This is a genomic window from Arthrobacter horti (assembly GCF_030731045.1).
In the GTDB taxonomy this organism is placed as follows: domain Bacteria; phylum Actinomycetota; class Actinomycetes; order Actinomycetales; family Micrococcaceae; genus Arthrobacter_E; species Arthrobacter_E nanjingensis.
Map to the genome: position 1 here is coordinate 1 of NZ_JAVALS010000014.1, position 55,974 is coordinate 55,974.

Consider the following 55,974-nt stretch of genomic DNA (forward strand, 5'->3'; position numbering starts at 1 on the left):
CCCACCCGGACCCAACTCCGGGACCGAGGTCAGAGACGGGGCCGGCACCGGCACTGTCGTCGGCGCCCTGGAATGGACCAGTCCCACCGGCCGCACACACCTCGACCACCCACCGACACCGGCAACCCACACCACATCGCCTCGAAGACCATCCGGAGCGGGTTCGAACCACTCAGAACCACATCCCGGCGGAGCGGCTCCCCAAGCACCAGCTCCCCGCGGATCAGATCCGCCCTTTTGATCCGTGGTAGTTCGTGGCCGGACAAACGGCAGGGACCGCCGAGCTCCTGCTCAGCGGCCCCTGCCCTTTAGGAAAATCCCTTCAGGATTGTCCCGTCCGGGAACTCACTTCCCGTCGAAGAAACCCTTCGCCTCTTCATGCTCCGCGGCGGCGCGCTGCTCTGCGGTGGCGGCCTCCTTGGCTTCGGCGGCCTCCGCGGGAGCGGCGGTGACAGCTGCTTCAGTTGCGGTTGCGTTCTCGGCAACAGCGTCGTCGGCCGACTCATCAGCGACAACAGCCATCGGAGTGCTGCTCAGACTGATAAGGCGCGCCACCATGCCGGCCAGCAGCGCACCGGCCAGCGGAGCGACCCAGAAGAGCCACTCCTGCTGAATCGCCCACGGCTCAGCGAAGACCGCCATGGCCAGGCTGCGCGCCGGGTTGAACTGGCTGTTGGACAGACTCTGTGCGAACTGACCCAAAACGGCCACGGCAAGACCCACGGATACTGCCGCTGCTGCCACACCACGGCCACGGCCCTGTCGGGTGGCCGCCAGGTAAACGGCCGCCAGGACGATCGAACCGATGATTTCCACCAGCAGAACGCCCGGCAGCTGCACCTTGAACGCGGAGTTGTCACCATAACCGGCTGCCACCACTCGGAAGATCTTTGAGCCGTCCACGCCGGCCACATTGCTCAGCACGGCCAGCAAGACCAGAGCTGCGAGGAACCCGCCCGCTACCTGGCCCACCAGGTAGACCAGCGCGTCCTTCCAGGACAGACGACCGGCAACGGCGGACGCCAGCGTCAGCACCGGGTTGAAGTGCCCGCCGCTGATGCGGCCCAGCGCATACATCGCGGCGACGGTCGCCAGGCCCGTGGCAACGGGGCCCGGGAACGGCGCCAGGTTGGTGTTGGTGAACATGACCACGCCGGCACCGCCCAGAATGATCAGGAACGCGCCCAGCAGCTCCGCCCCTCCCCTCAGCAGAACGTGCGGCTCCGCCACCACCGCGGGCTCGGCGGGGCTGTTCGCGGGCGATCCGGCGCTGACTGCGTCGACGGAAGTCATGGGTGTCCTGTCCTTCGAATGTGCTGGTGATGAGCCATGGACCTCGCCACGGCACGGGCTCCCCACCTTGTCATTCCAGGCTGGAAGCCACCTGAACACCCATTTTAGGCCTGCCGGACCGGGCACCGGCGCCCCAGGCTCCGGCAGAGCAGCCGCTAACGCACCAGCATCACGGCCACCGCACAGCAGGCCAGCAGGCACACCGCCGCCGACACCCCGGCGATCGCGAGCGCCCGCGGCGCCCCTTCGCCGTCGCGCAGGTGCCTCACCCGCTGGACCGCGAATGTGCACACCACCACGGTCGCGACTCCCGCGGCCGCCACCGCCACGCCGTTCACCACCGTGACCTCGCCGCTCCCGTCGGATCGTGGGAACATCCAGGACCGCAGGATGAAGAAGTCCACCACCAGCAGAGAGAGCAGCGTCCGGCGCCACGCCAGAGCGGTCCTCTGGGGCTGAAGCCCGGGATCCCGCGCCGGGACGTCCCTGCTCAATGCCGTACGTCCATGCTCAGTGCCGCACCACGATCAGGAGCGCAAGCACCATGGCCGCCACGACCACCACCACGCTCATCACCAGCAGCACCCAGGAGAACGGCAGCTCACGCCCGTGCCGCATGGCGTCTTCCGCCTGTGCCCACCGCCGGTACGCCATTGCGGCAAGTCCCGCCCCGATGAGCGCGAGCGCCACGCACAGCACGACACGCAGCACTTGGGGCGCGATGCCCGGCGCCAGCTGGTCGACGGCGACGGCACCGGCCAGGAGCGCCAGGGAGGTCCGCAGCCATGCGAGGAAGGTCCGTTCGTTGGCCAGGGAGAAGCGGTAGTCCGGAGCAGTGCCCTCTTGTCGCCACCGTGGTCGTCGCATGGCTCAAGGGTATTCCCCGGCAGGGAACGCCGCCGCCCCGGCCCGCGGGACGGATCCGACTAGGCTTGTCCTCATGTCACTCGCTTCCGCCATCCGCGGCTCCCTGCTGGGCGGGGCCCTGGGCGACGCCCTCGGCTACGCCGTCGAATTCGACCTGATGTCGCGCATCCGCGAGCGCTTCGGCGCCGACGGCCTGCGCGATTTCTCCCAACTGGACGGTCCCGCCGAATTCTCGGATGACACGCAGATGACCCTCTACAGCGCCGACGGGCTCAACGAGGCCCTCGCCTGGGCCCGGGACGGCGTCCGCGCCGACGAACTGGCCTGTGTCTGGCTCGCCTACCTTCGCTGGCTCAGGACCCAGAACGCGGCCCTCCCGGAGTCCGCGCCCCACCCCGTGGACCGCTGGCTGGACGAGCAGCCGGTCATGCACCACCGGCGCCACCCGGGCAACGCCTGCCTCACGGGCCTCGCCTCGGGCCAGATGGGCACACTGAGCCGTCCGGTCAACCCGAACAGCAAAGGCTGCGGGACTGTGATGCGGGCCGCCCCCTTCGGGATGGTCCCCCAGCTGGCACCGGACGCAGTCCTGAAGCTGAGCACCGACGCCGCCGCGCTGACCCACGGCCACCCGGCCGCGCACCAGGCCGCCGCCCAGTTCTCCCTCCTCATCCACGAGCTGCTCGGCGGCGCCACCCTGCAGGCGGCCGCCGCCGCGCTGCGGGAGCGGATCTCCGCGGACACCACCACCGATCCCGCCATGCTGGGCCGCGTGACCCGCGCCTTGGAGCTGGCCGGCGCCGGGACGCTCCTGTCCCCCGAGGATCTCATCGCCGAGCTCGGTGAGGGCTGGGTCGCGGAGGAGGCCCTCGCCGTCGCGCTCTACGCCACGCTGGTCACCGCGGACGACGACGCCGAGCGGCACTTCCGCACGGCGGTCGCCGTCGCGGTCAATCACGACGGCGACTCGGACTCCACGGGCTCCCTCGCCGGGAACATCGTCGGGGCGGTCCACGGGGAGGCGGCGCTGCCGGCGGAGTGGCTCGGGGCCGTGACCGGGCTTGACGTGGTGAGGCGGATCGCCCAGGACCTCGCGGATCTGATCAGCGAATAGGGCCGGGTGAGCGGACGGCCTTGCCGGCGTTCACCGGAAGGCTCATGCCCAGTCCTTCATAAAGTTCCTGCACGGTCCCGGCGCCTTGCCGCCGTGCGATGTCCACCAGGATTCCGGCGCAGGCGCGGGCGTCCTCGGCCGGGTCGTGGTGGTGCACCAACGGCACGCGGGCGTACTGTGCCGCGAACGGCAGGGAGTTGGACGGCAGGCTGTAGCAGCGGCGGGACAGCACCACGGTGCACGCGTAGCGGTACAGCGGAGCCTGCTGGCCCGAGATCCGGAGGGCCGCCTCGATGACGCCCAGGTCGAACGCCGCGTTGTGAGCCGCCACCACGTCGTCGCCGATGAAATCCCGGATGCGGGGGAAAAGTTCCTGGAAGCGCGGCACCCCGGCCACTTCGTGGGGGTGGATCCCATGGATGGCGATGTTCCGGGGGTCGAAATGATCATGGCCTTCGGGCGGCCGGATCAGGAAGGTCTCCTCCGCCACCACCCGGCCATCCCGGACCCGGGTCATGCCGATGGCACAAGGGGAGCCCCAGAATCCATTCGCGGTCTCGAAGTCGATCGCGGTGAAGTCCAGGGCCACTCCCCAAGCCTACGCCCTCCGGCGGGTGCGCTTGCCCTCAGACGGCCGTCCGCCGGAGGGTGATGAAGGACCCGGTCCCGAGGGCGGCCGCCAGCAGCGCCACGATCCCGGCGACGCCGATGGCCTGGGCCTGGACGAAGAACCCGCCCACGGCCGGCCAGGAACCGGACACGGTCACCAGCACCACGGCCGCCACCACCAGCACCGCCAGGGAGATGACTCCGATCAAGGTCCCCGTCACACCCCAGCGCCTGTACACCGTGGCGGCCCAGAACCCCACCGAGAAGAAGAACATCGCGGCCACGAACGGGATCACCATGCTGTGCCACCACGGGCCGTCGATGACGTACGGGATCCGGAAGAAGTACCCGTTCAGCCACCAGCCGCCGGTCAGCCGCTCCAGCTGGCTCCCCGCCCAGAACACCACGGCCAGTCCGAGCGCCACGCCGCCGAACGCCAAGTGTGTCCCCAGGAAGTAGCTCTTCCGGGACACACTCATGCCCAAGGAGAACGGGAACGTCAGGGTGAGGCTCTGGATCCCCAGGACGAAGAAGTACCAGAGCGGTGCGAACGCCGCGCCTCCCGTGCGCTTGTCCTCCACGGGGATGATTGCGAAGATCACCAAGGACAGCAGGAGCGATCCTCCAAGAATCACCGCCGGGACGCCCAAAAACGTCCACTTGTTGATCAATTGCATGCGGCTGACCGCCAGGACCCTGCTCATCGCGACACCTCCGTGAATTCCGCTTCGAACGCGCTCATGGCCGCCTGACTGGCGGCCATTCCGCCCCCGGAGTGGGCCAGGGACGCATGGACCACCAGTTGCTGCAGGGACACCTGCCCCAGGGTGAGACCCAGTTCCGCCGCTTCCCGCCGCTCCGCGACGCTCAGCTGTGCACGAACCGACACGGAAGCCGTGTTCATCAGACGCTCTTCGAACAGCACCTCGCGCCCGCTCACAAAGGAGGCGACGACGCCGGCCGGCCCGGACACGGTGACCGCGGAGCCGCGGACCGCCTCGGCGTCGTCGTTCATGATGATGCGCCCGCGGTCGATCACCACCACGTGCTCCAGCAGGTTCGCGACCTCGTCGATCAGGTGCGAGGAGAGCACCACGGTGCGAGGGTGCTCCGCATAGTCCCTGACCAGGTGGTCGTAGAAGAGGTGCCGGGCCACGGCGTCCAGGCCCAGGTACGGCTCGTCGAAGAACGTCAGCTCGGCGCGGCTCGCCAGGCCGATGATGATGCCGACGGCGGAGAGCTGGCCCCGGGAGAGCTTCTTGATCTGGCGCTTCTGCGGCAGCTGGAAGTCCTCCGCCAGTCGCAGCGCGAACTCCTGGTCCCAGCCCTCGAAGAACAGGGACGCCGCCCGGAACGCCTGGGCGGGGGTGAAGTTGTCCGGGTACTTCTGGGACTCCCGGATGAAGCAGAGCCTGCGGAGCACCGCCTCGTTCTCGTAGGGGTCCTCTCCGAAGACCTCCACGGTCCCGTCGCTCGGGAATCCCTGGGCGGTGAGGACGGACATGAGGGTTGTCTTGCCGGCCCCGTTGCGGCCCAGCAGACCGTAGATCCTGTCCTTGCGGAACGTCAGGCTGATGGTATCCAGCGCGGTGACGTCCTTGTAGCGACGTGTCAGGTCCGTCACCCGGACCACGTCTTCACTCATGATGCTGCCTTCCCCTGGTGCTCACAACGTCCGTGTTCAACGCGTCTTCAGGTCCCGCGCCGTCCAGAGCCGCTGTCAGCATGGCCAGCAGTTCGCCGCGGGAGATCCCCAGCTTGTCCGCTTCCATGCAGAGAGGCTGAACGAACTGGGCCCGGAAGTCATCCCGGCGCCGGCCCAGGAGCCGGTCACGCGCCCCAGCCGCGACGAACATGCCGATCCCGCGGCGCTTGTACAGAATCCCTTCATCCACCAAGGTGTTCACTCCCTTTGCAGCCGTGGCCGGGTTGATGCGGTAGAACTGGGCGAATTCGTTGGTCGAGGGGACCTGCCCCTCCTCCGGCAGTGCGCCGGAGACGATGTCGTTCTCGATCAGGGCCGCGATCTGCAGGAAGATCGGGCCGGAGTCGTCAATCATCGCCACCTCCCAGCCACACTGGTTCATTACTCATGTAATTAACCATAGAACCATAGGTGCCTGAGAGCAAGGTCATGATCCGCTCGATCCGTGGATGCCCACCAGGAGCCCGTAGTCTTGAAGGGTGATCACCGCCTCCATCGCCACCGCCCTGCCCGCCCTGGCGCGCGTTCCCGTGCCCACCGCGTCGTTCCTGCCCGACTGGCTGAACCCGCAGATCTTCCTGGCCGACCCGGCCCTGGCCCCGTGGGTGGTCCTGCTGGTGTGCGGCATCATCTTCGCCGAGACCGGTCTGCTGGTGGGCTTCTTCCTGCCGGGCGATTCAATGCTCTTCACGGCCGGTCTCCTGGTGGCCACCGGGACCATCAAGTTCAACATCGTGGCCCTCATGGCACTGGTGATCGTCTCCGCCATCATCGGCAACCAGTGCGGCTACCTGATCGGGCGCAAGGCCGGCCCGGCCCTCTTCAAGCGCCCGGACTCCCGCCTGTTCAAGCACGAGAACGTGGACAAGGCCCACGCCTTCTTCGAGAAGCACGGCGGCAAGGCCCTCGTCCTGGCCCGCTTCGTGCCCATCATCCGCACCTTCGTCCCCGTGATCGTGGGTGTCGCGGAGTACGAGGCGAAGAAGTTCTTCCTCTTCAACATCATCGGCGCAGTGCTCTGGGGCGGCGGCGTGACGCTGCTCGGCTTCGTGCTGGGTGACAGCGTGCCGTGGGTGTCCAAGAACCTGGACCTGATCTTCATCCTGATCGTGCTGGTGTCCGTGCTGCCCATCGTCATTGAGGGTGTCAAGGGCTACCTGGAGAAGCGGAAGCAGTCCGACAAGGCCTGAGCACCCCCCAACGCCAACTGGTCCGGTCCATCTGTCGCTTTGAGCAGTTCATAGCGACAGATGGACCGGACCAGTTGGTTTAAGGAGTGCTCAGGACAGCGCCTTCACGATCGCGGGCAGCAGGGCCCGGAACGCCTTGCCGCGGTGGCTGATGGCGTTCTTCTCCTCACGGCTGAGCTCGGCGCAGCTGCGCGTCTCCCCCGTGGGCTCCAGGATGGGGTCGTAGCCGAAGCCGCCCTCACCGCGGGGAACCGCGAGCAAGGTGCCGTCCAGCGTGCCGTACTCGACGACGTCGTACGCCTCGGTGCCGTCGGCGGCCGGCACGGTGAGCGCGGCGGCACAGACGAAGGAGGCGCCGCGGTGCGGCTCGGCGATGTCTTCCAACTGGGCCAGGAGGAGGTCCAGATTGGCCTGGTCGTCGCCGTGACGGCCTGCCCAGCGGGCGGAGAAGATGCCCGGGGCGCCGCCCAGGATGTCCACGCTGAGACCGGAGTCATCGGCGATCGAGGGCAGGCCGGTGGCCTCCGCCACCGCACGCGACTTCTTCAGGGAGTTCTCCGCGAAGCTGGTCCCGTCCTCCACCACGTCCGGGACGCCGGCGGTCTCGGCGTCGATCACCTGGGTGTCGACGTCCAGGCCGGGCACCTGGTCGCGCAGGAGGTCGCGGAGCTCCTTGAGCTTGCCGGCGTTGCGGGTGGCGAGGACCAGGCGGGCGCCGCGGGATCCGGAACCAGCACTCACAGGATGCCGTCCAGGGTCTCGCCGAGGGTCTCACGCTGGATGGCGGCCAGTTCGCTGGTGCCGATCAGGGCCAGGTCCAGGAGGCGGTTCAGCTCGTCGCGGTCGAAGGGCGCGCCCTCGGCGGTGCCCTGGACCTCGACGAATTTCCCGGCTCCCGTGACCACCACGTTCATGTCCGTCTCGGCGCGGACGTCCTCCACGTAGGGCAGGTCCAGCATGGGCACGCCGTCGATGATGCCGACGGAGACGGCGGCGATGGTGTCCACAAGCGGCTTCGCCTTGGGGGCGATCAGCTTGTTCTCCTTGGCGAAGCGCAGCGACTCCGCGAGCGCCACGAAGGCGCCCGTGATGGCCGCGGTGCGGGTGCCACCGTCGGCCTGCAGGACGTCACAGTCCAGGACGATGGTGTTCTCGCCGAGGGCCTGGGTGTCGATGATGGAACGCAGGGAGCGGCCGATCAGGCGGGAGATCTCGTGCGTGCGACCGCCGATCTTGCCCTTGACCGACTCACGGTCCGAGCGGGTGCTCGTGGCGCGCGGCAGCATGGCGTACTCGGCCGTGACCCAGCCGCGGCCCTCGCCCTTGAGCCAGCGCGGCACGCCTTCGGTCAGCGAAGCGGTGCAGAGGACCCGCGTGTTGCCGAATTCGATGAGCGCGGAACCTTCGGCCTGATTGGACCATCCGCGGGTGATGCTGATGGGGCGCAGCTGATCGGGGGTGCGGCCGTCGGCGCGCAGGGATGACTCGGAGGAAAGCGTGGAGGTCATGCTTCTAAGGGTAGTGTGTGGAGGCATCGAAGCTTAGACTCCTCGAATCGGAGGTGCCCCCTCACGAGGCGCCCGAAATTTGGGGGACGGTTATGACTGAGAATCCACGCATCGAGGTTGATGAGAAGAAGATCATCAGGGTCGCGTGGAAGTCCGTGGGCTTCCTGGGGTTCCATCTCGTCCCCGAGGGGTCTCCGGGGCCGTCTGCGGCTGACGTCGACCGGGCCATCACCGGGCTGAGGATCGCCGAATTCCCTGACATGCCACTGCGCGCGGTCGATGTGGTCAACGGGGTGGCGATCTTCACCGGCCCGTTCCTGGGCAGCACGCACCAACCGGTGGACATGGCCCATCAGATCGCCGAACTGATCGCCCCGCTCGGATTCGAGGGAAGCATCACGGCCTGCGCCGACACCTTGGGACGCAGACCCCGGAAACGCGAGTCCTTCTGCGCGGTGATGTGCTCCTCGGCCGCAGCGATGAACAACACCTCGCCGCCACTGTTCGAAATGCCGTTGAAGAAGAACTGGGACCGGTGGGACACATCGAGCCCCGAGTTCACCGCCCTGGTCCATAACGTCTCGGCATGGGTCACCGCCCACTCCCCCAAGAAAGTGGTCGCCGGCCAGCCCTTGTCCCAGGCTCAGTGTGCACCGCATCAGGTGGCCAGGATCCTCTCCGCTGTGTGCCGCGACACGGGCTTTGCGGACGTGAAGTTCGCGACGAACGCAGGAGACCGGTACGCCATGTTCAACATGGAGGGCTGGCTGATCGTCGGGACCGAGATCAAAAGTGAGGACGACACCGGAGAGGAAGTGGTCCGGATCCTGTCCGAGTGGGCGCCGCTCTACGATTTCGGATTCATCTCCCGGGTCCTCTTCGGGCTCCCCTCGACCGCAAACCAGATGGCACAAGGCCTTTTTGAGCGGCCGCGCGACGGCGACCTCTCCAAGGACCACGAGGAGTTCACCAAGCGCACCCTCCCGGGGATCTTCCCACTGCAGGTCCTAGGCCCCGAGCACCCCGATCTGCAACCCGCGGATCGATGGGAAGTCGCACCCCTCGCCGCCGGCCGACGGCTCGTGACGCTTGACCAGCACCAGAAATGGCTCAAGGACAGGCACTACCCGGAAGCCGAGCTCCGGGCCCTCCGAGAGGCCAACGCACCACTACTCGGCAAATGGTCCTAGCGGTCCTGCCGTTCACCGGTCAGAGCTGGTAGTGCACCCCCGCGACGGCGGCCGCAACCTTCTCGCCGAACACCTCTCGCGCCTCGTTGAGCACCTTGGTGGTGTCCGTCCAGACGGGGATGTGCGTCAGGAGCAGGCGCCCGGCGCCGGCCTCCACGGCGGCCTCGCCCGCGCGTTTGCCGGTCAGGTGCACGTCCTTGATGTCGTCGTCGCGCCCCTCCTCAAAGGCCGCCTCGCACAGGAAGAAGTCCGAGTCCCGGGCCGCCTCCACCAGTTCGGGGCAGGAGTCCGTGTCGCCGGAGTAGGCCAGCACACTCTCCTTGACGGTGCCGTCCTCGAGCTCCTGGCGGCATTCCACCCGCAGCGCGTACGCCTCCTCGATCGGGTGGTTCACGGCGTACGGGGTGACCGTGAACGGCCCCACCTTCACCGGGTGCCGCGCCGACCAGGACGCGAACTCGAAGTCCTCGTGCATGCCCGGATCCAGCGGGAGCCCGTAGGCGGTGGCCAGCCGGTCCGCCGTCGCGGCCGGTCCCCAGACGGGGATCCGCCCGCGGCCCCAGCCGCCCGGCTTCCAGTGCACGGCCACGTGCAGGCCGCACAGGTCCATGCAGTGGTCCGGGTGCAGGTGGCTGAGGAAGATCGCGTCGATGTCCTCCAGATCGGTGTACCGCTGGAGCGCGCCGAGGGCGCCGCTGCCGAGGTCCAGCACGATCTTCCAGCGGCGTCCGCCGCTGTCCGCCGTGAGCAGATAGCACGACGCCGGCGAGCCGGGACCGGGGAAACTCCCTGTGCATCCCACGATGGTCAGTTTCATCCTCTTCCCCCCTGGGAATCCGCGGACACGAAATGGGAGATCCTCGGTGCGTCGGCCGCAGCGCGGGCCGCCTCGAGCATCTCCGGGGTGATCTTCGCCAGGCTTCCGGTGGGATAGCTGGCCGAAACGTGATCCACGTGCTCCACGCTCACCACCTCCGGGCCGAGGAAGCGCCGGGCGAGCCTGCCGAAGCCGTCCGCATCGCCGGTCGCCACGAAGTGGTGCCTGGGCGCCGTGGTCTCGCGCCGCTCGATCCCGTGACGGAGCAGTGAGCGGTACACGTCCTTGGCCGTCTCCTCGGCGCTGGAGACGAGCGTGACGTCCTCCCCCATGACGTAGGAGATGACGCCCGTCAGGAGTGGGTAGTGCGTGCAGCCCAGGACCAGGGTGTCCACCCCGGCGGCCTTCAGCGGCTCCAGATAGCCTTCGGCCAGCTCCAGCAGTTCCGGCCCCGTGGTGATCCCGGCCTCCACGAACGGCACGAAGTCGGGGCACGCCACGGAGCGGACCTCCAGGTCCGGCGCGGCGGCGAAAGTGTCCTCGTAGGCGCGGGAGCCCACGGTCGCGGACGTCCCGATGACGCCGATGCGCCCGTTGCGCGTAGCGGAGACGGCCCGGCGGACAGCCGGCTGGATCACCTCGATGACCGGGATCCCGTAGCGGGCCTCGTAGCGCTCCCGTGCGTCGCGGAGCACGGCCGCCGACGCCGTGTTGCAGGCGATCGTGAGCAGCTTCACGCCGGAGTCCACGAGTTCGTCCATGATGCCGAGTGCGTTCGCACGGACCTCGGCGATGGGCAACGGGCCGTACGGCCCGTTGGCGGTGTCGCCGACGTAAAGCACGGCCTCATTGGGCAGCTGGTCGATCACGGAGCGGGCCACCGTGAGGCCGCCGACCCCGGAGTCGAAGATGCCGATAGGGCGTCCCGAGCGCGGCAGCTGACCGCCTTCGCCCGCTCCGGACATGAGCTGATCCGATCCCGGCAGGCTCATGACGGCTCCCCCTCGCCGGCCGCGTCCGGCGTCCGGTCGAGTTCGTACGCCATCGCCTGGACCAGCGATTCCTGCAGCCAGGTGACGAAGTTGTACAGGACGGAGAGGTATTCCTCCAGGTCATCGGCCTTGGACCAGTCGTGCATGGCGTGCACGGCCTCGGCGTCCGCCTCGGTGCGGATCTCCAGCCGTTCACTCACCACCAGGCGCACGTCATTCAGCGCCATCGCCAGGTGGCGGGCCTCCTCGCTGTTGAGCTGAAGCTCGCTTCCCTCCAGCAGAAGTGACGCGGCACGCAGCGAGCCGATCTTGCTCTCCCGCAGCGAGCGCTCGGTGAGGCGCCGGAACTCCAGCGCGGCCTCGTCGCCGTCCTTCACACCGTCCGGCAGCAGACGGCGCAATGCGGCATCCCGCGGCGGGGCCGCATGCGGATCGATCCCCGTCAAGGCCACCAGGGGGTCCTCGGATTCCCGGGCCTCGGGCTCCAGCATCTGGATGACGTCCCCGAAGACCTTGCGGAGGAGGTCTCGCTCCTCCTCTTCGAGATGCCCGGAGATGCCCCGGCTGCCCGGTACGAACGTCCTAGCCACGCTGCCCCTTCCCGCCGCTGACGGCCTTCTCCACGGTGGCCCACAGGCCGTAGCCGTGCATCGCCACCACGTGCTGCTCCATGCGCTCCCGGCCACCGTGGGCCACGATCGAGCGGCCCTTGCGGTGAACCTCCAGCATTAGCTTGTCCGCCTTCTTCTCCGAGTAGCCGAAGTAGCTGCGGAACACGAAGGAGACATAGCTCATGAGGTTGACGGGATCGTTCCAGATCACCAGGTTCCACGGGGTGTCACTGGCCGTCAGTTCCTGATGCTCCTGCTCCTGCCGGACCTCATGATCCGTCATGGCCGCAAGCCGGACCTCTGCCGTGGCTGTGGAATTCATTGCTCCATTCTATTCAGTCCGCAGGCACGGCCGTGCCGGGGACGGGCCGGAGAGATTAGAGTGTCAGACGTGAGTACCACCTGGGAGCATCCGCGCGCCTCGCTGTACACCGACCACTACGAGCTCACCATGGTGCAGGCGGCCCTTGAGTCCGGCGCCGCCCACCGCCGCTCGGTCTTCGAAGTCTTCGGCCGCCGGCTCCCGGACGGCCGGCGCTACGGCGTGGTGGCCGGCACGGGCCGCCTCCTGGAGGGCCTGAAGAACTTCCGCTTCGGCCCCGATGAACTCGACTTCCTCCGTGGCACGGGCGTGGTCAACGAAAAGACCTTGGCCTTCCTGGCCTCCTACCGATTCTCCGGGAACATCTGGGGCTACGCCGAGGGCGAGCTGTACTTCCCCAACTCCCCCATCCTGGTGATCGAGTCGACCTTCGCCGAGGCCTGCATCCTGGAGACGTACGTCCTCTCCGTGCTGAACCACGACAGTGCCATCGCCTCCGCGGCATCCCGCATGGCACTGGCCGCACGCGGCCGCCCGTGCATCGAGATGGGCTCCCGCCGAACGCATGAGGAATCCGCCGTGGCCGCCGCCCGCGCGTCGGTCATCGCCGGCTTCGCCAGCACCTCCAATCTGGAGGCCGGCCTCCGCTACGGACTGAAGACCTTCGGCTCGGCCGCCCATTCCTTCACGCTGCTGCATGACACGGAGCGTGAAGCGTTCCAGGCCCAGCTCTCCTCACTCGGCCCGGGCACCAGCCTCCTGGTGGACACCTATGACGTGGAGAAGGCGGTCCGCACCGCCGTCGAGCTCGCCGGGGACAAGCTGGGTGCCGTGCGCCTGGATTCCGGCGATCTGGTGGCGCAGGCCCAGTGGGTCCGGCAGCTTCTGGACAGTCTGGGCGCCGTGAATACCCGCATCGTGGTCACGAGCGATCTGGACGAGTACGCCATCGCAGCACTGCAGTCCGCCCCGGTCGACTCCTACGGTGTGGGCACCTCCCTGGTCACGGGCAGCGGCGCGCCCACGGCCGGAATGGTCTACAAGCTGGTCAGCCGCAGCGACGACGAGGGCGGCTTCGTCTCCGTGGCGAAGGCCGCCAAGAACAAGGCGAGCGTGGGCGGCCGCAAGTACGCCCTGCGCCGCCTCGACGAGAACGGGACGGCCACCGAGGAGCTGATCGGCATCGGGCACCGCCCCGCCGACGACGGCAACGACCGCGAGCTGCTGGTGCCGCTGGTGCAGGACGGCACCGTCCTCCCCGGCTGGACCGGTCCAGCCGCGGTCCTCCGTGCCCGCGAACGGCACGCGGCGTCGATGGCGGAGATGCCGCCGTCCGTGAACCGCCTGCAGCGCGGCGAACCCGTCATCCCTACCGTGTATGAGCAAGCACCCCTCACCCAGGACACCCCCATGACCCAGGAGGCATCGTGAGCAAGGCACTGATCATCGTCGACGTCCAGAACGACTTCTGCGAGGGCGGCGCTCTGGCCGTGGACGGCGGTGCCGCCGTGGCCGCCGCCATCAGCGAACACCTGGATGAACACGGCCACCTCTACGATCACGTGGTCGCCACCCAGGACTGGCATGTGGACCCCGGCAGCCACTTCTCCGACACCCCGGACTTCCAGGACTCCTGGCCGCCGCACTGCCGGGCAGGCAGCCACGGCGCCGAGCTGCACCCGGACCTGGAGCAGGAGTTCATCGAGGCCGTGTTCCGCAAGGGCCGCTACGCCGCCGCCTACTCGGGCTTCGAAGGCCTGCTCGCACCGGAGGACGCCGTCATCAGCGGCGAACGCCAGCCGGGTTCCCTGCCCTCCGAAGAGGAGGATGGCGAGACACTGGATGAATGGCTGCAGGGCAACGACGTCGACGAACTGGTGGTGGTAGGCCTCGCCACCGATCACTGCGTGCGCGCCACGGCGCTCGACGGCGTCCAGGCCGGCTACTCCGTCACGGTGCTGCGGGAGCTGACGGCCTCTGTCGCGGACGACCCGGAGCCCACCTTCGATGAGCTGGAGGACGCCGGCGTCGAGGTGGTGTGAGCCGGCCCTACTTCCGGCCTGCGCTACTTCCTCCCCACGAACCAGCCTTGGATCTTCGCCAGGCGCGCCTTGAGCTGATCCTCGCTGGCCTGGGCCACGGCGGGGCCGCCACAGACTTCGCGCAGCGTATTGTGCACCATCCCGTGCGGGGTGCCGGTACGGGCGGACCAGGCGGAGACGTTCTTGGCCAGCTCGTTGCGCAGGTCCATCAAACGGCGGTGATCCGGCACGCCCGGGGCCGACGTCGGGCCACCGAGGCCCTTCCTCCGGCGCGACTGCTGCTCGGCCTGACGCTGCCGCAGGAGCACACCCACCTGGTCGGCGTCCAGCAGACCCGGGATGCCCAGGAAGTCCTGCTCGTCCTCACTGCCGATGTCGCCGCCCGTGCCGAATTCGCCGCCGTCGAACAGCACTCTGTCGAAGGACGCCTGAGAGTCCAGCGCCTCGAACTTGCCCTTGGTGAGCGAGTCTGAGGCCTTCTCTTCCCTGTTGGCCTCGTCCATGAGCGACTCTTCGGCATCGAAGAGCCCGTCCTCGTCCTTCTGCGGCCGGTCCAGCGCGTGGTCGCGCTCGGCCTCCATGGAGTTGGCCAAGGCCATCAGCGGCGGCACGGACGGCAGGAACACCGACGCCGTCTCGCCGCGCTTCCTGGCACGCACGAAGCGGCCCACCGCCTGGGCGAAGAAGAGCGGCGTGGAGGTCGAGGTCGCATACACACCGACCGCCAGGCGTGGCACGTCCACGCCTTCGGACACCATCCGCACGGCCACCATCCATCGGGATTCCCCGTGGGAGAACTCCTCGATCTTGTCCGAGGCCTTGGCGTCGTCGGAGAGGATCACCGTGGGCGACTGCCCGGTGATCTTCTTCAGCTGACCTGCGTAAGCCCGAGCGTCCTCATGGTCCGTGGCGATGACCAGACCGCCGGCGTCGGGCACCGTGCGGCGCACCTCGGAGAGGCGGCGATCCGCGGCGTGCAGGACCGCGGGGATCCACTCGCCGAGCGGGTTCAGCGCGGTGCGCCACGCCTGGGAGGTGATGTCCTTGGTCACGGCGGCCTCGCCGAGAGACGCCGCCATCTCCTCACCGGTGCTGGTCCGCCAGCGCATCTGGCCGGAGTACGCCATGAAGATGACGGGGCGCACCACGTGGTCCCGGAGGGCGCTGCCGTAGCCGTAGCTGTAATCGGCCTTGGAACGGCGGATGCCGTCCTTGTCCTCCTGGTACTCCACGAACGGGATCGGGGAGGTGTCGGAACGGAACGGGGTGCCCGTCAGGCTGAGGCGGCGGACGGCGGGATCGAAGGCCTCGCGCAGGCCGTCGCCCCAGGACAGGGCCTCGCCGCCATGGTGGATCTCGTCCAGGATCACCAGCGTGCGCGCCGCCTCGGTGCGGGCCCGGTGCAGCATGGGCTTCATGGCCACCTGTGCGTAGGTCACGGCGACGCCGATGAACCCGGCGCCGTGCCGGCCGTCCGCGTTCTTGAAGTTGGGGTCGATCGCCAGGCCCACCTTGGCGGCCGCGTCCGCCCACTGGCGCTTCAGGTGGTCCGTCGGCGCCACGATACAGATGCGGTTGACGGCGCCGGATTCCACCAGCGTGGTGGCCACGCGCAGGGCGAACGTGGTCTTGCCGGCACCGGGGGTCGCCACCGCGAGGAAGTCCCGCGGCTTGTTGGTGAGGTATTTGTCCAGCGCCTCCTGCTGCCAGGCACGCAGCTTGGGCGCGGTGCCCCAGGCCGCACGCTCCGGGTAGGCCGGTGGAAGGGTCGGTCCGCCGAAGAGCGTGTCAGTCATGGGAAAGGGTGCCTCCAGGGTCGCGGGCGAAGAGCTGATCACAAGGGCGCGCCTCGGCCGTCAGACGCACGGCGCGCAGAACGGAACGACGACGTCGGCGCTGTGCGTCAGCCAGGGCCGTCGTCGTCGTTCACGAAAGCGTTACTTGGCGTCGCCGCCGTCATTGCCCGGGCGGAGACCTTCGTAGATCTCCTTGCAGGTGGGGCAGACGGGGAACTTCTGCGGGTCGCGGCCGGGGGTCCAGACCTTGCCGCAGAGCGCCACCACGGGCTCGCCGGTGAGGGCGGACTCCATGATCTTCTCCTTGCGCACATAGTGGGAGAAGCGCTCATGATCGCCCGGTTCCACCTGTTCGCGCTGCTCGGTGCGCTCAATGGTGGCCGTGGAACCGCCGGGACCGGAGAGTTCGCGCGAAGGGTCGTTCTCGAAGGGATCCGGAGGCAGAGTCATGCCACCCATTCTAGCGGGTGGAGCGGGGACGGGTTCAGAGCCCCTGCCACTCCGGCTTGCTCTCGAAGGTGTGGCGATAATAGTCCGCCAGCCGCAGGGAGGATGCGGCGGCCTCATCGATCAGCACCGTGGCGTGCGGGTGAAGCTGCAGCACGGAGGCCGCGCAGATCGCGGACACGGGGCCCTCCACGAAGTCACGGACGGCCTGGGCCTTCTGGGCACCGGTGGCCACCAGCACCACGTGCCGGGCGTCCATGATGGTGCCCAGCCCTTGGGTGACCACGTGGTGGGGCACCTCCTCGATGCTGCTGAAGAAGCGGGCGTTGTCCTTGCGGGTCTGCTCGATCAGGGTCTTGATCCGCGTCCGGCTGGCCAGCGAGGAGCCCGGCTCGTTGAAGCCGATGTGCCCATCGGTGCCGACCCCCAGAATCTGGAGGTCGACGCCGCCGGCGGACTTGATGGCCCGCTCATACTCTTCGCAGGCGGCCAGGATGTCCTCGGCGGCACCGTTGGGGCTGTGCACGTTCCGCGGGTCGATGTTCACGCGGTCACTGAACTCCCGGCGGATCACCTCCCGGTAGGACTCCCGGTGCCCCACCGGCAGGCCCACGTACTCATCGAGCGCGAAGCCGTGGGCCCGGGAGAAGTCCAGGCCGTTCTCCACGTGGCGGCGGGCCAGCTCATCGTAGATGGGCAGCGGGGAAGAACCCGTCGCAAGGCCCAGGACGGCGTCCGGTTTGCGCTTCAGGAGTGCCTCGATGGCATCCGCGGCCATGGCACCGATGCGGGCGGCATCAGGGAGGATGACAACTTCCATGCTCTTGCGGCCTCATTTCTGAATCAAGGAGCTGCGACTGCTTCGATCTTATACAGTCCGGCCGCAAAAAACGATAGAATCTGAGTGAAATCAGCCGTTTTTGATCAATTGCGCTAACAACTCGGGACCCCGGCGCTCAATGTCCCGGCCTCCGATCCGCACACCCAGCCACAGCAGGACCGCCCCGATCAGCGGGCCAGCCACCAGGTTGATCCAGCCCAGGACGTGGTTCCCGGTGATGACTTCCGCGATCATCAGGCCACCCTGCGGGAGGCAGAGGACCAGCAGCACCAGCATGCCCAGGCCCTGGACGGCCAGGGTCAGGCCCTGCCCACCCGGCGGCTTCTTGAACGGGCTCTCACCCGGCTTCGGAACGGGCGTGACGTAGCGGGCGGAGAGCACTGAGGCCAGACCCATCCCCGTCATCAGCACTCCCGCACACGTCCCGGCCATCCCGGGCAGCAAATCCCAGCGATGGCTGATGGCCAGGGATCCGAGCGTCAGGACCAGGACGGCCGGAACGGCCAGGACGCAGCAGCCGATGACGCGGCCCCAGCGGTCGGCCTTCCCGGACACTCCCGTGGCGATGTGCAGGGCGAACGCCGTGTTGTCGTACGAGACGTCGCTGCTGATGCTCCAGGCGAGCAGGAAGGCGACCAGCGGTCCTACGATCAGCAGGAGGTCGTAATGCCCCTGCCGGGATGCGTTCAGGTACAGCACCACCGGCAGCAACGGGACCACCAGGAGCGAACCCATGTAGCGGGGGTCCCGAAACCAGTAGCTGGCGGTGCGTGCGGCCACGGCACCCGTGGGCGTGGCCGGGAACACGTTGAAGAAGCCGAGCTTGCCGGCGCTGCGTTTGCCCCCGGTGACACGCGGCGGGTTGACCATGGCACGCACCATGGCCATGTTCCACAGCCACATGACCACAGCCAGCGCGGCCAGCGCGATCACGACCCTGAGCGCTGCGCCGGCGTAGTCCCCCACGGCTACGTCGGCAGGCAGCGCCCAGGGAGCACCGAACGGCGTCCAGGACAGAGCGGACGCCAGGGCCGAGAGATCTCCGGACGCGTGCCGGAATCCCTGCACGGTGGTCGAGACCACCGGCCCGATGAACATGATCGGCACGATCAGCAGGACCATGCCGATCTCCCGGAAACGGCGCGACGCCGCCAGATTGGTCCCCCAGGCGGCGGCACAGCGGGAGTAGAGCAGACAGCCGGCCAGCCCGAGTAGAGCGCCGATCAGGGCGGCCGCGATTTCCTGCGGGGAGCGCCACCATGGGATCACGGTCGCCAGGCTCAGGATCGCGGTCAGGGCACCGGGGATGCCCACCAGGCCTGCGAGCGCCATGCCCGTCATGAGCGTGCGCTGCGGGATGCCGAACGCCGCGAAGCGCTGCGGGTCCAGGGTCATGTCGATCCCGGAGGCGATGATGGGGATCAAGGCCCAGCCGAGTACCGCGGCCGAACCCGCCAGCACCAGGATGGTGCGCGCCAGCTCCGTGTCAGCACCGCGCAGAAGGATCAGCCCGATCAGCATGAACACCAGCACACCAAGCCCGTAGAGCCCGCCGATGGCCAGGCCCACGATCTGCCAGGGGCTCCGGCGGAACCCGTTGCCCAGGATCTGGAGCTTGAGCCTCAGGAGTGTCGCAACCACGAAAGCCCCTCCCCCTCGTGACGCCCGCCCACCAGGCTCATGAAACGTTCCTCCAGGCTCATGCCGCCCCTGACCTGCTCGACCGTGCCGGCCGCGAGCAGCCGGCCGCCGGCCACGATGGCCACATGGTCACAGAGCCTCTGGACCAGATCCATGACGTGGCTGGAGATGATGACCGTGCCGCCGGAGGCCACGAACCCCTTGAGGATGTCCGTGATGTTCGCGGAGGACACGGGGTCCACGGCTTCGAACGGTTCATCCAGGACCAGCACGCGCGGGGCGTGGACCAGCGCCGAGGCGAGGGCGATCTTCTTGGTCATACCGGCGGAGTAGTCCACCACCAGGTTTCCGGCGTCCGCGGTGAGGTCCAGCGCCGCCAGGAGATCCTTGGCCCGCTCGGCCACCGTGACCCGGTCCATGCCGCGGAGCAGGCCCGCATAGGTGATGAGCTGTTCGCCGCTCAGCCGGTCGAACAGCCGCACCCCGTCCGGCAGGGTGCCCAGGAGCTTCTTGGCGTGCAGCGGATCCTGCCACATGTCCACGCCCAGGATGTGCGCGGTCCCGAAGTCCGGGCGCAGCAAGCCCGTCGCCATGGAGAGCGTGGTGGTCTTGCCCGCGCCGTTCGGCCCCACCAGGCCGAAGAACGACCCCACCGGGACGTCCAGGCTGATCCCGTCCACGGCGATCTTCTCGTCGAAGCGCTTGGCCAGGCCGCGGAGCGCGACGGCGGGCATTCCGGCGGGTGGCCGAGGAGCGTCCCCCGCGGTGGCTGGGAAGGCATCCGGCTGCGAATGAGTCATGCTGCCACGCTAGTACGGGCCACCGCGCGGCGGGATGCTACTTCAGGACGATTTTTCGGTCCTGACCTGGGATTCCATCATCCTTCAGGTCAGGAGCGGCACAATGTCAGAACAGCACGCGCGCCAGGGCCTGCCGGGCCGCCGCCACGCGCGGGTCCTTGATCCCGACCACCTCGAACAGCTCCAGCAGCCGGACCCGGGCGGTCTCCCGCTCGGGCCCGAAGTGCCCACCGATGAACGCGACGATGCGCGCGAAAGCGTCCTCGACGTGCCCGCCCGAGACGTCCAGATCGGCCAGGCTGAGCTGGACGTCGACGTCGTCGGGCAGGGCGGCTGCCTGCTCGCGGAGGCTCTGGGCGTCGTCGGCGTTCAGGCCGTCGAGCCGCTGCAGGAGGCCCACCTGGGCAAGGCCCGCCTTGGCGTCCGCGTCGGCGGGCTGCTCATCGAGTGCCTTGCGGTAGGCGCGCTCGGCGCCGGCGTAGTCACCCGCGTCGATGGCGTCCAGTGCTTCCTGGTGCAGAGGCGGCAGCGGCTGTTCGGTCTCGGCGGTGCCGCCGGGGGCACTGCCGAGCCGGCCGGTGACGCCGTTGGCCTGGGCGAGCTGCAGGAGCTCGGCGAACAGGGCCGTGAGGTGATCCTCCTCCACCGGGCCCTGGAAGAGCGGCACGGGCTGGCCCTTGAGCACGGCCACGGCGGCCGGAACCCCGCTGATCTGCATGGCCTGCATGATCTGGGGGAACCCCTCCACGTCCACGGCCCCGAGGACCATGGCACCATCCTGGCGGTTCACCTGCTCCTCCACGAGTCCCAGCACGCGCTGGGACTCCGGGGAATACCCTGCCCACAATGCCAGGATGACGGGAACCTGCACGGAGAGCTCCACGACTTCCTGGAAGTTCGCCTCCGTGACGTCCGCCCGGTACGCCCCGGGCGCCGCCTGCTCCCCGGATTCGCCCGCAGGCACACCGGCGGGGGCCTGCGGTGCCTGTGCCCGGGCACGCAGGCCTGAGAGGTCCACGGCCCCCCGGAGGCTGGCCAGGGAATCGAACGGGTTCTGAGCTGCCTGCGGCAACGGTCCTCCTAGGGAGTGGGATGGGAGCGGGATCGGCGGGTCAGCCCAGGCTCGCGGCCGTCAGGTAACGGTCCGCGCCGATGAGCGTGAGCTTGTCGGCGGAGCCTGCCCGGGGGATCCGGACGACGGCGGAAACGATGAAGGTCTGGGTGACCTTCTTCTCCGACTTCTGCTCGCCGGTCAGGGCGGCGATCCGGGGGTCCAGCGTCACGATGTCTCCGCTGTTCTTCTGCGGGATCACCACGGTGAACTTGAGGTCCGCGACGGAGAGCGCACTGCCGTCAGCGGCCTTGAAGGTCACCTTGGGCTGGCCGATGAGCTGAACGTCGAACTGCGGGACCAGGCCGGCCTTGTTGTCCTTCGCGGCCAGAAGATCGGTCTTGAACGACTCGGTCTCCTGGAAGAAGGAGCCATCCGCGAACTTGGCGCCGTCGGCGCTCTTGGCGTCCTTGAGCCGCGCCGTGAGCGACTTGAACGCGTCATCAGGGCTGACGGTCAGGCCATTGGCATCCGATTCGGCCTGGGTGGGCGCGGAATCCTTGCCCATGACCGGGAAGGTCTGGGTCGGCAGCAAGTAGGCCGAAGTGACCAGCTTGTAGTTCTCCCGGGCCGAGGCCTGCTGGAGCGTCAGGATGACCGGGGTCGGGTTCTTGGCACCCTGGGTCACGGCCAGCACCGTTCGTGGCCAGGAGCGGTCATTCGTCACGGCGTGTGCCAGGACGTTGTCCGAGCTCACCGGCGCCACTGCCGCGGCGTCCTTGACGGCGGCCTGGATCTTGTAGTTCTGGGTGCGGATGGTCAGGGCGTCACCTGAGGCGCGGGAGCCGAGGTCCTTGGCGTTCCGGGCGGCGTCGGCGCTCGTGATCGCGTCCGCCGTGCGGTTCAGGATGCGGGCGAGCTGCGGGGCGGTGAGCACGGGGACGCCGCTCTGGGCATCCCCGGTGGCCGGTGCACTGTCAGAGGCTGAGGCGCTGTCGGAGGAGGACGGGCTGGGGGTGCTGTCCGCGTGAGCAGGCGCGACGCCGGCCAGACCGCCCAGCGCCGAGACACCCAAGACCAGCGCCGTCACTCCGGCCGTGGCGGGACGGCGGAGGAAAGCGGACGGCTTCCCGCCGTCGTCGGAGGCCTCGCCGTCGGAGGCCTCGTGGGAAGACTCCGGGGCGCCGGTGGACGGACCGGCGACGGCGGTCTTACCGCCCGTGCCGCCCTTGCCGAACAGGAAGATGAAGAGGAGGGCGCCGAGCATGAGCAGTCCGCCCAGCACGATCAGGGGGATGCTCCACGGGGAGGTCGCCTGGTTCGCGAACGTGAATTCGATCTGCTTCGGCGCGGGCTTGCTGCCATCCGAGGCGATCAGGAGCGACCAGTCGCCGGAGGCCGGGGCGTTCCACTTGAAGCTGAGATCACCGTTGCCGGCCTGGGTGGTGGCCCAGAGATCCGCCTCGGCGGGGTTCGGGGACGTGGCGTCCCCGTCGCTGTGCTGGACGTCGAGCGCGGTCTTGTCCGCGTTCAGTCCCTGAACGGTGTTGTGGGCGGTCTTGCCCACCCAGGCGTCGACGTCGTCGGGCCGGCCGGTGGCCACCGTGAACGTCCCCTCGCCCTTCACATCGACGGTCACGGCCTTGCCGCCGAAGCCGGCGAAGGACGGGGCGACGACGGTCAGGGGGGCGTCCTGCACCGAGGCGGGAACGGTCACACTCACCGTCTCCGGTGGGGCCCAGAAGGTTCTCTGGCCGATACCGACAAACAGGGCCAAAAGCCCCAGGACGAAGACGGCGATCGCTGACTTCACACGCACAAATGCACCTCACGTTGGGGTCACGGTCCCCTCCATCGTATCCGGTGGGCCTAAAAGCAGGCTGGAAAGGCCTCCGCTGATACTGTGAAGAGCGTCGCGAGCCCGCCTCGTCCGCCAGAAAAGCCAAGGGAGAGCCCATGACCGAGCCGCACCAGGACACCCCGCCGAACGGCCAGGAGCCGACGGCCTCCTCTCCCGAGGATTCCACCTCTGAAAACCCTGCGAAGGAGCACCCGGAGAGCGGCGAAGAAGCCGGCTCGCACGGTCTCCTCGGCCGGATGAGGGACGGCCTGGACAAATGGCGGAAACCGGTCCCGGGCGCGCTGCCGCGCACGCACTTCGTCCTGCACGAGGAAGGCCACGGCGACGACGGCGCGGCCGCCGCCCCCCGGCCGGCTGGCCAGGTGGTGCTGCAACGCCCCGTCGTGCTCGGCTTCATGCTCACCGCTGGTGTGGGGCTCGCGCTCCTGCTGTTCTATGTGGCCAGCCACAACACCCAGCTCCTGCTCTGGATCGTGGGCGCGCTGTTCATCGCCCTGGGCCTCGACCCCGTGGTGCGGACCCTGGAAGCCCGGAAGATCCCGCGTCCTGCCGGCATCGTCCTGGTGCTGCTGGCCTTGCTCGCCGTGATCGGGGCGTTCTTCGCCACGCTCATCCCCACCGTGGTGGATCAGGTCAACCAGATCATCACGCAGGGCCCCGTCTGGATCAGCGACTTCCTGAATTCCGACTTCTACAACAACCTCAACGCCCAGTTCGGCCTCAAGGACTGGGCGACGGGCGAGGTCCAGAAGTTCATTAAGGACTCCAGCGCCGTGGGAGGCCTCTTCGGGGGCATCGTCGGTTTCGGCACCTCGCTGGCCAACGGCCTGTTCGGTGCGCTGATCGTACTGGTGCTGACGCTGTACTTCCTGGCAGCCCTGCCGTCCATGAAGGCCTTCGCCTATCGTCTGGCGCCGAAGTCCCGCCGGGGCCGGGTCGAGGAGCTGTCCGAGGAGATCACGCGGTCCGTGGGCAACTACGTGATCGGCCAGGTCTGCGTGGCCCTCCTGAACGCCACCTTCGCCTTCATCGTCATGTCGATCGTGAAGGTCCCGTTCTCGGTCCTGCTCGCCTTCGTGGTGGCGCTGCTCGCGTTCATCCCGCTGGTGGGCGGCATGATCGCCGGGATCCTGGTGACGCTCGTGGCCCTCACGGCCGGCTGGCAGACCGCCCTGATCTATGCGATCTGCTACTTCGCGTATCTGCAGTTCGAGGCGTACTTCGTCTCGCCGCGCATCATGCAGAAGGCGGTGTCCGTGCCCGGCTCGGTGGCCGTGATCTCCGTGATCGCCGGCGGCAGCCTCCTGGGCGTGCTCGGCGCGCTGATCGCCATCCCCACCGCCGCGGCGATCATGCTCCTCATCAAGGAGGTCCTGGTCACCGCCCAGGACAGGAAGTAGCGCCGGGGCCGTTACTGGCCCTGCGCCATGGGGCCGGTCCAGGCGTCCGGCAGGGGCCGTTCGACGTCCGGCGTGATCAGGCGCGTGACCTCGTTCAGGATGCGCTGCACGTATTTCTCGCCGACCCAGAGGTGCTTGGCGCCGTCCACGCCGATGAGTTCGGCTTCCGGCACCAGGGAGAAACGCTCGCGCGCCTCCTCGGGCTGAAGGTAGTCATCGTGTTCCGGGACCAGGACCGTGAGCGGCAGCTCGGTGCTCCCCCAACGGCGGAGTTCGTCGTCGCCGGCGCGGTGCAGCGGAGGCGAGAGGAGGATCGCGCCGTCGATCTCCTCGGCCACCGGGCTGGTGCTCCCGTAGCGGAGCACCAGCTCCGTGCCGAAGGACCAGCCGATCAGCCAGAGGTGCGGAAGGCCGCGTTCGACGGCGAAGCGGACGGCCGCCTCGACGTCGTACCGTTCCGCCGCGCCGCCGTCGAACTCGCCGTCGCTGGTGCCGCGCGGGCTGGAGGTGCCGCGCGTGTTGAAGCGGAGCACCGCGACGCCGGCCAGTGCAGGAAGGCGGTAGGAGGCCTTGCGGTAGACGTGCGAATCCATGAAGCCGCCATGGGTGGGCAGCGGGTGCAGAGTGATGAGCGTGGCCCGCACGGGGCCCTCGGCGGGAAGCGCCAGCTCGCCGTACAGGGTCAGGCCGTCCTCGGTGTGCAGCTCGATGTTCTCGCGGAGCGCGGGCAGAACGCTCGACGCGCGGATGGCGCGGGGTTCCGCGGAGTCCGTGAACTGAAGGGTCGAGGGATCGGCCGGATCGAAGGCGGCGGGCACAGCAGTCATGGAGAAAAGCCTAAGTCAGCGGTAGCGGTAGGTGCGCCCGGTCCAGCAGCGGGTGTGCCAGTGGCGGCGCTCGGAGATCCCTGCGGCCTGGCCGAAGATGTGGTCCTCCTCCCACACGACCACGTGGGACATTCCGGGAGGGATGAGGCGGTGGCAACCGGGGCAGGTGTAGTCCTTGCCGGCCCGTAGCGCGGTCATGGTCCTGACCACCCAGACCCCGTCCGGGGCCACTTCACGGCGGTCGATGCCGATGCGGGCCCGGTCCAGCTCCAGGTCCGGATTCTCCAGCCGCCCTTGCTTGGCCGCCCCGGATGGGCCGGCGGCACTGCGGCGGCGGGGGCGGTTACTGCGGGGCATGGGTCCATTCTGCCAGGTGCTCCCGGTAGAGTTCTCTGCGTGCGTTTGGTGATTGCTCAGTGTTCCGTGGACTATGTCGGCCGGCTCAAGGCCCACCTCCCCCTGGCCAAGCGGCTGCTCATGGTGAAGGCGGACGGCTCCGTCCTGGTCCATTCGGACGGTGGCTCCTACAAGCCCCTGAACTGGATGAGCCCTCCCGCCACGGTGCGGGTGCAGGCCCCCGAGGACGCCGATCTGGAGACCGGGGTGAGCGAACAGTGGGTGGTCCAGTCCGCCAAGACCGACGACCGCCTGATCGTGAACATCCACGAGGTCTTCCACGACACCTCGCATGACCTGGGCACGGACCCCGGCCTCATCAAGGACGGCGTGGAGGCCGATCTGCAGCGCCTGCTGGCAGAGCAGATCGAGCTGCTCGGCACCGGCTACAGCCTGATCCGCCGCGAGTACTTCACGGCGATCGGCCCCGTGGACATTCTGGCCCGCGACGCCGACGGCGCCACGGTCGCCGTCGAGCTCAAGCGCCGCGGCGACATCGACGGCGTCGAGCAGCTCACGCGCTACCTGGAACTCCTCAACCGGGACCCCGTCCTGGCCCCGGTGCGCGGCATCTTCGCAGCCCAGCAGATCAAGCCCCAGGCCCGTGTCCTCGCCCAGGACCGCGGCATCGACTGCGTCACCCTGGACTACGACGCCATGCGCGGCGTGGACGACGCGGAGAGCCGGCTGTTCTAGGCTTCGACCATGGGCGCACCGGGCCGCCTGCCCGTAGACTCAAGGCATGTCTCTGGACCCCACCGTCTCCCCTGAGGACCACCGCACCATCCTGCGCGGACGCATCGTCTCCGACGGCGAAAGCGTCACCGACGGGCTCGTCGCCATCGCGGACGGCCGCATCGTCTATGCGGGTGCCGCATCGACCTTCCACGAGGCCGGCTTCGACGGCGTCGAGGCCACGCCGCTCCCGGAGGACGCCGTCCTGATCCCCGGTCTGGTGGACATCCACTGCCACGGCGGCAACGGCGGTGACTTCCCCTCCGGCCAGGAGGACTCCGCACGCACCGCCATCGACTTCCTGCACCGTGCCGGCACCACCAGCCTGCTGGCCAGCATGGTGACGGCCTCACGTGAGGATCTGCTCAGGGGCATCGAACTGTACGTGCGGCTCAGCGAGGAAGGCCTGCTCTCCGGCATCCACCTGGAGGGCCCGTTCCTCTCCGAGGCCCGCTGCGGCGCCCAGAACCCGGCATATCTCCTGAACCCGGACCTGGAATTCGCCGAGGAACTCATCCTGGCCGCGGGCGGCCAGCTGCGCACCATGACCTACGCGCCGGAGCTCCCGGGTGCCGCCGAACTCGTGGACCTGCTCACCATGCACGGCGTGGTGCCGTCCCTCGGCCACACCGATTCGGATGACGCCACGGCCGCCGCGTCCCTGGCCGCCGCACGCGACGGTCTCTCCGAGGGAGGCTTCGACGGCTCGGCGAGCCGTCCCACGGTCACGCATCTGTTCAACGGCATGCCGCCCATCCACCACCGCTCCCCCGGCCCCATCACGGCGTGCCTCCGCGCCGCCCAGGCAGGCCAGGCCGCCGTCGAACTCATCGCCGACAACACCCACCTGGACCCCCGCACAACGCTCACGGTCTTCACCCTGGTGGGCGCCGCGAACGTCCTGCTGGTCACCGACTCCATGGCGGCCGCGGGGCTGAGCGACGGGCGCTACATGCTGGGCCCCTCCCCGGTGACCGTCGACGGCGGCGTCGCCACCCTGGACGCCACCGGATCCATCGCGGGCGGCACGGCCACCCTCCTGCAGGTGGTGCAGCGCACCGTCGCCGCAGGGGTCTCCCTGGAGGACGCGGTCCGCTCCGCGACCGCGGTCCCCGCCGACGTCCTCGGCCTGGACGACGAGGTGGGCAGCCTCCGCCGCGGCCTGCGCGCCGACGTCGTGGTGCTCGACGCCGGCCTGCAGCTGGCGCGCGTCATGCGAGAGGGCCGCTGGCTCGTCTGAGCCGCCTTAACCAACTGGTCGGGTCTATCTGTCGCTTTGAGTAGTTCAAGGCGACAGATAGACCCGACCAGTTGGAAAAGCCGTGCATCAGTCCAGGCGGTTCAGCCCGGGCCGCGGCCCCGCCTCCAGCCAGGAGGACAGGCCCGTGTACTCATCGAAGCGCATGGCGAGCAGCAGTTCCTCGCCCGCGTAGTTCAGCTCCACCACCACGGTGCCGGGCTGGATCCGGGACGCTTCCCCCTCGCGGGGTTCACGGCGCTGGATGAGCTCCAGCTTGTTCCGCTCGAAGCTGTAGCGCGGTGTGGGGCTCAGGGAGAACATCCTGAACCATTCCAGCTCCGCCCCCTGGAAACGACAAACCCCCATCTGCCACTGGCCGGTGGCCAGGCAGATGGAGGCGTCGATGGTGCCCAGGGCGCGCCGCAGATTGATGCGGCGCACCCCCACCAGGCACAGGGCACCGAGGATGATCACAACGATCGCTGCGATGCCCAGGGTGACGACTACGGAATCGCCCATCTGGCGCGGACTGCTCGAGCCCTACGCCGCGACGGAATCGTTCAGCTGAGCATTGTCAGCCACGATCACCACTCGGTCATTGTCCACGGAGAAGAAGCCACCGTCCACGGTCACGTGGATACGGGTGCCCGTCACCGGCTCGATGGACAGCTCCCCCTCGGCCAGGATCGCCAGGAGCGGCGAGTGGCCGGGGAGGACGCCGATGGCTCCATCGCTGGTGCGGGCGTTGACCACCTTGGCCGCGCCGGACCACACGAAGTGGTCCGCCGCCACGATCTCAACGTCCAGTTCAGCCATGATCAGCGGGTCTCAGACTGGATCTTGGCCCACTGGCGCTCGACGTCGTCCATGCCACCGACGTTGAAGAACGCCTGCTCAGCGATGTGGTCCACGTCGCCGTTGCAGATGGCCTGGAAGCCCTCGATGGTGTCCTTGATGGACACGGTGGAACCCTCAACGCCGGTGAACTGCTTGGCGGTGTAGGTGTTCTGGGAGAGGAACTGCTGGATGCGACGGGCACGGGCCACGACGATCTTGTCCTCTTCGGAGAGCTCGTCCACACCGAGGATGGCGATGATGTCCTGCAGTTCCTTGTTCTTCTGGAGGATCTGCTTGACGCGCACCGCGGTGTTGTAGTGGTCCTGACCGATGTACTGCGGATCCAGGATTCGCGAGGTGGAGGTCAGCGGGTCCACGGCCGGGTACAGGCCACGGGACGCGATTTCACGGGAAAGTTCCGTGGTGGCATCCAGGTGGGCGAAGGTGGTCGCCGGAGCCGGGTCGGTGTAGTCATCAGCCGGGACGTAGATGGCCTGCATCGAGGTGATGGAGTGGCCCTTGGTCGAGGTGATGCGCTCCTGGAGGAGACCCATCTCATCGGCCAGGTTCGGCTGGTAACCCACGGCGGAAGGCATGCGGCCCAGCAGGGTCGACACCTCGGACCCGGCCTGGGTGAAGCGGAAGATGTTGTCGATGAAGAGCAGCACGTCCTGGTTCTGCACATCGCGGAAGTACTCCGCCATGGTCAGCGCGGACAGGGCCACGCGCAGACGCGTTCCCGGCGGCTCATCCATCTGGCCGAACACGAGGGCGGTGTCCTTCAGAACGCCGGCCTCTTCCATTTCAACCCAGAGGTCGTTGCCCTCACGGGTGCGCTCACCGACACCGGCGAACACGGAGGTGCCACCGAAGTTGCGGGCCACACGGGTGATCATCTCCTGGATGAGCACGGTCTTGCCCACGCCGGCGCCGCCGAACAGGCCGATCTTGCCACCCTTGATGTACGGGGTGAGGAGGTCGATGACCTTGATGCCGGTCTCCAGCATCTCGGTGGAACCCTCAAGGCTGGCGAAGCTCGGAGCCTTGCGGTGGATCGGCCAGTAGTCAGCGGCCTGGATCTCCGACTCGGCAACGTCCAGCGGCTTGCCCAGCACGTTGAAGATGTGGCCCTTGACGCCGTCGCCCACGGGCACGGAGATCGGGGAACCGGAGTCCTTCACCTGGGTGCCGCGGACCAGTCCGTCGGTGGCCTGCAGGGAGATGGCGCGCACCAGGTTGTCGCCCAGGTGCTGCGAGGTCTCAAAGGTGATGGTCTTGGTCTCACCATTGAGGGTGACCTCAGTGGTCAGGGCGTTGTAGATTTCCGGGATGGCGTCGGCCGGGAACTCGACGTCGACAACCGGCCCAATGACGCGGGCAATACGACCGGTGGCGCCGGCCGCGGTTGCAGCGTGCTCGGATGCGGTGGCAGTCATCTCTCTCACTTCACTCAGTAGATGGCGTGTGTTAAGTCTAAACGGTGGTACAGCCGCGAAGGCTGCGCCGGATCGCCGGCAGGGTCAGGACGCGAGGGCGTCCGCACCTGCCACGATCTCGGTGAGCTCCTGCGTGATCTCGGCCTGACGGGCCGTGTTGCGCAGTCGCGTGTACTTCTTGATCAGCTCGGTCGCGTTGTCGCCTGCCGACTTCATGGCACGCTGGCGGGCGGCCAGCTCGGAGGCGGCTGCCTGCAGCATCGCCGCGAAGATGCGGGATTCGATGTAGCGCGGCAGCAGAGCGTCCAGCACCTGCTCGGTCTCCGGCTCGAACTCGTAGAGCGGCAGCAGCTCCGTCGCCGGAGTCTCCTCCTCTTCCACGACCTCCAGCGGGAGGAGACGGACCACGGTGGGCTCCTGCGTCACCATGGACTTGAAGCGCGTGTACACGACGTGGATCTCCTCCACACCGCCCTCCGCGAAGTCCGTGGCGAAGTCCTCGAGGATGACCTTGCTGATCTCCTGAGCGGTGGAGTACTCCGGAGCATCGGTGCCGCCGGTCCACACTCGGGTGTAAGCGCGGGAACGGAAGTCGAAGTAGGCCTGTGCCTTGCGACCCACCAGGTAGGTCTTGACTTCCTTGCCTTCGCTGTGGAGCAGCTCGATCAGGCCTTCGGCCTGCTTGAGCACGCTCGCCGAGTAGGAACCCGCGAGGCCACGGTCGGCCGTCATGACGACGACGGCGGCGCGGCGCACCTGGGTGGGCTCGGTGGTCAGCGGGTGATCCACCTGGCTCTGGCTGGCGACGGCAGAAACGGCACGGGTGATGGCGTGGGCGTACGGCTGCGATGCAGCCACACGAGCGCGCGCCTTACCGATGCGAGAGGTGGCGATCAGCTCCATCGCCTTGAAGATCTTGCGCATCGACGTGGTCGAGGCGATCTTCTGGCGGTAGACCCGGATCTGGGCTCCCATACTTGTCCTTTCTTAGGATCTTGCGGATCCACGGCTCCGGTGCGGTGATCCGGGGCCGTCCGTCACCGGACGGCCCCGGATCATGCGCCTTTAGCGCTTCTGCTTGACGATCTTTTCCTGGTCCACGGACTCGCCCGAGATGGCCTCGTGCTCTTCGTGGCCGGCGCCGACCAGACGGCTGTCGCCCTCGCCGAAGAAGCCCTTCTTGAAGTCGGTGATGGCCGTCTTCAGAGCCTCGACGGTGTCGTTCTCCAGCAGGTTGGTCTGACCGATCGTGGTCAGGATGGAGGACTTGTGACGCAGGTGCTCCAGGAACTCGGCCTCGAAGCGGTTGATGTCCTCAACCGGAACGTCGTCCAGGTAGCCGTTGGTGCCGGCCCAGATCGAGACGACCTGGTCCTCCACCGGGAACGGCTGGTACTGGCCCTGCTTCAGCAGCTCCATGAGGCGGGCACCACGGGTCAGCTGCTGGCGGGAAGCCGCATCCAGGTCGGAGGCGAACATGGCGAACGCCTGCATGTCGCGGTACTGGGCCAGGTCCAGCTTCAAGGTGCCGGAGACCTTCTTCATGGCCTTGACCTGAGCGGAACCACCCACGCGGGACACCGAGATGCCCACGTCGACGGCCGGACGCTGGTTGGCGTTGAAGAGGTCCGACTGCAGGAAGATCTGGCCGTCGGTGATGGAGATGACGTTCGTCGGGATGTAGGCCGAGACGTCGTTGGCCTTGGTCTCGATGATCGGCAGACCGGTCATGGAACCGGCACCCAGCTCATCGGAGAGCTTGGCACAACGCTCCAGGAGGCGGGAGTGCAGGTAGAACACGTCACCCGGGTAGGCTTCACGTCCCGGCGGGCGGCGGAGGAGCAGGGACACTGCACGGTAGGCCTCGGCCTGCTTGGACAGGTCATCGAAGATGATGAGGACGTGCTTGCCGCCGTACATCCAGTGCTGGCCGATCGCGGAGCCCGCGTACGGTGCCAGGTACTTGAAGCCGGCCGGATCGGAAGCCGGGGAGGCCACGATCGTGGTGTACTCCAGGGCGCCCTTCTCCTCGAGGGTCTGGCGCACGGCCGCGATGGTGGACGCCTTCTGACCGATGGCGACATAGATGCAGCGGACCTGCTTGGTGACGTCGCCGGACTCCCAGTTGGCCTTCTGGTTGATGATGGTGTCCACCGCGATGGCGGTCTTACCCGTCTGGCGGTCACCGATGATCAGCTGACGCTGGCCACGGCCGATCGGGATCATGGCGTCGATGGCCTTCAGGCCGGTCTGCATCGGCTCGTGGACCGACTTGCGCTGGGTCACGCCCGGCGCCTGCAGCTCGAGGGCACGGGTGCCCTCGGACCTGATCTCGCCCAGATCGTCGATGGGCTGGCCCAGCGGATCCACGACGCGGCCGAGGAAGCCGTCGCCCACCGGCACGGAAAGGATCTGGCCGGTGCGGTGCACTTCCTGGCCCTCTTCGATGCCGGTGAAGTCACCGAGCACGATCACACCGATCTCGCGGACGTCAAGGTTCTGGGCCAGGCCCAGAGTGCCGTCCTCGAAGCGAAGCAGCTCGTTCGCCATGACGGAGGGAAGACCCTCGACACGGGCGATACCGTCGCTGGCGGCGGTCACGCGACCGACCTCGACACGCTCGGCGTTGCCGGGCTCGTACGATGCCGCGAAGTCGTTCAAGGCATTGCGGACGTCGTCGGCGTTGATGGTCAATTCGGCCATCTGCAGTCCCTGCTCTCCTGTTTCGTGATCATCGCTGCTCACGATGACCTGGTGTTCTGTGAAAAGTTGCTTGCCTGGCTCAGCTGGCAAGCTTGCGGCGCAGTTCGCCGAGTTTGGTCAGCACGGAAGCGTCAACCACTTCGTCCCCGACCTTGACGCGGATGCCGCCGATGAGCGTGGGCTCCACGGCGACGTTGACCTTCAAGTCCCGGCCGTAAAGCGCGTTCAGGCCCGCCTGCAGGCGGTTGAACTGCTCACCGGTGAGGGCACGGGTCACTTCCGCCGTGGCGATCCAGCGCTCCTGGCGCTTGGCTGCCAACTCTGCGAAGCGTTCCACCAGCTTGACCGGCTTGACGCCACGCGGGGCGACGACGGCCTGACGGATGAGAAGCTGTGCCTCTTCGCTCGCGTTCGGGACGAGCTTGAGGGCAAGCTCGGCTTTCCTCTGCGGGTCAGCTGCCGGATCCACGAGCGCGCTCTGCAGCTCGTGGCTCGAGGCGACCACCGTGTTGAAGGCGAACAGATCGTTCTCCAGGGTCTCGAGCCCGGATGCGCCGCCGCCGGCGGCAGCACCCTTGGACTCTGCGACGGCGATCGCCACGGTGGCGGCAATGGTTTCGAGCGCATCGCCGATGTCACGGGCGTCGGCCCAGCGAGAGGCCGCCAGCGAGGCGGCGATCTGCTCGGCGTCGGCCGAAACCTTGCCGGCCAGGATTCCGCGGATCAGTCCGGACTTCTCCTCCGCCGTGCGGGAAGGATCGGTCAGGGCCCGGCGCAGACCGGCAGAGCCGTCAAGCGTCCCGAGGATTCCGAAAAGCTCGTTTGCCAGGGACAGCGGAGCAGTGGAGAGCCGGGGCTCGACCTCTGCCAGCGCCGCCTTCAGCGATTCGCTCGATACACCTGCCATTACTGTGCTACACCTGCGCTCTGGGTCTCCAGATCGGCCAGGAAGCGGTCGACGACGCGACCGGCGCGTGCGTCATCCTCCAGGGACTCACCGACGATCCGACCGGCCAGCGTGGTGGCAAGGCTGCCGACTTCGCTGCGGAGGGAGACGACGGCGGCCTGGCGCTCGGCCTCGATCTGTGCGTGGGCCTGCTCGGTGAGGCGCGCAGCCTCGGCGGCTGCCTTCTCCTTGAGCTCAGCAAGAATCTGGGCGCCTTCGGCACGGGCCTCTTCGCGAATGCGGTTGGCTTCCGTGCGGGCATCCGTCAGCTGCTGCTTGTACTCTTCCAGCGCGGCGGTGGCCTCAGCCTGGGCCTTTTCGGCCTTGGCGATGCCGCCCTCAATTGCCTCTGCACGCTCGGCGAAGGTCTTCTCGAACATCGGGACAACGAACTTGACCACGATGAAGAGCAGGACCAGGAAACCGAGCAACACCACGATCATCTCGGTGATGTTGGGCACGAGAGGGTTAGGGGCTGACGATTCGCCCGATGCGAGAATCAGCTGATCCATATTCACCCGTCCTATCTACTCGTAACTGGTTTGGCGTTGGGCTGAAGGTTTACTTCAGAACGAACGCGAAGACCAGGCCGAGGATGGCGAGAGCTTCGGTCAGGGCCAGGCCGAGGAACGCGATCGGCTGCAGCACGCGCTGAGCCTCCGGCTGACGAGCCACACCGTTGATGTAGGCCGCGAAGACGAGACCCACACCGATACCACCGCCGATGGCGGACAGGCCGTAGCCGATGAGGTTAAGGGAGCCGTTGATGTCGCCGTTCATGGTTTTCCTTTCAGTCGCCGCGGAGCGGCTGTTACGGGGTTGCGCTTTCCCCGAGAGGGGAACTCGTGGAAAAAGTCTTTAGTGGCTGTCCGCGTGGAGAGCGCCCTCAATGTAGATGGCGGTCAGCAGCGTGAACACGTAGGCCTGCAGGACCATGATCAGGGCCTCCAGCATGTACATCGCCACGGCGCCGGCCAGGACCAGGACCGAGGTGCCCTTGAGCAGCCAGTTCTCCTGCGCGAGCAGGAAGTCGATGCCGGAGCCGGCGATCATGACGATGAGGTGGCCGGCCAGCATGGTCGCGAACAGACGGAGGCTGTGCGTGACGGGACGGACCACGAAGTTGGAGATGATCTCGATCGGGATGACGATCGGCAGGATGTACCACGGCACGCCGGACGGAACCACGGCGAGCTTGAAGTACTTCAGGCCGTTCTTCTTGACGCCGATCACGATCCAGGTGAAGTAGACCAGTGCCGCCAGCACGTAGGCGCCGCCCACGTGGGAGAAGGACGGGAGCTGGAGCACCGGGACGGCGCCGTAGATGTTGTTCACCAGGATGAAGAAGAAGAGGCTGAACAGCAGCGGGACGTACTTGATGAAGTCGTTGCCGCCGATGATGTCCTTGGCGATGCCGTTACGGACGAAGCCGTAGGCGGACTCACCGGCGAACTGGAGCTTGCCCGGGACGAGCTGGCCCTTGCGGGCCGCTGCCACGAAGAAGGCCGCAATGATGACCACGGAGAGGATCACCAGGAGCATCTGCTTGGAGAAGCCGTCCGCTGCACCCCAGGGCAGGATCGCCGGGAGATGCATTTCTTCAATACCAGGCGGGTTGAAAGAACCCGAGTCCTGAGCGGGGAGCGTAAGCGCGAACAACGCGTTTCCTCTCTGCAGTGTGTCCATCGTTGGGCATATGGCTGGGGCGTCAACGCTCGGCGAGCGGCTCTCCCCCATGTGAAATTATTCTGAAGGCTTGCGGGGTTTCCCGGGGTTCTCAGCCTGGTGTTTGAAGAAGCCGTGCTTCTGGGCGAGATAAAAACCACCACTGGCACCGAGTAGTGCTCCGGCGAGTACCAGCCAGTGGGTTCCCCACAGTGAATCCAGTCCCCACCCTATCAAACTCCAGACCAGGATTCCGCCGATGATGTAGCTGAAAACAGCCATCCCCGCGTTATATCCGCCATCCCCGGATTCTTCCGGTTCGGCACCGGTCCGCCGGCGCGGTTCTTTTGCCACGTCAGCGCCCTTCTTCCCGGTCCGTACGGTCGTCACGGGCCTGTTCCGGCGCATGGAACACCAGCAGCCGCGCCCGGGAGAAACCGTAAAGTTCAGCAATCTGCCACAGGATCACGGCGACCACCGCGGCCGTAACAAACCATCGTCCGTGCAACCAGGCCGGCGCGCCGAGGATCAGCAGCGCGACCCCGAAGACGACGACCTTGACGAAATACAGCGCGACCATCAGCCCGATGGCCCCCGAAGGGTTGTTCCGGCCCACATAGTGGCCGGCCAGCAGCGAGATCGCGAAGAAGACCATCACCAGCGCTCCCCCGCAGAGCACGGAGAGCATTCCCAGCCCGCCGTCGAGCATTCCGGCGACGATCGCGGTGAGCAGCACGCCCGCGGCTGAAGCCACCGAACAGAGCGCCAGGAGCCGGAGCCAGAGGGAACCGGAACCGTCCGCGGGCATCCTCAGCAGACCCCGGGGCGCCCTGGCGGGGCGGGGTGCGGATGCAGACATGGGGAAGCCTCACGGAGTGAAAGAGCGAGTGATGCGGCGGGATCGACACCCGTCAAACTTGAATTCTACACGAGATAGAACTACTCGTGCTCCGGATCACGTCCGGCGTTCAGGCGGCAGGCCGGATGCGCCGTCGCTGGACCAGGGACGGCAGGGCGAGATAGAGCACCAGCGTGAGCACCGCCAGCCCCTGAGCGATCAGCGCGCCTCCCAGGGGGGCGCCCGCGGAGAGGATGCCGCAGACGCCCGTGACCGCGCTGCAGCCGCCGACGACGAGCGATACCCCCACATGGCTGAAACCGACGTCCGTCAACCGCTGGTACACGTGCTCACGGTGGGATTCGTACCACCGCTTGCCCTGACGGTAGCGGCGGACCAGGGTGTATCCCGTGTCCGCAAGGTAGATCATGAGCGGCGAGAGCAGGTACTCGATGGAGATCCCCGCGAGGAAGCCGGCCACCGCCATCCCGGCGATGCCCCCGCCCAGCAGATAGCTGCCGACGTCGCCCAGGAAGACCTTGCCCCGCCCGAGGTTCCACGGGAGGAAGGCGGCGAAGGCGGCGGCCAGCACGGCACCGGCGACGGTCAGCCATGGCTGTCCGGCGAGGGCGCCGCCGGTGGCGTACAGGACGCCGACCACCAGACCGTGGATGCCGGAGATGCCGTTCACCCCGTCCATGAAGTTGGCCGCGTTGATGTACCCGCTGATGGCGAGCACGCCGAGCGGAAGCCACCACCAGGCGACGTGCAGATTGGTGATCATGGCCGCGGTCACCACGACCCCGAGCAGCAGCTGGGACCCGGCGCGCACGCGGATGGAGAGGCCGCGGATGTCCTCGATCCAGCCGAGGGCGGCGGCCGCCAGCGCGCACGCGGCGACGGCCAGGGCCAGGAAGCGGTTCCCGTGCACCGCCTGGGTCAGGACACCGGTGACGAGCCCGGCCAGCACGCCCAGGCCGGTGGCGAGGCCCATGCCGCGGAGCGTGAGCTCGGAATGGGACGAACGCGCCGTCGGGACGTCGATGACGCCGAGCCGCACCAAGAGCGGTTTGACGGCCCACGGGGCGAGCAGCGCGACGATGAACGTCACGGCCGCGGTGAGCAGCATGGGGATCACGAGCCCACCCGTCCGAGATCCACAGGGTCCTCGGACTCCTCGTCCGCGATGCCGGAGGTTCCGAGCTTCTCCTCATCGAGGCGGCAGGCCTCCAGCCATTCCGCCAGGTCCAGCTCGGCGGGATCCAGCGGCTGCGTGAGGGCCTGGGAGATCTTGGGGTGGATGCGCGTGGCGTTGATCTCGCCGTCGCCAATGAGTTCCTCGTGCATCTTCTCGCCGGGGCGCAGCCCGGTGAAGACGATCTCCACGTCCCGGCCGGACATGGCGATCATCCGCTGGGCCACATCCAGAATCCTGACGGGCTGCCCCATGTCCAGGAGCATGACCTCACCGCCCTGGCCGATGGCTCCGGCCTGGATCACCAACTGGCATGCCTCCGGGATGGTCATGAAGAAGCGGGTGACGTCCCGATGGGTCACCGTCACGGGTCCGCCGACGCGGATCTGCTCGGTGAACAGCGGCAGCATGGAGCCGCGGCTGCCCATGACGTTGCCGAAGCGCACGGACACGTAGGGACGCTCGGTCTCCCGGGCCATCCAGGCGGTCAGCCGCTCGGCCATCCGCTTGGAGTGTCCCAGCGCCGTGCTGGGATTGGCGGCCTTATCCGTGGAGATGTTCACGAAGCGGCTCACACCCACCGCACGGGCTGCGCGCAGGACGTTGAGCGAGCCGAGGACATTGGTCTTCCAGCCCTCCGCGGGGTACTGCTGCAGCAGGGGTGCGTGCTTGAGCGCGGCCGCGTGGAAGACCACCTCCGGCCGGCGGGCCTGGAAGATCGCGTCGAGACCCGCCTGATCCCGGATGCTGCACAGCACCGTGTCCTGCCCGTTGAGCAGGCCGTGGCCGGTCAGGGTGATCTGCGTGTGCTGGAGAGCCGTCTCATCATGGTCCAGCATGATGAGCTCTGCCGGGCCGAACTGGCTGATCTGACGGCACAACTCGCTGCCGATGGAACCGCCGGCGCCCGTGACGATCACGCGGCGGCCGGAGATGTACCCGGCGATCTTCTCGACCTGGATGTCGACGGGACGGCGCCCGATCAGGTCCTCCACCGAGATGTCCCGGAAATCGGAGAAACCCTGCGGGGCTTCGCTGCTGAGCATCTTGTTCAGGGGCGGCAGCACGAGGACCCGCACATTGAGCCCGGACACGCTGTCCGACACCCGGGTGACCAGCTCGCTGTCCACATTGGCGAAGGCCAGGACCAGGACCTCGGCCTTGGTCCGGTGCACGATCGACCGGATGTCCTCGCCCCGGCCCAGGACCTGGACACCCGAAAGGCGCAGATGTTTCTTGCCCGGATCGTCATCGATCAGGCCGACCGGGTAGTACGGGGAGTCCTGATCCTGGATCATGCGGGCGACCAGTGAGTTCCCCACGAAACCCGCGCCGTAGATCAGGGTGTTCCGGGCGCTGTCACCGGGACGCGACTTCGCCTCGCGGTAGAGCCGGCGCAGATACCGGATGCCGGCCATGCCGATGCACGCGATCGGCGCCGCGATCAGCGCGACGCTGCGTCCGACGTCGAACTGGCGGTAGCCCACCATGAGGATCAGCGTGGTGACGGCGGCGACGATGAGCGTGACGATCAGCAGCGCCTGCACCTCGCCGAAGGAACCCGACTGGTAGCGCCCGCGGTAGATGGACAGCAGGTAGCCGAAGATGAGCTGTGCGGCCGCGGCGATCCCGGTCACTGCCAGAAGCCCCGGGAACTGCGCCCACTCGACATGAAGCTCATAGCGCAGGACGAGGGCCAGCCCCATCGCCAGGAACCAGCAGAAGGCGTCCAGGATGAACTGGATCCATTCCCAGGAGCCGGTCCTGTTCTCAGCAGTCTTGGAGTACGACAATGGCCACCTTGCTCGAAAAATCAACTGGGGGAGGACTCTCCCGCCCTGATATCCCCCGGCTCCGGCCAGGCATGGACAACGGGGACACTGCGGGCAGCGGTGCCGGATACCCCATCCAGCTTAGCGCCCCACGCATCGGCTATTGTGAATTCCCGGCGGCGCGAAGAACTCGCAGGGCCGCACGCCGTCGAGAGGGGCTCCATGAAAGTCGCCGTCACCGGAGCCACCGGATTCGTGGGCCGGCACGTGGTCCGGGCCCTGCTGGCCGAAGGACATGAGGTGGTGGCGCTCGTCAGGTCGCTCCCCCTGGACCCCGGCGTGGCCCGTGCTCTGGACGGCGCCCACCCCGCTGCCACGGGCGACCTGGAGCGCACGGCCGATTTCTCCGGCACGCTCCGCGGCGTCGACGCCGTGGTGCATCTGGCCGCGCGCGTGCACCGCATGGAGGAGGACAGCACCGATCCGCTGGCCGCCCACCGCGCCGTCAACACCGAGCTGACCCGCCGTCTGGCCGAGGCCGCCGCCGAGGCGGGCGTGACGAGTTTCGTGTTCCTGAGCAGCATCAAGGTCAACGGGGAGCGCACCGAGGGGGTCCCGTTCGCAGCCGGCGATGAGCCTGCGCCCGTGGACCCATACGGGGTGTCCAAGTGGGAGGCTGAGCAGGCTCTGGCCACCGTCTGCCGTTCCTCGCGCCTGCGCGGCGTGAGCATCCGTATCCCCATGGTCTACGGCCCCGGCAACAAGGGCAATGTGCAGCGGCTCCTGGGCGCCGTGCGGCGGGGGCTGCCCCTCCCCCTCGCCTCCATCCGCAACCGGCGCACGATGGTGGCGGTGGGCAATGTCTGCTCCGCGATCGTTTACGCCCTGAGCCACGGCTCCGAGCAGTACCAGCTGATCCTCGCCGCCGACTCGCGTCCGGTCTCCACCGCGGATCTCTGCCGGGCGCTGGGGACCGCTGCGGGGCGCAGGGCCGTGCTCCTGCCCTTCCCGCCGGCCCTGCTGCGCCTGGGCGCGCGTCTGGTGGGCAAGGGCGCCGAGGCCGAACGGCTCACGGAGGACCTGGAGGTCCGGGTCAGCGGCACCGCCGAGGGGTTCGCCTGGACCCCGCCGGTGTCCTTCGAGGACGGGATCCGCTCACTCTCCGGCGGGAGCTGACGCTTTCCGGACACCGGCCGGGATCTCCCGGAGCGGATAGACACCGGCCAGGACCTCGGCGTTGGCGCGAGGGGCCCGCAAGGAGTCCTTCACACCCCGGAGCAGGCCCTTCAGGAGCCGGGAGCGCTGCTGCGAGCGAGCCACGGTGCGCGTCCAGTTGCGCACCGACGCCCCGAGGAACAGCACGCGCTCCCACCAGTGGAGTGCCGGGGAACGGAAGTAGACCCACAGCTTGTTCCGGACCTCGTAATAGAAGCGGTCCCCCGGATCGGCCTGCGCGTCACCGAAGGTCTTGGTGTGATGCAGGACCTCCGAGGCCGGCACCGCGAAGGCCGCGTGCCGGCGCGTGATGCGCGCGGTGAACTCGAAGTCGTCGTTCCAGATGAAGTAGTCGGCGATCGGCAGTCCGTCCCGCCGGATCGCCTCGGCTGACACGAAAATCGACACGAAGGAGGCCGTGCGGATGTTGGTCAGCCCCAGCGACTCCGCGGTCCAGCGCGACGCGGAATCCAGCGCCAGCCGCTCCTTGGTCCGGTTCATGGGGTGGGGGCGACCGTCACTCCAGCGCACCAGGCTGGCCAGGTACGACGGTGCCGGAAGGCCGCGGTCACGGATCCTCGCCAGGGCTGCGAGGGCCTCCTCGAGCGAGGACTCCTGCGGCTCCGTGTCATCGTCCATGATCCAGACGTAGTCGGCGCCGTGGTCCTGGACCGCGCGCTCCATGCCGACCACGAAGCCGCCGGCTCCGCCGGTGTTGGTCTCCAGCCGGACCAGGTCCAGCACGGTCCCGTCACTCGTCCGGACGCCTTCTCCGGCCGCCCAGTCACGGAGGAACTCCGCCGTGCCGTCATCCGAGGCGTTGTCCACCACGATCAGGGCATCCGGGCGGACCGAGGCACCGAGCAGCCCGCGGAGCGTGCCTTCCAGCAAAGCGCGACGGTTGTAGGTGACGACGACGGCGGCCACACGGGGTCGCGCGGTCACGACTGCGGCCCCTGGGTCGTCGCGGTTCCCTGCCGCCGGCGGCGCTGGAGGATGAAGAAGAGCTTCCAGGGCTCCACGAAGACGCGGTAGGCGACGCGGCGCGGGTGGAAGAGCAGACGCCAGGCCCATTCGAAGCCCAGGCGGCCGATCCATCGCGGTGCGAGCCGCTGGATCCCGGCCACCTGGTCGATGGCCCCGCCCACGGCGCAATGCACCGCGGGAACCTGATCCACCAGGCGCGTGATGACCTGTTCCTGAAGGGGCATGCCCAGGCCCGTGAGGACCAGCTGCGGCGCGAACTCCCGGAGCCACGCGCTGGCCTCCGCCTCCGCCGCGGCGTTCCATCCCTCACCGGAGCGGCCCTCCACCCGGGCCTGAGGAAGCCGGCGGCGCAGCTCGGCGACGGCGCCGGTATTGGCTTCAGAACCCGATCCGAGCACGGCGATACGCTCCAGACCGTCCACCTCGGCGATGCGCGCGAGCCAGTCCACGGACCCGACCCGGTGAGCACCCGATCCCTGGCCGCCGTTGAAGGTGCGCGCCCAGAGCTTGGCGAGCGGCGCGCCGTCGAGCAGGATGACCGTGCTGCGGTCGTAGAAGGCCGCGAAGGCAGGGTCGCTGTGATACAGCGTCACGCTGTGGAGATTGTGTCCCACGACGGTGTGCGCATCGCCCGTCGCGACGAGACGCCCGATCTCCCGGGCCGCCTCCTCCGCGGTGAACGGGGTGACGTCGACATCGAGGAACGGGAGGCGTACCCTCCCCACTCAGTGGTCCCCGGCCGGGCCGGCGGCGGGAGACCCGGCGTCGGGCTGCTCCTCCGGCTGTTCCTCGGGCTGTTCCTCTGCCTGTTCCGCTTCTTCGGCCTCGGACTCCGCGGCGGATTCAGTCTCCGGTGTCCACATCGCCTCCTCCTGACCGAAGGCCAGGAGGGACGGCACCACGTCGCGGAGGTCCTCCAGCGCGATGGCACCCTCTCGGACGATGCGCGCACGGGTTCCGGTGCAGTCGATGATGGTGGACGGCCGGGCCGCTGCTTCCGGGTCCTCCCCCGCAACAGGCCGGAAGCCTCCGTCGAGGTAGACCTCCACAGACTCGGCCAGCTGTTCGCGGGCGCTCTCCGCGGTCTGCGCGGCCGGCTGGCCGGTGCGGTTGGCGGACGAGACGGCCAGCGGGCCGGTGCGGGCCAGGATGTCCAAGGCCAGCTCGTCGTCCGGCACGCGGAGCGCCACGGTGCCCTTGGTCTCGCCCAGGTCCCAGTCGAGGGACGGCTGCGCGTGCAGGATGAGGGTCAGGGCGCCGGGCCAGAACTTCTCCGCCAGCTTGCGCGCGTCATCGCTGACGTCCACGGCCAGCCCGTCCATGGTCTGCACACGCGGGATCAGCACGGGCGGGGGCATGGTCCGGGAGCGGCCCTTGGCGGCCAGCAGCAGGCGCACGGCCAGCGGGGAGAAGGCGTCGGCGGCGATGCCGTACACGGTGTCCGTGGGGATCACGATGCACTGCTGCTCGGAGATGGCGCGCTGGGCGTGGGCCATCCCCTCGAAGCGGGTTTCCTCCGTGGAACAGTCATAGCTCGAAGTCACGCTGACATTCTCCCATCCTTTTCGCGGCGCGCTCTCAGCCCGCCCTGCGAGCCGACGTGGCGCGGTCCTTGCCATTCAGGTCCTGGTGGGTACGGACGTCCTCCCAGACGCTTTCCCGGCCCAGCCGTGCCAGAAGCCACGGCGCCTGCACCTCGGCGTGCTCCATGATGAAGAAGCCGCCCGGATGCAGAAGCCGTGCCGCGCTGGCCGCGGCGGCCAGCGGAAGTTCCATGCCGTCCGCGCCCCCGCCGTACAGGGCCATCTCCGGATCGTGATCCGCGACCTCCGGCTCCCGGGGAACGGCTTCGCTGGGGATGTACGGCGGATTGGACACCAGAACGTCCACGGTGCCGTTCAGCTCGGGCAGCGCATCGCGCAGGTCACCGAGGTGAAGCACGACGCCGTGCGGCCGGGTATTGCGGTCGGCCCAGGCGTGCGCCAGGGGGCTGAGCTCCACGGCGTGCACACGGGTGCCCGGCACCTCGTGCGCCACCGACGCGGCGATCGCGCCTGATCCGGTGCCGAGGTCCACCACCAGCGGCTCGGTGACGCCGGCGGCCTGGAGCTCCCGGCAGCGGTCGATCGCCCAGCCGGCCACGCCTTCCGTCTCCGGGCGGGGAATGAACACGCCCGGGCCCACGGCCAGCTCCAGTTCCCGGAACCAGGCCACGCCCGTCAGGTGCTGGAGCGGGATCCGCTGAGCGCGCAGGCTCACGAGCTCCGAATACTCCTCGGGGACCAAGCCGGAACCGAGCAGCATGGCGTGCTGCAGCCGCTTGAGGTCCAGCCGCAGCGCGTGTGCCAGGAGCAGCTCGGCGTCACGGCGGGCACTCGGCACGCCCGCTTCGGCGAGCACCGCCGCGGCGGCACGCACGGCGGGTGAGAGGGGCGCCCCGGCGGCCAGGGCGTCGTCGTCGATCACGGTGGGGTTACTCGCCCAGGGCGTCCAGGCGGGCCTGCTCGTCCATCTCGATGGCGGACAGGATGACCGGCTCCAGGTCGCCGTTCATGACGGCATCCAGGTTGTAGGCCTTGTACCCGGTGCGGTGGTCCGCGATGCGGTTCTCCGGGAAGTTGTAGGTGCGGATGCGCTCGGAGCGGTCCATGGTGCGGATCTGCGACTTGCGGTGCTCGGCGCTCTCCGCGTCCAGCTGCTCCTGCTGGTGCGCCAGCAGTCGGGCCCGGAGCACGCGCATGGCGGCCTCACGGTTCTGCAGCTGGGACTTCTCGTTCTGCATGGCCACCACGATGCCCGTGGGCAGGTGGGTGATGCGCACGGCCGAGTCGGTGGTGTTCACGGACTGGCCGCCGGGGCCGGAGGACCGGTAGACGTCGATCTTGAGATCGTTCTGGTTGATCTCGATCTCCTCCGGCTCGTCCACCTCGGGGAACACGAGCACGCCGGCCGCGGAGGTGTGGATGCGGCCCTGGGACTCGGTGGCCGGCACGCGCTGCACGCGGTGCACGCCGCCCTCGAACTTCATCCGGGCCCAGACGCCCTCGGCCGGGTCATTGGAGTTGCCCTTGATGGCCATCTGGGCATCCTTGTAGCCACCCAGATCCGACTCCGTGGAGGAGATGAGCTCGGTCTTCCAGCCGCGGGCCTCCGCGTAACGCGTGTACATCCGCAGCAGATCGGCTGCGAACAGGGCCGCCTCCTCGCCGCCTTCGCCGCCCTTGACCTCGATGATCACGTTGCGGGCGTCGTCCGGGTCGCGCGGGATCAGCAGGCGGCGCAGCTTTTCCTCCGCCGTGGGGAGCTTTTCCTGGATCTGCTCCACCTCGGCGGCGAAGTCCGGATCCTCGGCGGCCATCTCCTGAGCCGCCTCCAGGTCGTCGCTGAGCCCGCGCCAGGTCTTGTACGCCTCCACGATGCCGTTGAGCTGCGCGGAGCGGCGGCCGAGCTTGCGGGCCTGAGCCTGATCGGCGTAGACGGCGGGATCACTCAGCTGCGCCTGGATCTGGGCGTGCTCCTCGAGCATGCCCTGGACGGACTCGAACATTTCTAAAACCTCTTCATCAACGCCGGACGCGGGGTCACTTCTGGCCCGATCTCCTCATCGGATTGGGCCGGAAGTGATCCCGCGTTGCCAGAATTACTTGTCGTTCTCCGACTTGGCAGCCAGGGTGGTGCGCTGAACCTGCAGCAGGAACTCCGCGTTGCTCTGCGTCTCGCGGATCTTGCTGGTGAGCAGTTCCAGACCCTGCTGCTGCTCCAGGCCGGAGAGCAGGCGGCGCAGGCGCCACATGATCTTGATCTCGTCCTGGGAGAGCAGGTTCTCCTCGCGGCGGGTGCTGGAGGCGTTGACGTCCACGGCCGGGAAGATGCGCTTGTCCGCCAGGTGGCGGGACAGGCGGAGCTCCATGTTGCCGGTGCCCTTGAACTCCTCGAAGATGACCTCGTCCATCTTGGAACCGGTCTCCACCAGGGCCGTGGCCAGGATGGTCAGCGAGCCGCCGTTCTCGATGTTGCGGGCCGCGCCGAAGAAGCGCTTGGGCGGGTACAGCGCCGCGGAGTCCACACCACCGGAGAGGATGCGGCCCGACGCCGGGGCGGCCAGGTTGTAGGCACGGCCCAGACGGGTCATGGAGTCCAGGAGGACCACCACGTCCTTGCCCATCTCCACGAGGCGCTTGGCGCGCTCGATGGACAGCTCGGCCACCGTGGTGTGGTCGTCGGCGGGGCGGTCGAAGGTGGAGGCGATGACCTCACCCTTGACCGTGCGCTGCATGTCCGTGACTTCCTCGGGACGCTCGTCCACCAGGACCATCATGAGGTGGACCTCAGGGTTGTTGGTGGTGATCGCGTTCGCGATGGACTGCAGGATGAGGGTCTTACCGGCCTTGGGCGGGGAGACGATCAGGCCACGCTGGCCCTTGCCGATCGGGGCCACCAGGTCGATGATGCGGGGACCGATCTTCTTGGGGTCGGTCTCCAGGCGCAGGCGCTCGGACGGGTAGAGCGGGACGAGCTTGTTGAACTCGACGCGGTTCTTCAGTTCCTCCGGCTGCATGCCGTTGACACTGGTCACGCGGACCAGGGCGTTGAACTTCTGCTGGCGGCTGTTCTGCTGGTTGCCGCTGCTCTCGCCGTCACGCGGGGCGCGGATGGCGCCGACCACGGCGTCGCCCTTGCGCAGATTGTGCTTGCGCACCTGGTTCAGGGTCACGTAGACATCCTGCGGGCCCGGCAGGTAGCCGGAGGTGCGGATGAAGGCGTAGTTGTCCAGAACGTCGAGGATGCCGGCCACGGGGACCAGTACGTCGTCCTCGGTCACCTCGGTGTCGTCCACCTCGGGGCCCTGAGTGCGGCCACGACGGCGCTCATTACGGTCGCGGAAGCGGTCATTGCGGTCATTGCCGATGCGCTCGTTGCGGTCACGGCGGTTGCGCCGGTTCCGGCGGTTGCCGCCGTCCTCGTCATCCGCGGTGCGCTGCTCCTGCTGACGGTTGTCCTGCTGACGCCCGCCCTGCTGGTTGCCGGACTCGGCGGTGCGCTGGGTGCGCTGCTCGTTCCGGTCGCGGCGGTTGCGGCGGTTGCCGTCGCCCTCCCGGGTCTCGCCCTGGGCCTCAGACGCCTCGGCGCTCACGGCCGGCGCCTCAGCGGCGGGGGCTTCGGCCTTGGGAGCCTCGGCGCCCTGCTCGGCGTCCGCGCGGCGGTTCCGGTTGCGGGTCCGGGTGTTGCGGCGCTCGGTGCCCTGCTCAGCGGTCTCGGCGACGGCCTCGGCCGCCGGGGCGGCGGTCTCGGTGGGGGCGCTCTCCGCGGCGGCCTCCGCGGCGGGGGCCACGACGCCGTCGCTGCCAGCACGGCGGGAGCGGCTGCGGGTCCGGCCACGGGCCGGTGCGGTCTCGGTGGAGGCCTGCTCGGCGGGAGCCGCCTCGGTCTTGGCCTCCGCAGCCGCGGTGACGGCCGCCTTGGTCTCGGTGGCCTTGGGCGCAGCCGTCTTGGTCTCTGCCGTCTTGGCTTCGGCGGCCTTCGCCGGACGGTCGGCCACGGAGGAGCCACGCTGGTGGTCGGAGATGGCGGTCACCAGGTCGCCCTTGCGCATCCGGGAACTGCCGGAGATGCCGAGCTGGCTGGCGAGAGCCTGCAGCTGGGCGAGCTTCAGGCCCGCCAGGCCGGCGTTCTTGGCTGCCGGAGCAGCGGAAGATGCAGTGTCCACAGCCGTTGCCTGGACAGTGGTTTCAGTCACGAAGGATCCTTCCCCCTCGGTGGCGTCCGGGCTGGAGCCGGACGGGTGGGTTGACAGCCCAGGCCTTCAGATCATCCTGGGCTGCTCGTGGACCACGCAATGGGGCGGTGCACGAGTTTTCTAAGAGAATTTGCCGCGCGAAAGACACGGTCCAGGAAAAGGATCCGCGGGAGATTCCCGCGCGCAAAAGATGGCATTCACTGCGGAATTACCGCGAATGCACTTCCACTTTAGCACCTTCGCGGTCCACTCCAGGCCTCAGCACCCGCCAGGACACGCCATCCTGGGCCCGGTTCCTGATGAAGGCCTCAACCGCATCCGCCTCGGCGGCGTCGCGGGCGAGGGTCATGACGGTGGGCCCGGCGCCGGAGACCACCGTGGCGTGGCCGGCCGCGCGCAGTGCGCCGATCAGCTCGGCACTCGGGCGCATGGCCTCGGCGCGGTAGTCCTGGTGCAGGTAGTCCCGGGTGGCGGGCAGCAGCAGTTCCGGCGCACCGGTGAGCGCAGCCACGAGCAGGGCCGCGCGTCCGGAGTTCATGGCGGCCTGGTGATGGTCCACCTGGGCCGGCAGCAGCGTGCGGGCCAGTTCGGTGGAGAGTTCGAAGTCCGGGATGGCGACCACGGGGGTCACCTCAGGGTGCACCTCGGCCCGGGCGCTGAGGAACTCCTCGCCCTCCTGCCAGGACAGGGCCAGGGCGCCGAAGATCGCCGGAGCCACATTGTCCGGATGCCCCTCCAGCTCACTGGTGAACTGCAGGACCCATGCGAGACCACGCTGCGCCTCGGCGGGCACCAGGGCGTTCGCCGCGAGAGCCGCAGCGACGACGGCCGCGGCGGAGCTGCCCAGGCCACGGCCGTGCGGGATCACGTTCTCCGCACTGAGCTTCAGTCCTTGATGACGGTACCCGAGCCGGGCGAGTCCCTGCTCCAGGGCACGGATCACCAGGTGGCGGCCGTCGCGCGGCACCGAGTCCACGCCTTCCCCGCTCAGGTCGAACTCGAGGGCACCGGTGTCCAGGGTCTGGACGGTGACGGTGTCGAAGAGCTGGACGGCCAGCCCCAGGCTGTCGTAGCCGGGGCCGAGGTTGGCGCTCGTGGCGGGCACCCGCACGGTGACGGACAGCCCGGCCGGCAGCGCGGCGAGTGCCGCCGCGCCGCCGTCGTGGATTTCAGTCAAGACTCAGCCTTCGAGCCCGAGTGCCGCGGCCACGGAGACCACGTCGTTGGCGACCTTGACCGGGGTGACATCGCTGCCGTCCTCGGTGCGCAGGGCCCACTGCGGGTCCTTCAGGCCATGACCGGTGACGGTGATGACGATGGTCTTGCCGGTGGGGACCTCGCCCGCGGCGTGCTTCTTGATCAGGCCCGCGACGCCGGCCGCGGAGCCGGGCTCCACGAAGACGCCTTCCTTGCTGGAGAGCCAGCGGTGGGCGTCGAGGATCTGCTCATCCGTGACGGCCTCGATGACGCCGCCGGACTCGTCCCGCGCGGCGACGGCGGTGTCCCAGGACGCCGGGTTGCCGATGCGGATGGCCGTGGCGATGGTCTCCGGATGGGTGATCGGGTGGCCGGCCACGAACGGCGCGGCACCGGCGGCCTGGAAGCCCCACATGACAGGGGTCTTGGTGGCGACGGCGGGAAGCTCACCGGCGGTGGCGGACTGGAACGGCGCGGCGTACTCCTTGTAGCCCTTCCAGTAGGCGCTGATGTTGCCGGCGTTGCCCACGGGGAGGATGTGGATGTCCGGGGCGTCGCCCAGGGCGTCCACCACCTCGAAGGAGCCGGTCTTCTGCCCCTCGATGCGGGCCGGGTTCACGGAGTTCACCAGGAACACCGGGTAGGCCTCGTTGAGCTTGCGGGCGATCTCGAGGCAGTCGTCGAAGTTGCCGTCCACCTGCAGGAGGGTTGCGCCGTGGGCGATGGCCTGGGACAGCTTGCCCATGGCGATCTTGCCCTCCGGCACCAGCACGGCGCAGCGCAGGCCCGCGGAGGTGGCGTAGGCCGCGGCGGAGGCGGAGGTGTTGCCCGTGGAGGCGCACACCACGGCCTGGGCGCCGGCCTGAACGGCGGCGGTCATGGCCATGGTCATGCCCCGGTCCTTGAAGGACCCGGTGGGGTTCATGCCCTCCACCTTGAGGTACACGGTGTTCCCGGTCAGCTCGGAGAGCTTCTGGGCGTGCACCAGAGGGGTGCCGCCCTCACCCAGGGTGATGACCCGGGTGTTCTCATCGACGGGCAGACGTTCGGCGTATTCGCGGATGACTCCGCGCCACTGGTGGGCCACTTGTTCAGACACCTTCCACACGGAGGACGGACGTCACGTCCTTCACGACGTCCAATTGGGAAACGGATTCGACGGTCGCGGCGAGGCTGGCCTCGCTGGCGCGGTGGGTCACGATGCGCAGTTCGGCCGTGACGTCATCGGTGTTCATGCTCTGGCGGAAGAGCTCGATGGAGACGCCGTTGTCGCTGAAGACCTGGGCAATGCGGGCCAGGACGCCGGGCTGGTCGGCGACGCTCAGGCCCACGTGGTAGCTGGTGCGGCTGGCCGAGATCGGCAGCGCCGGCACGTGGCCGGTGGTGGTCTCGGTGCGGCCCGGGCCACCCAGGACCACACGGCGGGCCGCGGAGACGAGGTCACCCAGCACGGCCGAGGCGGTGGGGGTTCCGCCGGCACCCTGGCCGTAGAACATGAGTTCACCGGCGTTCTCGGCCTCGACGAAGACGGCGTTGAACGCGCCGCGCACGGCGGCCAGCGGGTGCTCCCGCGGCAGCAGCGTCGGGTGAACGCGCACGCTGACGCCTTCGGCGCCGTCGTCGTCCGTCAGCTTCTCCGCGATGGCCAGCAGCTTGATGACGAAGCCAGCGTCCTTGGCCGCGGCGATGTCCGCTGCACTGACCTTGGTGATGCCCTCGCAATGCACGTCCGCCAGGGAGAAGCGCGTGTGGAAGGACAGCGCGGCCAGGATGGCGGCCTTGGCGGCCGCGTCGTGGCCTTCGACGTCGGCGGTCGGGTCCGCTTCCGCGTACCCGAGGCGCTGGGCCTCCGCCAGGGCGTCTGCGAACTGGGCGCCCGTGGAGTCCATCTGGTCCAGGATGAAGTTGGTGGTGCCGTTCACGATGCCCAGGACACGGGTGATCCTGTCGCCGGAGAGGCTGTCCCGGATGGGGCGCAGGATCGGGATGGCGCCGGCGACGGCGGCCTCGTAGGAGAGCTGCACACCCGCCTTGTCCGCCTCCTCGTAGAGGGTGGGGCCGTCCTGGGCCAGGAGGGCCTTGTTGCCGGTGACCACGCAGGCGCCGTGGCGGATGGCCTCCAGGATGAGGCCGCGGGCCGGCTCGATGCCGCCCATCAGCTCGATGACCAGGTCCGCGCCGGCCACCAGCGTGGAGGCGTCAGTGGTGAAGAGCTCGCGCGGCAGCTCCACGTCGCGCGGGGAGTCCACGTTCCGCACGGCGATGCCGACGAGCTCCAGGCGGGCGCCGGTGCGCGCGGCGAGGGTGTCGGCGTCCTCCAGGAGGATGCGGGCCACCTGGGCGCCCACGTTGCCGCAGCCCAGCAGGGCCACTTTCAGGGTCTTGATGTCTTCCGTCACGGCTGTGCGGCTCCCATGTCTCGGTTCAGGAGGTCTTCCTCGGTCTCCCCACGAATGATCCACCGGGCGGAACCACCGGAGACCGCGACCACACCCGGGCGGGCCAGGTAGTTGTAGTTGCTCGCGAGTGCCCAGCAGTAGGCGCCGGTTCCGGGGACCGCGAGGAGGTCGCCGGCCCGGACGTCTGAGGGCAGGTAAACATCTTTAACAACAATGTCGCCGCTCTCGCAATGTTTGCCCACTACTCGGGACAGCTGCGCGGGCGCATCGGAGGCGCGGTTCGCCAGCGCGGCCGAGTAATCGGCGTCGTAGAGGACCGGGCGGGCGTTGTCGCTCATGCCGCCGTCCACCGAGACGTACCGCCGCGGAAGGGTGCGCGAGGAGTCCTGGGGGTCCTCCGCCTGGACCGTCTTGCGGGTGCCCACCTCGTACAGCGTGAACGTGGTGCTGCCCACGATCGCGCGGCCGGGCTCGATGGAGATGCGCGGGCAGCCGATGCCCAGCTCGCCGCAGGCCTCACGCACGACGGCGGCCAGCGCCTGGGCGATCTCCGCGGCCGGGCGGGGGGTGTCCACGGGCGTGTAGGCGATGCCGTGCCCGCCCCCCAGGTCCATCTCCGGCAGCGTGATGCCGTGCTTGCGCTGCATGGCGTCGTGGAAGCTCAGGAGCTTGCGGGCGGCGATCTCGAAGCCGTCCGGCTCGAAGATCTGCGAACCGATGTGGCAGTGCAGCCCGAGCAGCTCGATGCCCTCCAGCGCGACGGCGGCGTCCACGGCCTGCTCGGCGGCGGACAGCTCCGGGTCCACGCCGCGCTCGGCCGCGTCCTCCGCGGTGAAGGGCGCCATGGAGAGACCGAACTTCTGGTCCTCATGGGCGGTGGCGATGAACTCGTGAGTGTGCGCGTGGACGCCGGGAGTCAGGCGCAGCATCACCTTGGCCACGCCGGCCTCGCCCTCGGCACGGCGCTCCTGCGCGATCCGCGCCACGCGCTCCAGCTCGTCGATGCTGTCCACCACGATGCGGCCCACACCCAGGTCCAGGGCGCGGCGGATCTCCGCGACGGACTTGTTGTTGCCGTGAAGGCCCAGGATCGCACCCGGGAGTCCGGCACGCTGCGCCACGGCCAGTTCGCCGCCGGAGCAGGTGTCCAGTCGGAGCCCCTCCTCGCGGACCCAGCGCGCCACCTCGACGCTCAGGAACGCCTTGCCGGCGTAGTAGACGTCCACTCCCCCGCACAGCTCCCGGAACGCCTCGTCGAAGGCGTCCCGGAAGGCGCGTGCACGGGCGCGGAAGTCGTCCTCGCTCATGACGAACAGGGGCGTGCCGAAGCGTTCCTTCAGCTCGCTGACCGTCACCCCGCCCACGGCGAGCTCGCCGCCGTCGTTCCGGGCGACGTCGTGCGCCCAGCTCGGGGCGTGCAGCGCGTTCAGGTCCTCCGGCAGCGCCAGCCAGGCCGGAGCGAGGGGGCTCGCCGCGCCCATTTACATGCGCTCCGGTGCGGACACGCCCAGCAGGTCGAGGCCGTTGGCCAGGACCTGGCTGGTGGCGTCGTTCAGCCACAGGCGGGTGCGGTTGACCGTGGTCACCGGCTCCTCGCCCTGCGGGGTCACGCGGCAGGCGTCGTACCAGCGGTGGTAGGCGCCGGCCACCACCTCGAGGTGGCGGGCGATGCGGTGCGGCTCACGCAGCTCCGCGGCCTTGGCCACGATGGACGGGAAGCTGCCCAGCTGGGACAGCAGCTCGTTCTCGGTGGGATCCGTGAGCAGGGAGGCGTCGAACTCGCCGCGGTCCACCCCGGCGGCGGCCGCGTTGCGGGCCGTGTTGCGGGCCCGGGCGTGCGCGTACTGCACGTAGAACACCGGGTTCTCGTTGCTGTTCTTCTTCAGCACCTCGGGCTCGAGCGTGATGGGTGAGTCCGCGGGGAAGCGCGCCAGGGAGTAGCGCACGGCGTCCTTGCCCAGCCAGGAGATGAGGTCCTTGAGCTCGATGATGTTGCCGGCGCGCTTGGACAGCTTGGCGCCGTTCACGGAGACGAGCTGTCCGATGAGGACTTCGATGTTCTTCTCCGGGTCATCGCCCGCACAGGCCGCGATGGCCTTCAGGCGGTTGACGTAGCCGTGATGGTCGGCGCCCAGAAGGTAGATCTTCTCGACGAAGCCGCGGTCCCGCTTGGTCAGGTAGTAGGCGGCGTCCGCGGCGAAGTAGGTGGGCTCGCCGTTGGCGCGGATCATCACCCGGTCCTTGTCGTCACCGAAGTCGGTGGTGCGCAGCCAGACGGCGCCCTCCTGATCGAAGACGTGGCCCTGCTCGCGCAGGCGCTCCACGGAGGCCTCCAGCGCACCGGACTCGTGCAGGGTGCGCTCGGAGAAGTAGACGTCGAAGTGCACGTCGAAGTCGGCGAGCGTCTTCTTGATGTCCTCCATCTGCGCCCGGTAGGCGGCCTCACGGACCACCGGCAGGGCGGCCTCGTCGGTCAGTTCACGGACGGCAGGGTGCTCCGTGAGCACCTCCTGGCCGAGGTCCACGATGTACTGGCCCGGGTAGCCGCCCTCCGGCACGGGGCGGCCGTGCAGGCGGGAGAGCACCGAATTGGCGAAGACGTTCATCTGGTTGCCGGCGTCGTTGATGTAGTACTCGGCGGTGACGTCCGCACCGGCGGCGCGCAGCACACGGGCGATCGCGTCGCCCAGGGCGGCCCAGCGGGTGTGGCCGATGTGCAGCGGGCCGGTGGGGTTGGCGGAGACGAACTCCATGTTGACCACGTGGCCGGCCAGGGCGTCGCTCTTGCCGTAGTCGGCGCCGGCCAGCACGATGGTGCGGGCCAGCTCACCGGCGGCACCGGCGTCCAGGGTGATGTTGATGAAGCCCGGTCCGGCGATGTCCACGGAGGCGACGCCGTCCACGGCACTCAGACGCTCGGCGAGGATCCCGGCGAAGTCACGGGGCGCCATCCCGGCACGCTTGCCGAACTGCATGGCGGCGTTGGTGGCCCAATCGCCGTGGTCCCGGTTCTTCGGTCGCTCCACGCGCACATCGGCGCTCAATGCCTCCTCGGGAAGGGTGATGGCGCCGTCGGCGACGGCGGCCTTCAGGCATGCGGTGATGGCGGCGGAAAGCTGTTCGGGAGTCACACCCTCAATCCTACGTGGCGGGGACTCCGGGCCGAAAAGCGTGACCGGGCGGGACACAGAAAGCACACAGACGGCCGTCCTAGTGTTGAAGGGAGTGTGATCGGCGCGAGCCTAGGAGACCATATGCAGCAGACCCACCCACCAGCCGCCCCCACGCGTTCGAGCCGCGGGCGCTCCCTGCTCCCCTTCGGCCTGGCCGCGGCCGCCGGAGGGATCGCCATCCTGGTGGGCTGCGCGCCGGACAAGACGGCGGCCCCCACGGAGGAGATGTCCCCGCAGCCGGCGGCAGCGAGCAGCGCCGCAGCCGCCCCCGCCACGCCGGGGCACTACAAGGACGGCACCTACAGCGCGGACGGGCACTACGTGTCCCCCAACGGCGACGAGACCGTCGGGGTGACCCTGACCCTGGCGTCCGGGAAGGTGACGGACGTCCAGATCACCACGCACCCGAGCAGCGCCAACACCCAGCTGTTCCAGAATCGCTTCGCGGGCGGCATCAAGGACCTGGTGGTGGGCAAGAGCATCGACGAGCTGGGCGGCATCACCCGTGTGGCCGGCTCCAGCCTCACGAGCGGTGGCTTCGAGGACGCCGTGGCGGCCATCAAGAAGCGGGCCGGCTGAGCATGCCCCCGGCGGCGCCCCTCGAGTTCGACGCCTTGGGGACGTCCTGGTGGATCCGCGCCGAAGGACTGGAGTCCGTCCTGGAGGGCCGGGTCCGGGACCGGCTGAACGACTTCGACGCCACCTGGTCCCGGTTCCGCGGTGATTCCCTGGCGATGCGGCTCGCCGCACCCGCGGACGTCGGGCGCGCGGACGGCGAGCGCACCGTGGAGTTTCCCGCGGAGGCCGCTCCCCTGGGCCGGCTGTACCGCGAACTCCACGATCTGAGCGGCGGCTCCGTCACGCCGTTCATCGGCGCCTCCCTGGCACAGCTGGGCTACGACCCGGACTATTCGCTGCAGCCTCACGGCGAGCCGGTCCCGGCGCCCCGCTGGGGCGAGGACGTGGACTGGGACGGCCGCACTGTCAGTGCCCGGACGCCTGTGGTGCTGGACATCGGGGCCGCGGGCAAGGGCCTGGCCGTGGACCTGGTCTGCGAGATCCTGCTCGGCGCCGGCCTGACGGACTTCCTGGTCGACGCAGGCGGTGACATGCGCCGCCACGGCGGCACGAGCGACCGCATCGCCCTGGAGAACCCGTTCGACACGCGGCAGGCGATCGGCGTCGTCGAGCTTCACGACGGCGCGCTGGCCGCCTCCGCCGTCAACCGCCGCGCCTGGGGTGAGGGACTGCATCACGTCCTGGACGGGCTGACCGGACGGCCGGTGCGTCGCGTCGTGGCAAGCTGGGTGCTGGCCCCGGACGCCATGACGGCGGACGGGCTGGCCACGGCCTTGTTCTTCGTGCCCGGCGTGAACCTGGCGGAGCGGCACGACGTCCACTGGTTGAGTGTGCACAGCGATGGGCACGCCGAAGGTTCACCGTATTTCCTGGAAGGGCTGCATCGATGACCGCTCCTCTCCCCCTGGCCCGCCGGGTGACCGGCCTGCCGGGACGGATCCCCATGACCCGTCTGGTGGCCCTCGCCCTGGGCGTGCTGGTGCTCTACAGCCTGCTCCTCGACGCGCTGGGATGGACCGAGTTCGGCATGCTGCCGCTTCTGGCGCACCTGGGGCAGTGCCTGGCTGCGACGCTGGTGGGAACCGCGCTCTGCGCACTCCTGTTCCGGCTGCGGCCGTACTGGGATTCGTCCCTGGTCACGGCCGGTCTCCTGTACTTCCTCTTCTGGCCCGCGACCTCCGCGCGCGAGGCCTGGGGCGTGATCCTGGCCGGTCTGTTGGCTTCGGCCTCCAAATACGCCCTGGCCTGGCGCGGCCGGCACCTGTTCAACCCCGCGGCCCTGGGCGCATTCGTGGTGTCCCTGACGGGCCTGAACGCCGCCACCTGGTGGGTCGGTTCCCCGCCCTTGCTGTGGGCCGTGATCCCGCTGGGCCTACTGGTGCTGTACCGCGCAGGCCAGTTCCCGGTGGCGCTGACCTTCCTGGCGCTGTCCTTCGTCACAGCGGAAGCCGTCGCCGCGGTCCGGGGCCTCTCCGTGACGGATGTCCCGGCCTTGTGGTTCGCCGGTCAGGCCACCGTGTTCTTCGCCTGCTTCATGATGAGCGAGCCGCTGACCCTGCCGCCGCGGCGCCTGCAACGGGTTCTGGTGGGCGCCGTCACGGGCGTACTGTTCAGCCTGCCCCTTTCCCTGGCGCTCGGACCGGTGATCCTCACCAACGCCCCCGAGGCGGTGCTTCTGGTGGGCAACCTCCTGGCATTCGCGCTGCGGCCGCGGCAGTCCGCGACCATGGCGTTCCTGGGGAGCCGCGAGGTGGCGCCAGGCGTACGGGAGTTCTCTTTCCACACCGTCGCCGGGGCCCGCACGGCTCCCGGCCAGTACGTCGAACTGACCTTGCCGGTGCCGGGCCTGCTGACGGCCCGCCGGGTGTTCAGCCCGGTCACCGCTGGTGACGGTGTGCTGCGCATCGCCACGCGGATCCCGGCAAGCCCGTCGCCGGCCAAGCAGGCGCTGCTGACGCTGCCGGTCGGCGCGCTCATCCAGTCGAGCCGGGCCGCCGGTG

Annotated in this window: 57 protein-coding genes and 1 pseudogene (1 of these 58 only partly in view); 12 read left to right on the forward strand and 46 right to left on the reverse strand. The window is 68.6% G+C overall.

The features are described from left to right. Positions 1-345: 345 nt before the first annotated feature. From Q9R02_RS14405 to Q9R02_RS14415, 3 genes are all read right to left on the reverse strand, one after another. The gene (locus tag Q9R02_RS14405; protein WP_305997403.1) at positions 346-1,293 is read right to left on the reverse strand and encodes an MIP/aquaporin family protein; all 948 of its coding nucleotides are present in this window, start codon (positions 1,291-1,293) and stop codon (positions 346-348) included. 155 nt (positions 1,294-1,448) lie between these two features. After that, a complete protein-coding gene (locus Q9R02_RS14410; RefSeq protein WP_305997404.1) occupies positions 1,449-1,787 on the reverse strand; it encodes a DUF202 domain-containing protein in 339 nt (112 codons plus the stop codon). Positions 1,788-1,803: 16 nt separating this feature from the next. Further along, positions 1,804-2,160, reverse strand: coding sequence for a YidH family protein (locus tag Q9R02_RS14415; protein ID WP_305997405.1), 357 nt, complete (start codon positions 2,158-2,160; stop codon positions 1,804-1,806). A 73-nt stretch (positions 2,161-2,233) separates the two neighbouring features. Here Q9R02_RS14415 and Q9R02_RS14420 point away from each other — a divergent pair, with 73 nt between their 5' ends. Continuing rightward, the gene (locus Q9R02_RS14420) at positions 2,234-3,274 is read left to right on the forward strand and encodes an ADP-ribosylglycohydrolase family protein (protein ID WP_305997406.1); all 1,041 of its coding nucleotides are present in this window, start codon (positions 2,234-2,236) and stop codon (positions 3,272-3,274) included. Positions 3,275-3,308: 34 nt separating this feature from the next. Here Q9R02_RS14420 and Q9R02_RS14425 read toward each other — a convergent pair. The 4 genes and pseudogenes from Q9R02_RS14425 to Q9R02_RS14440 all read right to left on the reverse strand — a co-directional run. Then, a pseudogene (locus tag Q9R02_RS14425) lies at positions 3,309-3,863 on the reverse strand (3'-5' exonuclease); the annotation flags it as partial. A gap of 37 nt (positions 3,864-3,900) precedes the next feature. After that, a complete protein-coding gene (locus Q9R02_RS14430; RefSeq protein WP_305997407.1) occupies positions 3,901-4,587 on the reverse strand; it encodes a hypothetical protein in 687 nt (228 codons plus the stop codon). Then, complete coding sequence (locus tag Q9R02_RS14435; RefSeq protein ID WP_305997408.1) at positions 4,584-5,528, reverse strand: ABC transporter ATP-binding protein; 945 nt, start codon at positions 5,526-5,528, stop codon at positions 4,584-4,586. Before Q9R02_RS14435 ends, Q9R02_RS14430 begins: the two co-directional genes overlap by 4 nt. Next, positions 5,521-5,943 carry a GntR family transcriptional regulator gene (locus Q9R02_RS14440; RefSeq protein ID WP_305997409.1) on the reverse strand — a complete coding sequence of 141 codons (423 nt, stop codon included), beginning with the start codon at positions 5,941-5,943 and terminating at the stop codon, positions 5,521-5,523. The genes Q9R02_RS14435 and Q9R02_RS14440 overlap by 8 nt, the downstream gene beginning before the upstream one ends. Before the next feature lie 127 nt (positions 5,944-6,070). Here Q9R02_RS14440 and Q9R02_RS14445 point away from each other — a divergent pair, with 127 nt between their 5' ends. After that, entirely contained in the window at positions 6,071-6,778 is a 708-nt protein-coding gene (locus Q9R02_RS14445; protein WP_305997460.1) for a DedA family protein, read from the forward strand. A 90-nt stretch (positions 6,779-6,868) separates the two neighbouring features. On the opposite strand, the gene rdgB is transcribed toward Q9R02_RS14445, so the two are convergent. Next, a complete protein-coding gene (rdgB, locus tag Q9R02_RS14450; RefSeq protein ID WP_305997410.1) occupies positions 6,869-7,519 on the reverse strand; it encodes an RdgB/HAM1 family non-canonical purine NTP pyrophosphatase in 651 nt (216 codons plus the stop codon). Then, positions 7,516-8,286 carry a ribonuclease PH gene (gene rph / locus Q9R02_RS14455; protein WP_305997411.1) on the reverse strand — a complete coding sequence of 257 codons (771 nt, stop codon included), beginning with the start codon at positions 8,284-8,286 and terminating at the stop codon, positions 7,516-7,518. Before rph ends, rdgB begins: the two co-directional genes overlap by 4 nt. 92 nt (positions 8,287-8,378) lie before the next feature. On the opposite strand from rph, the gene Q9R02_RS14460 reads away from it, so the two are divergent. Continuing rightward, positions 8,379-9,476, forward strand: coding sequence for a hypothetical protein (locus tag Q9R02_RS14460; RefSeq protein ID WP_305997412.1), 1,098 nt, complete (start codon positions 8,379-8,381; stop codon positions 9,474-9,476). Between the two features lie 19 nt (positions 9,477-9,495). On the opposite strand, the gene Q9R02_RS14465 is transcribed toward Q9R02_RS14460, so the two are convergent. Genes Q9R02_RS14465 through clpS form a run of 4 tightly spaced genes read right to left on the reverse strand, consistent with a single transcriptional unit; the run spans position 9,496 to position 12,179 of the window. After that, positions 9,496-10,293: an MBL fold metallo-hydrolase gene (locus tag Q9R02_RS14465; protein WP_305997413.1), complete on the reverse strand. Its 798-nt coding sequence runs from the start codon at positions 10,291-10,293 to the stop codon at positions 9,496-9,498. After that, positions 10,290-11,258: a glutamate racemase gene (gene murI, locus Q9R02_RS14470; protein WP_305997461.1), complete on the reverse strand. Its 969-nt coding sequence runs from the start codon at positions 11,256-11,258 to the stop codon at positions 10,290-10,292. Before murI ends, Q9R02_RS14465 begins: the two co-directional genes overlap by 4 nt. A 23-nt stretch (positions 11,259-11,281) precedes the next feature. Next, the gene (locus Q9R02_RS14475) at positions 11,282-11,875 is read right to left on the reverse strand and encodes a DUF2017 domain-containing protein (protein ID WP_305997414.1); all 594 of its coding nucleotides are present in this window, start codon (positions 11,873-11,875) and stop codon (positions 11,282-11,284) included. Continuing rightward, positions 11,868-12,179: an ATP-dependent Clp protease adapter ClpS gene (gene clpS / locus Q9R02_RS14480; RefSeq protein WP_305997462.1), complete on the reverse strand. Its 312-nt coding sequence runs from the start codon at positions 12,177-12,179 to the stop codon at positions 11,868-11,870. Before clpS ends, Q9R02_RS14475 begins: the two co-directional genes overlap by 8 nt. A gap of 108 nt (positions 12,180-12,287) precedes the next feature. Between clpS and Q9R02_RS14485 the strand changes: the two genes are divergently transcribed. Beyond that, complete coding sequence (locus Q9R02_RS14485; protein ID WP_425279285.1) at positions 12,288-13,649, forward strand: nicotinate phosphoribosyltransferase; 1,362 nt, start codon at positions 12,288-12,290, stop codon at positions 13,647-13,649. Then, entirely contained in the window at positions 13,646-14,260 is a 615-nt protein-coding gene (locus tag Q9R02_RS14490) for an isochorismatase family protein (protein ID WP_305997416.1), read from the forward strand. Before Q9R02_RS14485 ends, Q9R02_RS14490 begins: the two co-directional genes overlap by 4 nt. Positions 14,261-14,283: 23 nt before the next feature. Here the strand turns inward: Q9R02_RS14490 and Q9R02_RS14495 are convergent, their stop codons facing one another. The 7 genes from Q9R02_RS14495 to Q9R02_RS14525 form a co-directional block, all read right to left on the reverse strand. Continuing rightward, positions 14,284-16,056, reverse strand: a complete 1,773-nt coding sequence (locus tag Q9R02_RS14495) for a DEAD/DEAH box helicase (RefSeq protein ID WP_305997417.1) — start codon at positions 16,054-16,056, stop codon at positions 14,284-14,286. A 141-nt stretch (positions 16,057-16,197) separates the two neighbouring features. Next, a complete protein-coding gene (locus Q9R02_RS14500) occupies positions 16,198-16,515 on the reverse strand; it encodes a DUF3039 domain-containing protein (protein ID WP_305997418.1) in 318 nt (105 codons plus the stop codon). A 25-nt stretch (positions 16,516-16,540) separates the two neighbouring features. Further along, positions 16,541-17,323, reverse strand: coding sequence for a glucosamine-6-phosphate deaminase (gene nagB, locus Q9R02_RS14505; protein ID WP_305997419.1), 783 nt, complete (start codon positions 17,321-17,323; stop codon positions 16,541-16,543). A gap of 90 nt (positions 17,324-17,413) precedes the next feature. Beyond that, complete coding sequence (locus tag Q9R02_RS14510) at positions 17,414-18,985, reverse strand: transporter (protein ID WP_305997420.1); 1,572 nt, start codon at positions 18,983-18,985, stop codon at positions 17,414-17,416. Then, the gene (locus Q9R02_RS14515) at positions 18,967-19,785 is read right to left on the reverse strand and encodes an ABC transporter ATP-binding protein (RefSeq protein ID WP_425279286.1); all 819 of its coding nucleotides are present in this window, start codon (positions 19,783-19,785) and stop codon (positions 18,967-18,969) included. Before Q9R02_RS14515 ends, Q9R02_RS14510 begins: the two co-directional genes overlap by 19 nt. Positions 19,786-19,891: 106 nt before the next feature. Further along, the gene (locus Q9R02_RS14520; RefSeq protein ID WP_305997421.1) at positions 19,892-20,857 is read right to left on the reverse strand and encodes a tetratricopeptide repeat protein; all 966 of its coding nucleotides are present in this window, start codon (positions 20,855-20,857) and stop codon (positions 19,892-19,894) included. Between the two features lie 40 nt (positions 20,858-20,897). Beyond that, positions 20,898-22,655: a hypothetical protein gene (locus Q9R02_RS14525; RefSeq protein ID WP_305997422.1), complete on the reverse strand. Its 1,758-nt coding sequence runs from the start codon at positions 22,653-22,655 to the stop codon at positions 20,898-20,900. A gap of 137 nt (positions 22,656-22,792) precedes the next feature. Between Q9R02_RS14525 and Q9R02_RS14530 the strand changes: the two genes are divergently transcribed. Next, positions 22,793-24,097: an AI-2E family transporter gene (locus tag Q9R02_RS14530; RefSeq protein ID WP_305997423.1), complete on the forward strand. Its 1,305-nt coding sequence runs from the start codon at positions 22,793-22,795 to the stop codon at positions 24,095-24,097. 11 nt (positions 24,098-24,108) lie between these two features. On the opposite strand, the gene Q9R02_RS14535 is transcribed toward Q9R02_RS14530, so the two are convergent. After that, on the reverse strand, positions 24,109-24,924 hold the full coding sequence (locus Q9R02_RS14535) for an alpha/beta hydrolase (RefSeq protein ID WP_305997424.1): 816 nt from the start codon (positions 24,922-24,924) through the stop codon (positions 24,109-24,111). Positions 24,925-24,939: 15 nt separating this feature from the next. Beyond that, positions 24,940-25,281 carry an Rv1322 family protein gene (locus Q9R02_RS14540; RefSeq protein WP_305997425.1) on the reverse strand — a complete coding sequence of 114 codons (342 nt, stop codon included), beginning with the start codon at positions 25,279-25,281 and terminating at the stop codon, positions 24,940-24,942. Between the two features lie 39 nt (positions 25,282-25,320). Here Q9R02_RS14540 and nucS point away from each other — a divergent pair, with 39 nt between their 5' ends. Both nucS and Q9R02_RS14550 read left to right on the forward strand, forming a co-directional pair. After that, positions 25,321-26,016 carry an endonuclease NucS gene (gene nucS, locus Q9R02_RS14545; RefSeq protein WP_305997426.1) on the forward strand — a complete coding sequence of 232 codons (696 nt, stop codon included), beginning with the start codon at positions 25,321-25,323 and terminating at the stop codon, positions 26,014-26,016. Between the two features lie 46 nt (positions 26,017-26,062). Further along, positions 26,063-27,295 carry an N-acetylglucosamine-6-phosphate deacetylase gene (locus Q9R02_RS14550; RefSeq protein ID WP_305997427.1) on the forward strand — a complete coding sequence of 411 codons (1,233 nt, stop codon included), beginning with the start codon at positions 26,063-26,065 and terminating at the stop codon, positions 27,293-27,295. 87 nt (positions 27,296-27,382) lie between these two features. On the opposite strand, the gene Q9R02_RS14555 is transcribed toward Q9R02_RS14550, so the two are convergent. From Q9R02_RS14555 to Q9R02_RS14615, 13 genes are all read right to left on the reverse strand, one after another. Further along, complete coding sequence (locus Q9R02_RS14555) at positions 27,383-27,814, reverse strand: DUF2550 domain-containing protein (RefSeq protein ID WP_305997428.1); 432 nt, start codon at positions 27,812-27,814, stop codon at positions 27,383-27,385. A 21-nt stretch (positions 27,815-27,835) separates the two neighbouring features. Beyond that, positions 27,836-28,111 carry a F0F1 ATP synthase subunit epsilon gene (locus Q9R02_RS14560; RefSeq protein ID WP_305997429.1) on the reverse strand — a complete coding sequence of 92 codons (276 nt, stop codon included), beginning with the start codon at positions 28,109-28,111 and terminating at the stop codon, positions 27,836-27,838. A gap of 2 nt (positions 28,112-28,113) precedes the next feature. Continuing rightward, on the reverse strand, positions 28,114-29,568 hold the full coding sequence (gene atpD / locus Q9R02_RS14565) for a F0F1 ATP synthase subunit beta (RefSeq protein ID WP_305997430.1): 1,455 nt from the start codon (positions 29,566-29,568) through the stop codon (positions 28,114-28,116). Between the two features lie 84 nt (positions 29,569-29,652). Continuing rightward, positions 29,653-30,543: a F0F1 ATP synthase subunit gamma gene (locus Q9R02_RS14570; RefSeq protein ID WP_305997431.1), complete on the reverse strand. Its 891-nt coding sequence runs from the start codon at positions 30,541-30,543 to the stop codon at positions 29,653-29,655. 90 nt (positions 30,544-30,633) lie between these two features. Continuing rightward, complete coding sequence (gene atpA / locus Q9R02_RS14575; RefSeq protein WP_305997464.1) at positions 30,634-32,271, reverse strand: F0F1 ATP synthase subunit alpha; 1,638 nt, start codon at positions 32,269-32,271, stop codon at positions 30,634-30,636. Positions 32,272-32,350: 79 nt separating this feature from the next. Then, a complete protein-coding gene (locus tag Q9R02_RS14580) occupies positions 32,351-33,178 on the reverse strand; it encodes a F0F1 ATP synthase subunit delta (RefSeq protein ID WP_305997432.1) in 828 nt (275 codons plus the stop codon). After that, the gene (locus tag Q9R02_RS14585; RefSeq protein ID WP_305997433.1) at positions 33,178-33,729 is read right to left on the reverse strand and encodes a F0F1 ATP synthase subunit B; all 552 of its coding nucleotides are present in this window, start codon (positions 33,727-33,729) and stop codon (positions 33,178-33,180) included. Before Q9R02_RS14585 ends, Q9R02_RS14580 begins: the two co-directional genes overlap by 1 nt. A gap of 49 nt (positions 33,730-33,778) precedes the next feature. Further along, positions 33,779-33,997 (reverse strand): ATP synthase F0 subunit C, encoded by a 219-nt coding sequence (atpE, locus tag Q9R02_RS14590; protein ID WP_028264751.1) that lies wholly within the window; start codon positions 33,995-33,997, stop codon positions 33,779-33,781. Between the two features lie 78 nt (positions 33,998-34,075). Beyond that, the gene (gene atpB, locus Q9R02_RS14595; protein ID WP_305997434.1) at positions 34,076-34,876 is read right to left on the reverse strand and encodes a F0F1 ATP synthase subunit A; all 801 of its coding nucleotides are present in this window, start codon (positions 34,874-34,876) and stop codon (positions 34,076-34,078) included. Positions 34,877-34,960: 84 nt separating this feature from the next. After that, complete coding sequence (locus Q9R02_RS14600; protein WP_305997435.1) at positions 34,961-35,236, reverse strand: AtpZ/AtpI family protein; 276 nt, start codon at positions 35,234-35,236, stop codon at positions 34,961-34,963. A gap of 1 nt (position 35,237) precedes the next feature. Further along, on the reverse strand, positions 35,238-35,741 hold the full coding sequence (locus tag Q9R02_RS14605; protein ID WP_305997436.1) for a Cg1360 family ATP-synthase-associated protein: 504 nt from the start codon (positions 35,739-35,741) through the stop codon (positions 35,238-35,240). A gap of 109 nt (positions 35,742-35,850) precedes the next feature. Next, the gene (locus tag Q9R02_RS14610; RefSeq protein WP_305997465.1) at positions 35,851-36,849 is read right to left on the reverse strand and encodes an MraY family glycosyltransferase; all 999 of its coding nucleotides are present in this window, start codon (positions 36,847-36,849) and stop codon (positions 35,851-35,853) included. A gap of 5 nt (positions 36,850-36,854) precedes the next feature. After that, a complete protein-coding gene (locus Q9R02_RS14615) occupies positions 36,855-38,708 on the reverse strand; it encodes a nucleoside-diphosphate sugar epimerase/dehydratase (RefSeq protein WP_305997437.1) in 1,854 nt (617 codons plus the stop codon). Between the two features lie 201 nt (positions 38,709-38,909). On the opposite strand from Q9R02_RS14615, the gene Q9R02_RS14620 reads away from it, so the two are divergent. After that, a complete protein-coding gene (locus Q9R02_RS14620) occupies positions 38,910-39,863 on the forward strand; it encodes an NAD-dependent epimerase/dehydratase family protein (protein WP_305997438.1) in 954 nt (317 codons plus the stop codon). On the opposite strand, the gene Q9R02_RS14625 is transcribed toward Q9R02_RS14620, so the two are convergent. The 11 genes from Q9R02_RS14625 to argS all read right to left on the reverse strand — a co-directional run bounded on the left by Q9R02_RS14625 (position 39,843) and on the right by argS (position 53,353). Then, on the reverse strand, positions 39,843-40,847 hold the full coding sequence (locus Q9R02_RS14625; protein ID WP_305997439.1) for a glycosyltransferase: 1,005 nt from the start codon (positions 40,845-40,847) through the stop codon (positions 39,843-39,845). The genes Q9R02_RS14620 and Q9R02_RS14625 overlap by 21 nt on opposite strands. After that, entirely contained in the window at positions 40,844-41,614 is a 771-nt protein-coding gene (locus Q9R02_RS14630) for a WecB/TagA/CpsF family glycosyltransferase (protein WP_305997440.1), read from the reverse strand. Before Q9R02_RS14630 ends, Q9R02_RS14625 begins: the two co-directional genes overlap by 4 nt. Beyond that, complete coding sequence (locus tag Q9R02_RS14635; protein ID WP_305997441.1) at positions 41,615-42,433, reverse strand: L-threonylcarbamoyladenylate synthase; 819 nt, start codon at positions 42,431-42,433, stop codon at positions 41,615-41,617. A gap of 34 nt (positions 42,434-42,467) precedes the next feature. Then, positions 42,468-43,355 (reverse strand): peptide chain release factor N(5)-glutamine methyltransferase, encoded by an 888-nt coding sequence (gene prmC / locus Q9R02_RS14640; protein WP_305997442.1) that lies wholly within the window; start codon positions 43,353-43,355, stop codon positions 42,468-42,470. A 7-nt stretch (positions 43,356-43,362) separates the two neighbouring features. Continuing rightward, on the reverse strand, positions 43,363-44,436 hold the full coding sequence (prfA, locus tag Q9R02_RS14645) for a peptide chain release factor 1 (RefSeq protein ID WP_305997443.1): 1,074 nt from the start codon (positions 44,434-44,436) through the stop codon (positions 43,363-43,365). A gap of 93 nt (positions 44,437-44,529) precedes the next feature. Beyond that, positions 44,530-46,626: a transcription termination factor Rho gene (gene rho, locus Q9R02_RS14650; protein WP_305997444.1), complete on the reverse strand. Its 2,097-nt coding sequence runs from the start codon at positions 46,624-46,626 to the stop codon at positions 44,530-44,532. A gap of 208 nt (positions 46,627-46,834) precedes the next feature. Next, on the reverse strand, positions 46,835-47,803 hold the full coding sequence (gene thrB / locus Q9R02_RS14655; RefSeq protein ID WP_425279287.1) for a homoserine kinase: 969 nt from the start codon (positions 47,801-47,803) through the stop codon (positions 46,835-46,837). Between the two features lie 3 nt (positions 47,804-47,806). Further along, on the reverse strand, positions 47,807-48,910 hold the full coding sequence (gene thrC / locus Q9R02_RS14660; protein ID WP_305997467.1) for a threonine synthase: 1,104 nt from the start codon (positions 48,908-48,910) through the stop codon (positions 47,807-47,809). Between the two features lie 4 nt (positions 48,911-48,914). Next, positions 48,915-50,210: a homoserine dehydrogenase gene (locus Q9R02_RS14665; protein ID WP_305997468.1), complete on the reverse strand. Its 1,296-nt coding sequence runs from the start codon at positions 50,208-50,210 to the stop codon at positions 48,915-48,917. An 8-nt stretch (positions 50,211-50,218) separates the two neighbouring features. Continuing rightward, a complete protein-coding gene (gene lysA, locus Q9R02_RS14670) occupies positions 50,219-51,703 on the reverse strand; it encodes a diaminopimelate decarboxylase (RefSeq protein WP_305997445.1) in 1,485 nt (494 codons plus the stop codon). Then, a complete protein-coding gene (gene argS / locus Q9R02_RS14675; RefSeq protein ID WP_305997446.1) occupies positions 51,704-53,353 on the reverse strand; it encodes an arginine--tRNA ligase in 1,650 nt (549 codons plus the stop codon). Between the two features lie 123 nt (positions 53,354-53,476). Between argS and Q9R02_RS14680 the strand changes: the two genes are divergently transcribed. The 3 genes in view from Q9R02_RS14680 to Q9R02_RS14690 are tightly spaced (at most 2 nt apart) and all read left to right on the forward strand, a layout consistent with a single transcriptional unit that may run on beyond the window. Then, positions 53,477-53,974, forward strand: a complete 498-nt coding sequence (locus Q9R02_RS14680) for an FMN-binding protein (RefSeq protein ID WP_425279288.1) — start codon at positions 53,477-53,479, stop codon at positions 53,972-53,974. A 2-nt stretch (positions 53,975-53,976) separates the two neighbouring features. Beyond that, positions 53,977-54,864, forward strand: a complete 888-nt coding sequence (locus Q9R02_RS14685) for an FAD:protein FMN transferase (protein ID WP_305997447.1) — start codon at positions 53,977-53,979, stop codon at positions 54,862-54,864. Further along, positions 54,861-55,974 carry the 5' portion of an FAD-dependent oxidoreductase gene (locus Q9R02_RS14690; protein WP_305997448.1) on the forward strand. Its footprint extends 413 nt past the window's final position, so the window shows 1,114 of its 1,527 coding nt (coding positions 1-1,114); the start codon lies at positions 54,861-54,863; its stop codon lies beyond the right edge, outside the window. Before Q9R02_RS14685 ends, Q9R02_RS14690 begins: the two co-directional genes overlap by 4 nt.

What these genes read in the sequence shown, in the direction of transcription:
- Q9R02_RS14405 (WP_305997403.1), bottom strand. Translation starts at nt 1,293, where the DNA reads ATGACTTCCGTCGACGCAGTCAGCGCCGGATCGCCCGCGAACAGCCCC.
- Q9R02_RS14415 (WP_305997405.1), bottom strand. Translation starts at nt 2,160, where the DNA reads ATGCGACGACCACGGTGGCGACAAGAGGGCACTGCTCCGGACTACCGC.
- Q9R02_RS14420 (WP_305997406.1), top strand. Translation starts at nt 2,234, where the DNA reads ATGTCACTCGCTTCCGCCATCCGCGGCTCCCTGCTGGGCGGGGCCCTG.
- Q9R02_RS14430 (WP_305997407.1), bottom strand. Translation starts at nt 4,587, where the DNA reads ATGAGCAGGGTCCTGGCGGTCAGCCGCATGCAATTGATCAACAAGTGG.
- Q9R02_RS14435 (WP_305997408.1), bottom strand. Translation starts at nt 5,528, where the DNA reads ATGAGTGAAGACGTGGTCCGGGTGACGGACCTGACACGTCGCTACAAG.
- Q9R02_RS14440 (WP_305997409.1), bottom strand. Translation starts at nt 5,943, where the DNA reads ATGATTGACGACTCCGGCCCGATCTTCCTGCAGATCGCGGCCCTGATC.
- rph (WP_305997411.1), bottom strand. Translation starts at nt 8,286, where the DNA reads ATGACCTCCACGCTTTCCTCCGAGTCATCCCTGCGCGCCGACGGCCGC.
- Q9R02_RS14460 (WP_305997412.1), top strand. Translation starts at nt 8,379, where the DNA reads ATGACTGAGAATCCACGCATCGAGGTTGATGAGAAGAAGATCATCAGG.
- Q9R02_RS14465 (WP_305997413.1), bottom strand. Translation starts at nt 10,293, where the DNA reads ATGAAACTGACCATCGTGGGATGCACAGGGAGTTTCCCCGGTCCCGGC.
- murI (WP_305997461.1), bottom strand. Translation starts at nt 11,258, where the DNA reads ATGTCCGGAGCGGGCGAAGGCGGTCAGCTGCCGCGCTCGGGACGCCCT.
- clpS (WP_305997462.1), bottom strand. Translation starts at nt 12,179, where the DNA reads ATGACGGATCATGAGGTCCGGCAGGAGCAGGAGCATCAGGAACTGACG.
- Q9R02_RS14495 (WP_305997417.1), bottom strand. Translation starts at nt 16,056, where the DNA reads ATGACTGACACGCTCTTCGGCGGACCGACCCTTCCACCGGCCTACCCG.
- Q9R02_RS14500 (WP_305997418.1), bottom strand. Translation starts at nt 16,515, where the DNA reads ATGGGTGGCATGACTCTGCCTCCGGATCCCTTCGAGAACGACCCTTCG.
- nagB (WP_305997419.1), bottom strand. Translation starts at nt 17,323, where the DNA reads ATGGAAGTTGTCATCCTCCCTGATGCCGCCCGCATCGGTGCCATGGCC.
- Q9R02_RS14515 (WP_425279286.1), bottom strand. Translation starts at nt 19,785, where the DNA reads ATGACTCATTCGCAGCCGGATGCCTTCCCAGCCACCGCGGGGGACGCT.
- Q9R02_RS14530 (WP_305997423.1), top strand. Translation starts at nt 22,793, where the DNA reads ATGACCGAGCCGCACCAGGACACCCCGCCGAACGGCCAGGAGCCGACG.
- Q9R02_RS14535 (WP_305997424.1), bottom strand. Translation starts at nt 24,924, where the DNA reads ATGACTGCTGTGCCCGCCGCCTTCGATCCGGCCGATCCCTCGACCCTT.
- Q9R02_RS14540 (WP_305997425.1), bottom strand. Translation starts at nt 25,281, where the DNA reads ATGCCCCGCAGTAACCGCCCCCGCCGCCGCAGTGCCGCCGGCCCATCC.
- Q9R02_RS14550 (WP_305997427.1), top strand. Translation starts at nt 26,063, where the DNA reads ATGTCTCTGGACCCCACCGTCTCCCCTGAGGACCACCGCACCATCCTG.
- Q9R02_RS14555 (WP_305997428.1), bottom strand. Translation starts at nt 27,814, where the DNA reads ATGGGCGATTCCGTAGTCGTCACCCTGGGCATCGCAGCGATCGTTGTG.
- Q9R02_RS14560 (WP_305997429.1), bottom strand. Translation starts at nt 28,111, where the DNA reads ATGGCTGAACTGGACGTTGAGATCGTGGCGGCGGACCACTTCGTGTGG.
- atpD (WP_305997430.1), bottom strand. Translation starts at nt 29,568, where the DNA reads ATGACTGCCACCGCATCCGAGCACGCTGCAACCGCGGCCGGCGCCACC.
- Q9R02_RS14570 (WP_305997431.1), bottom strand. Translation starts at nt 30,543, where the DNA reads ATGGGAGCCCAGATCCGGGTCTACCGCCAGAAGATCGCCTCGACCACG.
- atpA (WP_305997464.1), bottom strand. Translation starts at nt 32,271, where the DNA reads ATGGCCGAATTGACCATCAACGCCGACGACGTCCGCAATGCCTTGAAC.
- Q9R02_RS14580 (WP_305997432.1), bottom strand. Translation starts at nt 33,178, where the DNA reads ATGGCAGGTGTATCGAGCGAATCGCTGAAGGCGGCGCTGGCAGAGGTC.
- Q9R02_RS14585 (WP_305997433.1), bottom strand. Translation starts at nt 33,729, where the DNA reads ATGGATCAGCTGATTCTCGCATCGGGCGAATCGTCAGCCCCTAACCCT.
- atpE (WP_028264751.1), bottom strand. Translation starts at nt 33,997, where the DNA reads ATGAACGGCGACATCAACGGCTCCCTTAACCTCATCGGCTACGGCCTG.
- Q9R02_RS14605 (WP_305997436.1), bottom strand. Translation starts at nt 35,741, where the DNA reads ATGTCTGCATCCGCACCCCGCCCCGCCAGGGCGCCCCGGGGTCTGCTG.
- Q9R02_RS14610 (WP_305997465.1), bottom strand. Translation starts at nt 36,849, where the DNA reads ATGCTGCTCACCGCGGCCGTGACGTTCATCGTCGCGCTGCTCGCCCCG.
- Q9R02_RS14620 (WP_305997438.1), top strand. Translation starts at nt 38,910, where the DNA reads ATGAAAGTCGCCGTCACCGGAGCCACCGGATTCGTGGGCCGGCACGTG.
- prfA (WP_305997443.1), bottom strand. Translation starts at nt 44,436, where the DNA reads ATGTTCGAGTCCGTCCAGGGCATGCTCGAGGAGCACGCCCAGATCCAG.
- lysA (WP_305997445.1), bottom strand. Translation starts at nt 51,703, where the DNA reads ATGGGCGCGGCGAGCCCCCTCGCTCCGGCCTGGCTGGCGCTGCCGGAG.
- Q9R02_RS14680 (WP_425279288.1), top strand. Translation starts at nt 53,477, where the DNA reads ATGCAGCAGACCCACCCACCAGCCGCCCCCACGCGTTCGAGCCGCGGG.
- Q9R02_RS14685 (WP_305997447.1), top strand. Translation starts at nt 53,977, where the DNA reads ATGCCCCCGGCGGCGCCCCTCGAGTTCGACGCCTTGGGGACGTCCTGG.